The 57,671-nt window shown below is 59.5% G+C and carries 45 protein-coding genes and 1 riboswitch (1 of these 46 running past the window's edge); of the genes, 33 read left to right on the forward strand and 12 right to left on the reverse strand.

The window, feature by feature from the left end; all coding sequences use genetic code 11:
- The 4 genes from AC07VR_RS29595 to AC07VR_RS29610 form a co-directional block, all read left to right on the forward strand.
- The coding region (locus AC07VR_RS29595; protein WP_495013383.1) for an RHS repeat domain-containing protein at positions 1-1,458 on the forward strand (1,458 nt) is incomplete at its 5' end.
- A complete protein-coding gene (locus tag AC07VR_RS29600) occupies positions 1,455-1,871 on the forward strand; it encodes a hypothetical protein (protein ID WP_494995525.1) in 417 nt (138 codons plus the stop codon). The genes AC07VR_RS29595 and AC07VR_RS29600, both read left to right, overlap by 4 nt.
- 762 nt (positions 1,872-2,633) lie before the next feature.
- Entirely contained in the window at positions 2,634-2,957 is a 324-nt protein-coding gene (locus AC07VR_RS29605; RefSeq protein ID WP_495013384.1) for a hypothetical protein, read from the forward strand.
- Between the two features lie 231 nt (positions 2,958-3,188).
- Positions 3,189-4,025 (forward strand): 23S rRNA (adenine(2030)-N(6))-methyltransferase RlmJ, encoded by an 837-nt coding sequence (locus tag AC07VR_RS29610; RefSeq protein WP_495013385.1) that lies wholly within the window; start codon positions 3,189-3,191, stop codon positions 4,023-4,025.
- Between the two features lie 112 nt (positions 4,026-4,137).
- Here the strand turns inward: AC07VR_RS29610 and msrA are convergent, their stop codons facing one another.
- The 5 genes from msrA to aceE all read right to left on the reverse strand — a co-directional run bounded on the left by msrA (position 4,138) and on the right by aceE (position 14,123).
- Positions 4,138-4,785: a peptide-methionine (S)-S-oxide reductase MsrA gene (msrA, locus tag AC07VR_RS29615; protein ID WP_495013386.1), complete on the reverse strand. Its 648-nt coding sequence runs from the start codon at positions 4,783-4,785 to the stop codon at positions 4,138-4,140.
- 74 nt (positions 4,786-4,859) lie between these two features.
- Complete coding sequence (locus AC07VR_RS29620; protein ID WP_494993379.1) at positions 4,860-7,553, reverse strand: sensor domain-containing phosphodiesterase; 2,694 nt, start codon at positions 7,551-7,553, stop codon at positions 4,860-4,862.
- 217 nt (positions 7,554-7,770) lie between these two features.
- A complete protein-coding gene (locus AC07VR_RS29625) occupies positions 7,771-9,165 on the reverse strand; it encodes an alkaline phosphatase D family protein (protein ID WP_495013387.1) in 1,395 nt (464 codons plus the stop codon).
- Between the two features lie 354 nt (positions 9,166-9,519).
- Positions 9,520-11,466 carry a dihydrolipoyllysine-residue acetyltransferase gene (gene aceF, locus AC07VR_RS29630; RefSeq protein ID WP_495013388.1) on the reverse strand — a complete coding sequence of 649 codons (1,947 nt, stop codon included), beginning with the start codon at positions 11,464-11,466 and terminating at the stop codon, positions 9,520-9,522.
- Between the two features lie 11 nt (positions 11,467-11,477).
- Positions 11,478-14,123, reverse strand: coding sequence for a pyruvate dehydrogenase (acetyl-transferring), homodimeric type (gene aceE / locus AC07VR_RS29635; RefSeq protein WP_494993382.1), 2,646 nt, complete (start codon positions 14,121-14,123; stop codon positions 11,478-11,480).
- A gap of 383 nt (positions 14,124-14,506) precedes the next feature.
- On the opposite strand from aceE, the gene glnE reads away from it, so the two are divergent.
- The 16 genes from glnE to AC07VR_RS29715 all read left to right on the forward strand — a co-directional run bounded on the left by glnE (position 14,507) and on the right by AC07VR_RS29715 (position 34,727).
- Positions 14,507-17,446 carry a bifunctional [glutamate--ammonia ligase]-adenylyl-L-tyrosine phosphorylase/[glutamate--ammonia-ligase] adenylyltransferase gene (glnE, locus tag AC07VR_RS29640; RefSeq protein ID WP_495013389.1) on the forward strand — a complete coding sequence of 980 codons (2,940 nt, stop codon included), beginning with the start codon at positions 14,507-14,509 and terminating at the stop codon, positions 17,444-17,446.
- A 99-nt stretch (positions 17,447-17,545) separates the two neighbouring features.
- Complete coding sequence (locus AC07VR_RS29645) at positions 17,546-18,469, forward strand: branched-chain amino acid transaminase (protein ID WP_495013390.1); 924 nt, start codon at positions 17,546-17,548, stop codon at positions 18,467-18,469.
- 71 nt (positions 18,470-18,540) lie between these two features.
- The gene (waaF, locus tag AC07VR_RS29650) at positions 18,541-19,575 is read left to right on the forward strand and encodes a lipopolysaccharide heptosyltransferase II (RefSeq protein ID WP_495013391.1); all 1,035 of its coding nucleotides are present in this window, start codon (positions 18,541-18,543) and stop codon (positions 19,573-19,575) included.
- Position 19,576: 1 nt separating this feature from the next.
- Positions 19,577-20,641 (forward strand): lipopolysaccharide heptosyltransferase I, encoded by a 1,065-nt coding sequence (gene waaC, locus AC07VR_RS29655; protein WP_494993386.1) that lies wholly within the window; start codon positions 19,577-19,579, stop codon positions 20,639-20,641.
- On the forward strand, positions 20,641-21,762 hold the full coding sequence (locus tag AC07VR_RS29660; protein WP_495013392.1) for a glycosyltransferase family 4 protein: 1,122 nt from the start codon (positions 20,641-20,643) through the stop codon (positions 21,760-21,762). The genes waaC and AC07VR_RS29660 overlap by 1 nt, the downstream gene beginning before the upstream one ends.
- Positions 21,762-22,568 carry a lipopolysaccharide core heptose(I) kinase RfaP gene (gene rfaP / locus AC07VR_RS29665; RefSeq protein WP_494993388.1) on the forward strand — a complete coding sequence of 269 codons (807 nt, stop codon included), beginning with the start codon at positions 21,762-21,764 and terminating at the stop codon, positions 22,566-22,568. Before AC07VR_RS29660 ends, rfaP begins: the two co-directional genes overlap by 1 nt.
- A 119-nt stretch (positions 22,569-22,687) precedes the next feature.
- On the forward strand, positions 22,688-24,139 hold the full coding sequence (locus tag AC07VR_RS29670) for a lipopolysaccharide kinase InaA family protein (protein ID WP_495013393.1): 1,452 nt from the start codon (positions 22,688-22,690) through the stop codon (positions 24,137-24,139).
- A 228-nt stretch (positions 24,140-24,367) separates the two neighbouring features.
- Positions 24,368-26,125, forward strand: coding sequence for a carbamoyltransferase family protein (locus AC07VR_RS29675; RefSeq protein ID WP_494993390.1), 1,758 nt, complete (start codon positions 24,368-24,370; stop codon positions 26,123-26,125).
- Positions 26,109-27,239, forward strand: coding sequence for a glycosyltransferase (locus AC07VR_RS29680; protein ID WP_495013394.1), 1,131 nt, complete (start codon positions 26,109-26,111; stop codon positions 27,237-27,239). Before AC07VR_RS29675 ends, AC07VR_RS29680 begins: the two co-directional genes overlap by 17 nt.
- Positions 27,239-28,135 (forward strand): antimicrobial resistance protein Mig-14, encoded by an 897-nt coding sequence (locus tag AC07VR_RS29685; protein WP_495013395.1) that lies wholly within the window; start codon positions 27,239-27,241, stop codon positions 28,133-28,135. The genes AC07VR_RS29680 and AC07VR_RS29685 overlap by 1 nt, the downstream gene beginning before the upstream one ends.
- An 8-nt stretch (positions 28,136-28,143) precedes the next feature.
- Complete coding sequence (locus AC07VR_RS29690) at positions 28,144-29,556, forward strand: PIG-L deacetylase family protein (protein ID WP_495013396.1); 1,413 nt, start codon at positions 28,144-28,146, stop codon at positions 29,554-29,556.
- Positions 29,557-29,609: 53 nt separating this feature from the next.
- Entirely contained in the window at positions 29,610-30,488 is an 879-nt protein-coding gene (locus tag AC07VR_RS29695; RefSeq protein WP_495013397.1) for a DUF6625 family protein, read from the forward strand.
- Positions 30,489-30,491: 3 nt separating this feature from the next.
- On the forward strand, positions 30,492-31,646 hold the full coding sequence (locus tag AC07VR_RS29700; RefSeq protein ID WP_494993395.1) for a glycosyltransferase family 4 protein: 1,155 nt from the start codon (positions 30,492-30,494) through the stop codon (positions 31,644-31,646).
- A complete protein-coding gene (locus tag AC07VR_RS29705; protein ID WP_495013398.1) occupies positions 31,643-32,551 on the forward strand; it encodes a glycosyltransferase in 909 nt (302 codons plus the stop codon). Before AC07VR_RS29700 ends, AC07VR_RS29705 begins: the two co-directional genes overlap by 4 nt.
- Positions 32,552-32,689: 138 nt before the next feature.
- Positions 32,690-33,946 (forward strand): capsule biosynthesis protein, encoded by a 1,257-nt coding sequence (locus AC07VR_RS29710; protein WP_495013399.1) that lies wholly within the window; start codon positions 32,690-32,692, stop codon positions 33,944-33,946.
- A gap of 55 nt (positions 33,947-34,001) precedes the next feature.
- Positions 34,002-34,727: a glycosyltransferase family 25 protein gene (locus AC07VR_RS29715; RefSeq protein ID WP_495013400.1), complete on the forward strand. Its 726-nt coding sequence runs from the start codon at positions 34,002-34,004 to the stop codon at positions 34,725-34,727.
- Between the two features lie 36 nt (positions 34,728-34,763).
- Here the strand turns inward: AC07VR_RS29715 and AC07VR_RS29720 are convergent, their stop codons facing one another.
- Positions 34,764-36,617 (reverse strand): O-antigen ligase family protein, encoded by a 1,854-nt coding sequence (locus AC07VR_RS29720; RefSeq protein WP_495013401.1) that lies wholly within the window; start codon positions 36,615-36,617, stop codon positions 34,764-34,766.
- Between the two features lie 159 nt (positions 36,618-36,776).
- Here AC07VR_RS29720 and msbA point away from each other — a divergent pair, with 159 nt between their 5' ends.
- From msbA to hldE, 4 genes are all read left to right on the forward strand, one after another.
- The gene (gene msbA / locus AC07VR_RS29725; protein WP_495013415.1) at positions 36,777-38,582 is read left to right on the forward strand and encodes a lipid A export permease/ATP-binding protein MsbA; all 1,806 of its coding nucleotides are present in this window, start codon (positions 36,777-36,779) and stop codon (positions 38,580-38,582) included.
- 184 nt (positions 38,583-38,766) lie between these two features.
- Complete coding sequence (locus AC07VR_RS29730) at positions 38,767-39,471, forward strand: sulfotransferase family 2 domain-containing protein (RefSeq protein ID WP_495013416.1); 705 nt, start codon at positions 38,767-38,769, stop codon at positions 39,469-39,471.
- Entirely contained in the window at positions 39,464-40,075 is a 612-nt protein-coding gene (gene cysC / locus AC07VR_RS29735) for an adenylyl-sulfate kinase (RefSeq protein ID WP_495013402.1), read from the forward strand. The genes AC07VR_RS29730 and cysC overlap by 8 nt, the downstream gene beginning before the upstream one ends.
- Before the next feature lie 103 nt (positions 40,076-40,178).
- Positions 40,179-41,600, forward strand: a complete 1,422-nt coding sequence (gene hldE, locus AC07VR_RS29740; RefSeq protein WP_494993402.1) for a bifunctional D-glycero-beta-D-manno-heptose-7-phosphate kinase/D-glycero-beta-D-manno-heptose 1-phosphate adenylyltransferase HldE — start codon at positions 40,179-40,181, stop codon at positions 41,598-41,600.
- 47 nt (positions 41,601-41,647) lie between these two features.
- On the opposite strand, the gene AC07VR_RS29745 is transcribed toward hldE, so the two are convergent.
- The 4 genes from AC07VR_RS29745 to AC07VR_RS29760 form a co-directional block, all read right to left on the reverse strand.
- Positions 41,648-42,613 (reverse strand): metal ABC transporter ATPase, encoded by a 966-nt coding sequence (locus AC07VR_RS29745; protein ID WP_494993403.1) that lies wholly within the window; start codon positions 42,611-42,613, stop codon positions 41,648-41,650.
- A 41-nt stretch (positions 42,614-42,654) separates the two neighbouring features.
- Positions 42,655-43,467 carry an aldo/keto reductase gene (locus tag AC07VR_RS29750; protein WP_495013403.1) on the reverse strand — a complete coding sequence of 271 codons (813 nt, stop codon included), beginning with the start codon at positions 43,465-43,467 and terminating at the stop codon, positions 42,655-42,657.
- Positions 43,464-44,639, reverse strand: coding sequence for an NAD(P)/FAD-dependent oxidoreductase (locus AC07VR_RS29755; RefSeq protein WP_494993405.1), 1,176 nt, complete (start codon positions 44,637-44,639; stop codon positions 43,464-43,466). The genes AC07VR_RS29750 and AC07VR_RS29755 overlap by 4 nt, the downstream gene beginning before the upstream one ends.
- A gap of 218 nt (positions 44,640-44,857) precedes the next feature.
- Positions 44,858-45,190 carry a DMT family transporter gene (locus AC07VR_RS29760; protein WP_494993406.1) on the reverse strand — a complete coding sequence of 111 codons (333 nt, stop codon included), beginning with the start codon at positions 45,188-45,190 and terminating at the stop codon, positions 44,858-44,860.
- Between the two features lie 109 nt (positions 45,191-45,299).
- Between AC07VR_RS29760 and AC07VR_RS29765 the strand changes: the two genes are divergently transcribed.
- The gene (locus tag AC07VR_RS29765) at positions 45,300-46,184 is read left to right on the forward strand and encodes a LysR family transcriptional regulator (RefSeq protein WP_494993624.1); all 885 of its coding nucleotides are present in this window, start codon (positions 45,300-45,302) and stop codon (positions 46,182-46,184) included.
- A gap of 22 nt (positions 46,185-46,206) precedes the next feature.
- Positions 46,207-47,481, forward strand: a complete 1,275-nt coding sequence (gene waaA, locus AC07VR_RS29770) for a lipid IV(A) 3-deoxy-D-manno-octulosonic acid transferase (protein ID WP_495013404.1) — start codon at positions 46,207-46,209, stop codon at positions 47,479-47,481.
- A 47-nt stretch (positions 47,482-47,528) separates the two neighbouring features.
- Here waaA and AC07VR_RS29775 read toward each other — a convergent pair whose 3' ends face one another.
- Positions 47,529-48,965, reverse strand: a complete 1,437-nt coding sequence (locus AC07VR_RS29775) for a TolC family outer membrane protein (RefSeq protein ID WP_494993408.1) — start codon at positions 48,963-48,965, stop codon at positions 47,529-47,531.
- A gap of 197 nt (positions 48,966-49,162) precedes the next feature.
- Positions 49,163-49,268: riboswitch (TPP riboswitch) on the forward strand.
- 168 nt (positions 49,269-49,436) lie between these two features.
- On the opposite strand from AC07VR_RS29775, the gene thiC reads away from it, so the two are divergent.
- Both thiC and cytX read left to right on the forward strand, forming a co-directional pair.
- Positions 49,437-51,326: a phosphomethylpyrimidine synthase ThiC gene (gene thiC, locus AC07VR_RS29780; protein ID WP_494993409.1), complete on the forward strand. Its 1,890-nt coding sequence runs from the start codon at positions 49,437-49,439 to the stop codon at positions 51,324-51,326.
- A 154-nt stretch (positions 51,327-51,480) separates the two neighbouring features.
- Positions 51,481-52,773, forward strand: coding sequence for a putative hydroxymethylpyrimidine transporter CytX (gene cytX / locus AC07VR_RS29785; protein WP_495013405.1), 1,293 nt, complete (start codon positions 51,481-51,483; stop codon positions 52,771-52,773).
- Here the strand turns inward: cytX and AC07VR_RS29790 are convergent.
- Complete coding sequence (locus tag AC07VR_RS29790; protein WP_495013406.1) at positions 52,742-53,488, reverse strand: RsiV family protein; 747 nt, start codon at positions 53,486-53,488, stop codon at positions 52,742-52,744. The two genes, cytX and AC07VR_RS29790, sit on opposite strands and share 32 nt — an antisense overlap.
- A gap of 256 nt (positions 53,489-53,744) precedes the next feature.
- On the opposite strand from AC07VR_RS29790, the gene AC07VR_RS29795 reads away from it, so the two are divergent.
- The 5 genes from AC07VR_RS29795 to parE all read left to right on the forward strand — a co-directional run.
- On the forward strand, positions 53,745-54,362 hold the full coding sequence (locus AC07VR_RS29795) for an NUDIX domain-containing protein (protein WP_494993412.1): 618 nt from the start codon (positions 53,745-53,747) through the stop codon (positions 54,360-54,362).
- Positions 54,353-54,805 (forward strand): DUF1249 domain-containing protein, encoded by a 453-nt coding sequence (locus AC07VR_RS29800; RefSeq protein ID WP_494993413.1) that lies wholly within the window; start codon positions 54,353-54,355, stop codon positions 54,803-54,805. The genes AC07VR_RS29795 and AC07VR_RS29800 overlap by 10 nt, the downstream gene beginning before the upstream one ends.
- Positions 54,806-54,903: 98 nt before the next feature.
- The gene (gene cpdA / locus AC07VR_RS29805; RefSeq protein ID WP_494993414.1) at positions 54,904-55,719 is read left to right on the forward strand and encodes a 3',5'-cyclic-AMP phosphodiesterase; all 816 of its coding nucleotides are present in this window, start codon (positions 54,904-54,906) and stop codon (positions 55,717-55,719) included.
- Positions 55,720-55,957: 238 nt separating this feature from the next.
- Positions 55,958-56,566: a YqiA/YcfP family alpha/beta fold hydrolase gene (locus tag AC07VR_RS29810; RefSeq protein WP_494993415.1), complete on the forward strand. Its 609-nt coding sequence runs from the start codon at positions 55,958-55,960 to the stop codon at positions 56,564-56,566.
- 45 nt (positions 56,567-56,611) lie between these two features.
- Positions 56,612-57,671, forward strand: partial view of a DNA topoisomerase IV subunit B gene (gene parE / locus AC07VR_RS29815; RefSeq protein ID WP_495013407.1) — the 5' portion only. 845 nt of this gene lie beyond the right edge of the window; 1,060 of the gene's 1,905 nt are visible here — the first part of the coding sequence; it begins with the start codon at positions 56,612-56,614; its stop codon lies beyond the right edge, outside the window.

Genomic DNA, 57,671 nt, shown 5'->3' on the forward strand with positions numbered 1-57,671 from the left:
CGGTACCACCGGCATTACCGCTACGCCGCCAACGGCAACCTGGCCCTCCTCAGCGACAGTCGCCACGGCCAGCGCCGTTATGACTACGATCTGCGAGACCGGCTGCTCGGCGTGCGCCATCCCCACGGCGAACCCCCGGAACACTTCAGCCACGACCCGGCCGGCAACCTGCTGATGCAGGACCGCCCCGGCCCGGCCCGCGTCCAGGGCAACCGCCTGCGGATGCACGGCGACCGCCATTACGACTACGACGCCTATGGCAACCTGATCCGCGAACGCCGCGGCAAGGCCCAGTGCCTCGTCAGCGAATACCGCTACGACTGCCAGCACCGGCTGATCGGCATGACCCGCCCCGACGGCCGTGGCGCCAGCTACCGCTACGACGCCTTCGGCCGGCGCATCGCGAAAACCGTCGACGGGCAGAGCACCGAATTCTTCTGGCAAGGCGACCAGCTGATCGCCGAACGCGGCAGCAGCCACTACCGCAGCTACGTCTACGAACCCGGCAGCTGCCGCCCGCTGGCCCTGCTCGACGGCGAAGGCCCACGGAATGCCTGCCCGTTCTACTACCAACTCGACCACCTCGGCACCCCGCAGGAACTCACCGCCTACAGCGGCGAAATCGTCTGGTCGGCGCAATACCACGCCTACGGCAAACTCGCCCGGCTCAAGCAAGACAGCGAAGAACAGCTTGAGCAACCGCTGCGCTTCCAGGGCCAATACTGCGACGCCGAGAGCGGCCTGCACTACAACCGCCATCGCTACTACACTCCGGACAACGGCCGCTACCTGACCCCGGACCCGAGCAAACTCGCCGGTGGGCTGAACGCCTACCAATACACCCCGAACCCGACGGGCTGGGTGGATCCGTTGGGGTTGAGTACCTGCCCGGGCGGGGAGGGGTGCAAGCCGGCGACGGGGGCGGAAGACCCGGCGGTTAAGGCTCGGGTGAATGAGGGTGAGCCTCCGCTGCCGAAGATGAATGCTGATAAGCGGCGGGCGAGGATAGAAGTTCTTAAAGAGGAAGTGGCCAAGCGTTGGGTTGGACGGCTAGAAGAAAAGTACGATATGCATACGATCGGTAAGCATAGTGTTGAGGTCCCAGATGCCGTCATTCGGCAGCGTGCGATAGACGGTACGGATCCCATAACTAAAATTCCTCATAAAGAAAAAAGAGGGAACTTGAGCTCGCAATATAAAAGCTGGAATTTACATATGCATACGTTAAATGATGATATGACAAGAGTCGTTCGAGGGCTTCCGCAGTTTACCGGAAAAGATGTCAATGGATATTGGGTGGTTCGTAGGGAGAATGAAAGTGTTGGACGAGGTTACAAGCCGAATAAAAAAGACAAAGAAAGCCCTCTTTTTATCGAAGATATGCATGGTTCAGAAACAAAGTTTAGTAAAGGACGAACTCAAAAGCCTTTCACATCGCATCCGGTGATAATTAAATGATTAAGGATCCAGTTTTAGATATGCCATATGCGCCTACGGTGAGGGAAATTATCGGTGATTTTGATATCTATGATCGGGAGCATACTCTTGGTCTAGAACTCGAAAAGTACAACGTTAATATTTCTGCTGATAGAAGAGTACTCACGAAAAAATATATCGTAGAGAGCTACGATTATTTGAGTTATAGGCATAAATTTTTACTGGTTGCTGTCCTTGAGGCTGCACTGCAAGACGAATCATATGATTTTCAGGCATTGCTAGAGCATGACTGCGAAAGCACCAACCGATTTCCGGATTACTGGGATGTGATGGAAAATCCCCGAGCGTTTTTTGAGGATATTTACAGTGTGCTGAGTGATGAGTGGAAAGACGAATTGCTAAAAGCCAGCCTCGAAGATCAGTCGACTTGGTGAGCAGAATGATGGAAAGGAGAGTGGCGTGAACGGTGCCTGCTACCTGAGCTGATTGAAACGGTTGATTTCTGCTGGTGCGAGGCCTGACCGGATTAAAAGGTGGTTATTAATGGTTAAAGATCCTTTTTTAAATGAGCCATATTTGGATCGTTCCCACGCTCTGCGTGGGAATGCCTCACTGGACGCTCCGCGTCCGCTTCGGCAGTGACGCAGAGCGTCACGGGCTGCATTCCCACGCAGAGCGTGGGAACGATCATAAGTAACGAAGATACCTGGATTGCTCCTGTCTAAATCCGCGAGCACATTTTCCCAGACTCGACCCACGATCATTTTCACGCGCTCGATCGCGGGCAAGCCTCGCTCCTACATTTGATTGCGTTCCCTTGTAGGAGCGAGGCTTGCCCGCGAAGGCGGTCTGTCAGGCGACTAAAATTCTGGGCGAACTCGTCGGAGATTTCCTGCGAGTTGTGGTGGTTTGTGTGAACTGGCGCGCAATGAGCTCCATGGATAGTCTTTGGCTGTCACTGTGCATTCAGTGGCAGGGTGTAGGAACCCTTCAAAACTATCAGAGACGCGTAAGCGTCGACGCCTGATTTGCGGCCGTTACTGTGTGTCCGTAAGATCAGTTGCGGCGGCTGTGCGCGGGCACGCTTCGGCGTGGTCGAGTTTCTCTGGTACTCGGTATTCCTACCCCGCGTATAGCTGCCACCCAAGCCTGTAGGAAGGCCGATGGTAGCTCCCATACTTACCAGAGGTCTCAAAATGAAAACACTTACCCCCGATCCACCCCTTTCAACCTCGACCACTCAAACGTCCAATCGCTACATGGCCCTCACCAGCAACGATTGCGATATCCCGGCTCTGTTTGTCGACACTCAAGCTCCCCTCGATGTGTTGCTGGAGGCTGCCGATTACCGCATTCGGGCTGTTACTCAGGTGATGGAGAGCCTGGCGATGCGCGAGGAGATTCATAGCGATGCGGTGATCCTGCATGACTTTGCGCGGTTGTGCGCCATTGCGTTGCGCGATGGGTGTGATTTGCTGGATGTGATCGGGCGGCGGTTGCAGGCGCAGGTTTCGAAATAACGCTGATGATCGTTCCCACGCTCCCGCGTGGGAATGCCTCACTGGACGCTCTGCGTCCGCTCTTGTGACGCGGAGCGTCACGGGCTGCATTCCCACGCAGAGCGTGGGAACGATCGGAAGATCGCAGGCTTTGCCAGCTGCTACAGGTTAACGGCGCCTGTCCGCTTGGCTGTGAACCCCTGACGTCCCGCGCTGTACAAGGTAAACTTCGTCTCCTGCGCAGGAGCAACCATGAACTATCGCCACGCCTTCCACGCCGGCAACCACGCCGACGTCTTCAAACACTTGACCTTGACCCGCCTCATTGCCTTGATGTCGCGCAAGGAGCAACCGTTTGCCTATCTCGATACTCACGCCGGGATTGGTCTGTATGACCTCAAGGGCGACGAGGCCAGCCGCACCGGCGAGTATCTGGAAGGTATCGCCCGGTTGTGGAACGAGCCGGATCTGCCGCTGCTGACCGCTGATTACATGCAGGCGCTGCATGAGATGAACCCGGATGGCGAGTTACGCTATTACCCGGGCTCGCCGGAGCTGGCGCGACGTTTGACCCGTGCTCAGGATCGGGTGTTGCTCAACGAGAAGCATCCGGAAGACGGGCGTTTGCTCAAGGACAACATGAAGGGTGATCGCCGCGTTGCGGTGCACCTGGGCGAAGGCTGGCACGTGCCGCGGGCGTTGTTGCCGGTGGCGGAGAAGCGGGCGTTGATGTTGATCGATCCGCCGTTCGAACAGCTCGATGAGATGCAGCGCTGTGCAGCGTCGTTGAAAGAGGCGATTGGCCGGATGCGTCAGACGGTGGCGGCGATCTGGTATCCGGTGAAGGATCAACGGATGTTGCGTCGGTTCTATCAGGACCTGGCGGGCACCGGTGCACCGAAGCTGTTGCGGGTGGAGTTGCTGGTGCATCCACTGGATACGCCCAATAGCCTGAACGGCTCCGGGCTGGCGATTGCCAATCCGCCGTGGGGGCTGGAGGAGGAGTTGCGTGAGTTGCTGCCATGGCTGTCGAAGAAGCTGGGGCAGACTCAGGGTGGCTGGCAGATGGATTGGTTGATTTCGGAGTAATCAGCAGTAAGCAGATTGAAGATCAAAAGATCGCAGCCTGCGGCAGCTCCTACAGGGATTTCGATACACCCGTAGGAGTTGGCGCAGCCTGCGATCTTTTTGCTTCACCCGATCAAATCGGGCAAGTCACGCCTGTGCCGCCGATCCCGCAGTAACCCTCAGGGTTCTTTGCCAGATATTGCTGGTGATAAGCCTCGGCGAAGAAGAACGTCGGCGCTTCTTCGATTTCGGTGGTGATGGTGCCTTTGCCAGCCTTGGTCAGTTCGGTCTGGAAGACTTGCTCGCTGTGCTTGGCGGCGGCCAACTGAGTCGGGTTGGTGGCGTAGATCACCGAGCGGTACTGGGTACCGATGTCGTTGCCCTGGCGCATGCCCTGGGTCGGGTTGTGCAGTTCCCAGAACATCTTCAGCAGCTCTTCGTAGCTGACTTTTGCCGGCTCGTAGACCACCAGTACCACTTCGCTGTGGCCGGTCAGGCCGGAGCAGACTTCTTCATACGTCGGGTTCGGCGTAAAACCGCCGGCGTAACCCACCGCCGTACTGACCACGCCTTCGCGCTGCCAGAACTTGCGCTCAGCGCCCCAGAAGCAGCCCAGGCCGAAGATCGCGAAATCCACGTCGGTGACGAACGGGCCCAGCAACGGGGCGTCGTGGACGAAGTGTTTTTCCGGCACGGTCATCGGGGTTTCGCGGCCAGGCAGAGCTTGTTCTTTGGTTGGGAGCACGTTTTTGTTCACCAGAATTTCCGAGCGCAAGACCATGATCAGTCCTCTCAGTCAGATTGAGTTAACAGTAAGAAGTCAGACTGACAGTTTGCCCGAGTGTTACAGCGCTGTCAGGCGATTGGGCCACGCGGGTAGCGTTTAAGCTTTTCGATCAGCTCAGAGCCCGGGATCGGTCGGTCGAACAGGTAACCCTGGCCGACGTCGCAGCGGTGGCGGCGCAGGAACGCCAACTGCTCGGAGGTCTCGATGCCTTCGGCGACCACTTTGAGTTTCAGGTTGTGGGCCATGGCGATCACCGCGGAGGTGATTTCCATGTCGTCTTGGTTATCCGGGATTTCATGAATGAAGCTGCGATCGATCTTGATGATGTCGATCGGGAATTTTTTCAGGTAGCTCAGGGATGAATAACCGGTGCCAAAGTCGTCCATGGCCAGGGTCAGGCCCAGGCGTTTCAGTTGGTCGAGCTGCAAGTGAGTGTCTTCAGTAGCTTCCAGCAGCAGGCCTTCGGTCAGTTCCAGCTCCAGCAGGGAGGCGGGCAGCTGTTCTTCCTTGAGGATGCCGGCGATGGACGCCACCAGGTCCGGGTCGGAAAACTGCTTGGGCGACAGGTTGATCGCCACTTGCAGATCGCCCAGGCCGGCGGCGCTCAGTTGCTTGCTCATGCAACAGGCCTGACGGGCGACCCATTTACCAATGGGAATGATCAGCCCGGTTTCTTCGGCGACGCTGATGAACTGGTCCGGGCGGATCATGCCCTTTTCCGGATGGTTCCAGCGCAGCAAGGCTTCCATCCCCAGTAAACGGCCACTGCGCAGGCAGAGCTTGGGCTGATAGAACACTTCCAGCTCGTTCTGGGTCAGGGCGCGGCGCAGGTTGTTTTCGACGAAAAGTTTGTAGCTGGCTTCGGCGTTCAGCGCTTCGGTGAACACTTGAACCTGATGCTTGCCGTTGGCTTTGGCCTTGTGCAAAGCGAGCCCGGCGTTGCGCATCAGGGTTTGCGGGTCGCGGCCATGCAGCGGCGCGCAGGCCAGGCCCACGGAGCCGGTGACGCTGATCAACTGGTTGTCGACGAACATCGGCTTGTCCAGTGTCATCAGCAACTGGCTGGCGACTTGCTGGCCGGCCTCAAGGTCGGTGTCGTCGAGCAGCACGGCGAATTCGTTACTGGCGAAACGCGCCAGGCTGCCGCTCGGGCTCAGGCTGTTACGCAGCCGTCGGGCGAGGCTGATCAGCAGTTTGTCACCGGTCTGGTGGCCGAGGCTGTCGTTGATCCGCTTGAAATTGTCGATGTCCACCAGCAGCAGGCTGATCGGGGTGTCGCTGTCGCGGGCAAAGCGCTCGTCGAGGTTGCGGATGAACGCCGGGCGGTTGCCCAGGTTGGTCAGGTTGTCGGTGTAGGCCAGGCGCTCGATGCGCTGTTGGGCGAGCTTGTTCTGGGTGATGTCTTCGTAGATGCCGATGTAATGCGTCAGCTCTCGATTGTCACCGTAGACCTTGGATATCGACAGCTGGCCCCAGTAGGGTTCGAGGTTTTTACGCCGGCTCTTGAACTCGCCCTGCCAGCTGTTGCTCTTGGCCAGGCTCGACGGTGCGTCGAACAGCAATTCGCTGAGGTTTTCCAGTGCCGGCAGTTCCGACAGCTTGTGGCCGTGGACTTCTTCGGTGCTGTACTGGGTGATCGCGGTAAAACTCGGGTTGACGTATTCCACCACGCCTTCGCAATTGACCAGCAGAAAGGCGTTGGCGCTTTGCTCGACGGCCCTCTGGAACAGGTGCAGGGCGCTGGTGGCGGTGCGTCGGTTGTGGTTGTTGATGACCTGGGCGAACTGATCGGCCAACTCGCCGGCGAAGGCAATCTCATCCGACTGCCAGGCGCGGGTCATGCCGGTCTGCTCAAGGCAGAGCACGCCGACTACCTGGCCGTCGACACGAATGCTGGCGTCGAGCAAGGCGTGGACGTTGCGCGGCCGCAGGCTCTCGGCCATTTCCCGGGTGCGTGAATCGTGCATGACGTTATGGGCGTCGATCGCCCGGCTGGTGTGCAGGGCTTCCAGATAGCCGGGGAAACCGCTCGCATCGATGACGTCTGGCATCCGGTATTCCCGGGAGCCTCGGTTGTACGCAGAAATCGGCACCAGATGCTGGTCTACGAGATTCCAGATGCTTGCACTATCGACCTCGTAGATGTCGCAGGCGCTGCGGGTGATCAATTCGGCGGCTTCTTGCAGGGAATTGTTGGTGCTGTAGCGCTGGCGAGCCAGGAGCAGAATCAGGTCCTGCTGGGCACGAACCCGCTCCAGGTGCTGGAGCTGTTCCTGCTGCGCTCGCTGGTTGAGTTCCAGGGCAATCTGCAGGCGGGTGTTCTGAGTCTCCAGATCCAGCACTGGCTGTTGCGGGTCGTCGTTGAACAGGCCCCCGACCACCAGCAGGTAGCCGCGTAGCAGGTGCCGATTGTGTTGTTTGTAGGCCTCACCCAGTTCCAGCAGGCTCAAAGGCCCTTGGCTGGTGTGCAGCGTATAGCGGATCAGGTAATGCGGGCTTGCGGTCAATTGCTGCTGAATCGCGTCATGCAGTTGATAGCGCGCTTCAGGCTCCATCAGGCTGGCATAGGGCGAACCCACGAGTGCGCAGAGCTCGACGGCAGCCAGACCGAATTGACGTTCGCAATTGGGATCAAGGAACAGCAGCGCCCAGCTAGCCTCATTCAGCCGCTCGAAACGCAGCATGCCGAGCCGCGAGGGCACAGGCAACTGCGTCACTACCTCGGCCACCATACGGCTGGTGGCATCGGGTTGGCTTTTCATGGGGAAACTCGCTTCGAAAATGCTGATCGCGCCGGGCTCGCGCCCTCTTTACTGTTGCCTGCGGCAAGGTTGCATCATGCGGCACAGACTGACAAGTGAGATGAAGGCTAAGTGCTATAAGAATGTGTCGGCACGGTGGAGGATTTCTGCAGGTGACACGCAAACTGATGTTCATGGGACAGCGTACACCTGCCCCATAGACACAGCGCCTTGGGTATCAGCGCAGGGCAATACCCACTGATTGCAGGAGGGTGCCTTGTTTGTCGTAGTAATCGACGTTGATGCGCTCGGTATCGATGGTCATGCGCGCGAAATTGTCCTGGCTGACCACGGGGCTGGTGAGTTTCTGGTGATAGCTGCCGTGGCCAAGGCCGGCGAGCGGTTGGTCCAGGATGAAGCTGACGGCGTTGGCATAGGGCAGCAGCTTGCTGTTGCACAGCGGTGAGGAAACGATGGTGTGGACCATGAAGTCCGGGTCTTCGCAGTGGGTCAGTTGGCTGGTCAGCGAGCCGTGTACATCGCCGGCGATAAAGATCACATTCTTGACCTTGTTGCTGCGGATGGATTCAAGGATCCGGTCGCGCTGCGCCGGGAAAGATTTCCAGGCATCACCGTCATCGTTCTTGCGGTCCGGGTAGAACATGACGCTGCTGACCACCAACTTGACCCTCGCGTTGCTGGTGACAAGCCAGTCGAGCAGCGCGTGTTCCTGTTCACTGTCGAGAATGCGTCGGTCTTCTTTGGCAAGAGTGCGCCGGGTCCGGGTATCCAGCACGAACCATTCAATATCTCCATGAGCGAACTGATACCAGTAGTGAGGAATACTGCGCTCCAGCTGCCCTGAAGGCAAAAGCGCGTGGGCCGGGCTGTGGCTGCACTGGTAGAGCTCATAGGCGCGGATGGCACTGTTGAACAGCGCCTGGTCACCGCTGCTGGCCCTGGCCGGCCAGTTATCCTCGATTTCATGATCATCCAGAATCATGTATGTCGGCACATGGGCCATCAGCTGGTGGATATGCGGCTGAGAGAATGCCGTCCGGTACTTGTGCAGAATGTCTTCGTATTCGCGGTCCGGCGCGACGATATTCAGATCATCGACGTACACCTGATCCCCTGTCATCAGCATCCCGTCGACCGGGGTCCTGGAGTCTCGTACCAAAGCGTTGATCGCTGCAAATATACCGTCACCCAGTTCGGGATCTGAGGGTATGCCTAACGTCATGCGCAAGTAACGGCAGGAGCCAAGGATATAGGAACGTGGCAGGGCCTTATCGTTCGAACAGGTGTTAAACGTATAAATACGCTCTGGCCATCGCAGCGCAAGATCGTGGACGGTTTCCACGGTTTCACCCCTGTCAGCCGTGGTGAACCAGCCCGCCTGATACTCGTATCGGGTATCCGCTTCCAGCCCTTTGAGTACAACGATGCCCGTCATATCGTGCAGCTTGTCCAGCAAGACGAAAGCGCCTTGCGACCATGCCTGCTCTCCCGCCCGGCGATGGCGAATACCGCCGAAGGTCAGAGGCGCTCGACTATAAATGGCACGCAGCAATATGCGCGAATGATGGGCAGTGGTATGGCCAATGATCGGGCCAACGCTGGGTTTGATCATTCTCGAGTCCTGTCGAAAAAAGCTTTTAATAAATAGTTATTGCCAGCGCAGTAAAGGGTTGGGTTTTGTATCGATAGGGTTAACGACACGAGGGGGGCAGGTTGTTCAAGTCGCGAGCTTTAGCGTGTGGTTTTTGGGGACGTATGAAGTCCGTAGCTCGGTAACGTGCTGTAGGCGAGAAGTTGTCAGGCTCGTCAGAACATTCGACTTTGATCGGGAAGGGCTGGAGATCAATCCAGACAAAAAAGCTCAGGCAAAAAAAGCCCCGCCAAATTGGCGGGGTTGAGGTACGAGCGTGGCGCTCGGAAACAGTGCTGAGCCGGCTCTCCCATGACAGAAGAGCCGGTTTGAGGCTTACAGCAGGATGGTGCGGATGTCGCCCAACAGGTCGCTCAGACGCTTGGTGAAGCGTGCAGCAGCGGCGCCGTTGATCACACGGTGATCATAGGACAGCGACAGTGGCAGCATCAGTTTCGGCTGGAAGGCTTTACCGTCCCAGACCGGCTGGATGGTTGCCTTGGAAACACCGAGGATCGCGACTTCCGGCGCGTTGACGATCGGCGTGAAGCCGGTGCCGCCAATGTGCCCGAGGCTGGAGATGGTAAAGCAAGCACCCTGCATGTCGTCAGCCGAGAGCTTCTTGGTCCGGGCTTTCTCCGCCAGTACGGCAGCTTCGGCAGCCAGTTGCAGCAAGCTCTTCTTGTCGACGTCCTTGATGACCGGTACCAGCAGGCCATCTGGAGTGTCGACGGCGAAGCCGATATTGACGTACTTCTTGCGGATGATCGCTTTGCCGCTTGGCGCCAGCGAACTGTTGAAGTCCGGCAGTTCCTTGAGCAGGTGCGCGCAGGACTTGAGCAGCAGTGGCAGCACGGTCAGCTTGACGCCGGCCTTTTCTGCGACGGCTTTCTGAGCAACACGGAACGCTTCCAGCTCGGTGATATCCGCCTGGTCAAACTGGGTCACGTGCGGAATGTTCAGCCAGCTGCGATGCAGGCTCGACGCGCCGATTTGCATCAGGCGAGTCATCGGCACTTCTTCGATTTCGCCGAAACGGCTGAAGTCGACCACCGGAACCGGAGGAATGCCCGCGCCGCCAGTTGCGCCGCCAGCAGCTGGTGCTTGCTTGGCCTTCTGCATCATGGCTTTGACGTAAACCTGCACGTCTTCTTTCAGCACACGGCCGTGCGGGCCGCTTGGGCTGACTGCACCCAGCTCGACGCCGAATTCACGGGCCAGTTGGCGCACCGCAGGACCTGCGTGAACCTTGGCGCCAGGCTTGGCCGGGGCAGCAGCAGGTGCAGCAACAGGAGTGGCGGCAACAGGTGCAGCTGCCGCTTGCGCAGGAGCGCTCGGTGCCGCAGCGGCAGGCGCAGGAGCAGCAGCGGGAGCGGCGCCTTTGACTTTCAGTTTGAGGATCAGGTCGCCGGTACCGACTTCGTCGTCCAGCTTGATGGAAACGCTTTCCACCACGCCAGCGGCAGGCGATGGAATTTCCATGCTCGCCTTGTCGGATTCCAGGGTGATCAGCGACTGATCGGCCTCAACGGTGTCGCCGGCCTTGACCAGGACTTCGATGATCTTGGCCTTGCCTGACGAACCGATGTCCGGGACGTGAATGTCCTGGACGCTGTCAGCTACCGGTGCAGCTGGGGCCGCGGCGGCTGGCGCTGGAGCAGCGGCGGCCGGCGCAGCAGCCTGAGCTGGCACGGCAGCAGCCGGTGCCGCAGCACCCGCCACTTTCAGGGCCAGAATCAGGTCGCCAGTGCCGACTTCGTCGTTGAGCTTGACGCTGATGCTTTCGACCACGCCAGCGGCGGGCGAAGGGATTTCCATGCTGGCCTTGTCGGATTCCAGGGTGATCAGTGATTGATCAGCCTCGACGGTGTCGCCGACCTTGACCTGGATCTCAATGATCTGGGCCTTGCCCGACGAACCGATGTCCGGCACGTGCACTTGCTGAGTGGTTGCAGCCGCTGGAGCAGCAGCCGCTGCAGGAGCAGGAGCGGCAGCCGGTTTTTCTTCGGCCTTGGCAGCAGGCGCGGCAGCCGCTGGCGCCGCCGCGGCACCTTCGACTTCCAGTTCCATCAGCTCGTCGCCTTCTTTCAGGCGATCGCCCAGCTTCACTTTCAGGCTCTTGATGACACCGGCCTTGGGGGCCGGAATCTCCATGCTCGCCTTGTCCGACTCAAGTGTCAGCAGGCTCTGGTCAGCTTCGATGCGATCACCGACCTTGACCATCAGTTCAATTACTTCACCTTCACCGCTGCCGATGTCAGGTACGCGAATGAGTTCGCTCACAGAAAATCTCCTCAGCAGTCCAGTGGGTTGCGTTTTTCCGGGTTGATACCGAACTTGGCGATGGCTTCAGCCACCACTTTAGGTTCGATGTCGCCACGGTCAGCCAAGGCTTCCAGGGCTGCCAACACCACGAAATGACGGTCGACTTCGAAGAAGTGACGCAGCTTCTTGCGGCTGTCACTGCGGCCGAAACCGTCGGTGCCCAGGACTTTGAATTCCTTGGACGGGACCCACTGACGAATTTGCTCAGCAAACAGTTTCATGTAGTCGGTCGAGGCAATGACCGGACCTTGACGGCCGTTCAGGCACTCTTCGACGTAGCTCAGCTGAGGCTTCTGACCTGGGTGCAGACGGTTGCTGCGTTCCACGGCCAGGCCGTTGCGACGCAGTTCGTTGAAGCTGGTTACGCTCCACACGTCAGCGCCGACGTTGAACTCTTCACGCAAAATCTTCGCCGCTTCACGGACTTCACGCAGGATGGTGCCGGAGCCCATCAGCTGTACGTGGTGCGCCGCTTCGCGGGTGTCTTCCTCGAGCAGGTACATGCCCTTGATGATGCCTTCCTCGACACCGGCCGGCATGGCTGGCTGGGTGTAGGCTTCGTTCATCACGGTGATGTAGTAGAAAACGTCCTGCTGCTCTTCGGTCATCTTCTTCATGCCGTCCTGGATGATCACCGCCAGCTCGTAGCCGTAGGTTGGATCAAAGGTGCGGCAGTTCGGGATGGTCGCAGCCAGCATGTGGCTGTGACCGTCTTCGTGTTGCAGGCCTTCGCCGTTGAGCGTGGTACGGCCGGCGGTGCCACCGATCAGGAAGCCACGGGTACGGCTGTCGCCAGCGGCCCAGGCCAGGTCACCGATACGCTGGAAGCCGAACATCGAGTAGAAGATGTAGAACGGCAGCATTGGCTGGTTGTGGCTGCTGTACGAAGTACCGGCGGCAATGAAGGAGCTCATGGCGCCCGCTTCGTTGATGCCTTCCTCGAGAATCTGACCTTTCTTGTCTTCGCGGTAGAACATCACCTGGTCTTTATCGACTGGCTCGTAGAGCTGGCCGACGGAGGAGTAGATGCCCAGCTGACGGAACATGCCTTCCATACCAAAGGTACGGGCTTCGTCCGGGATGATCGGCACGATGCGCGGACCGATTTCCTTGTCCTTGACCAGCTGCGAAAGAATCCGCACGAAGGCCATGGTGGTAGAGATTTCGCGGTCGCCGGAACCGTCCAGGATAGCCTTGAGGGTGTCCAGTGGCGGAGTCGGAATGCTGAAGCTCTTGGCGCGACGCTGAGGCACGAAACCGCCCAGTGCGGTGCGACGCTCGCTCAGGTAACGGGCTTCGGCGCTGCCTTCTTCCGGTTTGAAGAACGGCAGGTTTTCGAGTTCGTTGTCTTTGACCGGAATGTCGAAACGATCGCGGAACAGCTTCAGGCTCTCGACATCGACCTTCTTGGTGTTGTGCGCGGTGTTTTTCGCTTCGCCGGCACCGGTGCCATAACCCTTGATGGTCTTGGCCAGGATGACGGTCGGTTGTTCTTTGTGGTTGACCGCTTCGTGGTACGCCGCGTACACCTTGTACGGGTCGTGGCCGCCACGGTTGAGTTTCCAGATCTCGTCGTCGGACAGGTCTTCAACCATCGCCTTGAGTTCCGGCGAGTTGAAGAAGTGTTCACGCACGAACGCGCCGTCTTTGGCTTTGTAGTTCTGGTACTCGCCGTCGATGACTTCGTCCATCCGGCGTTGCAGGATGCCGTCGACGTCTTTGGCCAGCAGCGGGTCCCAGAAACGGCCCCAGATGACCTTGTTGACGTTCCACTGAGCACCGCGGAACACGCCTTCGAGTTCCTGGATGATCTTGCCGTTGCCGCGAACCGGGCCGTCGAGACGCTGCAGGTTGCAGTTAATAACGAAGATCAGGTTGTCCAGCTTCTCGCGGCCAGCCAGCGAGATGGCACCCAGGGATTCCGGCTCGTCACACTCGCCGTCGCCCAGGAAGCACCAGACTTTTTGCTTGCCTTCAGGGATGAAGCCACGGGCTTCCAGGTACTTCATGAAGCGTGCCTGGTAGATCGCCTGGATCGGGCCCAGACCCATGGATACCGTCGGGAATTGCCAGAAGTCAGGCATCAGCCAAGGGTGCGGGTAGGACGACAAGCCGTGACCGTCGACTTCCTGGCGGAAGTTGTCCATCTGGTCTTCGGTGATGCGGCCTTCCATGAACGCACGGGCGTAAACGCCTGGCGAAGTGTGACCCTGGAAGTAGATCAGGTCGCCGCCATGTTCGTCGGTCGGGGCCTGGAAGAAGTAGTTGAAGCCGATGTCATACAGGGTTGCGCTGGAGGCGAAGCTGGAGATGTGACCGCCCAGGTCAGAATCTTTCAGGTTCGTGCGCATCACCATGGCCATCGCGTTCCAGCGTACCAACGAGCGAATGCGGCGTTCCATGAACAGGTCGCCAGGCATGCGTGCTTCGTGGGTAACAGGGATCGTGTTGCGGTACGGCGTGGTGATGGCGTAGGGCAGTTGCGAGCCGCTGCGGGTCGCGAGTTCGCCCATACGGGTCATCAGATAGTGAGCACGGTCTTCGCCTTCTTTGTCGAGAACCGATTCCAGGGCGTCCAGCCATTCCTGGGTTTCGACGGGATCGAGGTCTTGCATGGCTTGCTCCAGGGCGGAAAGGCTTCCAGAATCGGTTGCCTGAGTTTGCGACTGGCCTTGTGGGCAGACGACATAAATTCTTGGATTACCGGAAGGTTGCTCCGGTGTTGTGTAGTTTTACTACAAATCGTCGGCCATTTCAGCCTTTCGAATGTATATACCAGTAGTAAAACTACAGAAGATCGACCGATAAGCGGCTTATGACTGGTGAGCATAATCGTTATTGTTGGTCTTTATCGAACAAGAAAAGGTAGAAGCTTGATGTTAACTGCCAAGAAAATTGTTTTTTCAGCTATTTCTAACTTTTGTTCGACAGTCCTTCACGTAGCGTGTTTCTTGAAATCACTACAATCGGACTTTCATACGCCGATCAAGGATAGACCATGAGCCTGCCTGCGCTGGCCGAACTGCCGGCCATTCTCCTGCCATTGGTCAGTCGTGCCGAGCAGTCGTTACGCACTGCCGTCGCCGCTCTGGATGATGATCATGGTTTGTCCTCATGGTCGCCTGAGCGCTGGGCGGCATTTGCCCGCGTGACTGCGTCCAGCGACTTTGTCATTGAACAGAGCCTGCGTGACCCTTTGATGTTGCTCGAGCTGGTGCGCTCTGGCGAACTGGACCGCAGCTTTGCCCCCGGCGAGTTGTGCGGCCAGATCGCTGCCGCCGTGCAACTGGCACACAGCGACGATGAGCTCGGTCGTGCCCTGCGTCGTCAGCGTGCCCGGCACCAGGTGCGGATCATATGGCGCGATCTGAACCGCCAGGCGGATCTGGTGCAAACCTGTCGCGATCTGTCGGACCTGGCTGACGCCAGCATCGATCAGGCCTATCAATGGCTGTATCTGCGCCATTGCCAACAGTTTGGCACGCCGACCGGTCGACGCAGTGGCGAGCCGCAACAGATGGTCATCCTTGGTATGGGCAAGCTCGGCGCCGTGGAGCTCAACCTTTCTTCTGATATCGATTTGATCTTCGCCTACCCCGAAGGCGGCGAGACGGTCGGCGTGAAGCGCGCGCTGGATAATCAGGAGTTCTTTATTCGTCTTGGTCAGCGGCTGATCAAGGCGCTGGACCCGATGACCGTTGACGGTTTCGTATTCCGTGTCGATATGCGCCTGCGTCCGTACGGTTCGTCCGGCGCTCTGGTGCTGAGCTTCAACGCGCTGGAGCAGTACTACCAGGATCAGGGCCGCGACTGGGAACGCTACGCGATGATCAAGGCGCGGGTGGTGGCCGGGGATCAGGTCGCCGGTGCGCAATTGCTCGACATGTTGCGACCATTCGTTTATCGGCGTTACCTGGACTTCTCCGCGATCGAAGCGCTGCGCACCATGAAGCAGCTGATTCAGCAGGAAGTCCGGCGCAAAGGCATGGCCGAGAACATCAAGCTGGGTTCCGGCGGGATTCGCGAGGTCGAGTTTATCGCCCAGGCGTTCCAGTTGATTCACGGTGGCCGCGACCTGAGCTTGCAGCAGCGTCCGCTATTAAAAGTACTGAGTACCCTGGAAGGACAGGGTTATTTGCCGCCTGCGGTCATCAGCGAGTTGCGCGAAGGCTATGAATTCCTGCGTTACACCGAGCATGCGATCCAGGCGATTGCCGACCGTCAGACGCAAATGCTCCCGGACGGAGAGCGCGATCAGGCGCGAATCGCCTTCATGCTCGGCTTTGCCAACTGGACGGCGTTCCATGAACAACTTATGTATTGGCGTGGCCGGGTCGATTGGCACTTCCGCCAGGTGATCGCCGACCCTGATGAAGAAGAGGGTGACGAAAGCCAAGTGGTGGTCGGTGGTGAGTGGCTACCGCTCTGGGAAGAAGCTCAGGACGAAGACGCCGCTTGCCGGCAATTGGAGGAAGGCGGTTTCGTCGATGCACCGAAAGCGTTGAAAGCTCTGGCCGCTCTGCGCGGTAGCCCGCAATTGCGCGCCATGCAGCGCCTCGGTCGTGAGCGGCTCGATGCATTTATTCCGCGCTTGCTGGCTCAGGCCGTGGAGCATGCCAGTCCGGATCTGGTGCTGGAGCGGGTGTTGCCGCTAGTCGAAGCGGTGGCGCGGCGTTCTGCCTATCTGGTGCTGCTCACGGAAAACCCGGGAGCCTTGCGCCGACTGCTGACCTTATGCGCGGCCAGTCCATGGATCGCTGAACAGATCACCCGCTTCCCGCTGTTACTCGACGAGTTGCTCAACGAGGGTCGTTTGTTCAAGCCGCCCCTGGCGCCGGAACTGGCCGCCGAATTGCGCGAACGGCTGACGCGAATCCCTGAAGATGATCTCGAACAACAGATGGAAGCCTTGCGTCACTTCAAGCTGGCTCACCGCCTGCGGGTGGCTGCGTCGGAAATCGCCGGCAGCTTGCCGCTGATGAAAGTCAGCGACTACCTGACCTGGCTGGCCGAAGCGATTCTCGAACAAGTGCTGGCGCTGGCCTGGCGTCAGACTGTGAGCAAATATGGTTCGCCGCAGCGCGCGGATGGCACCTTGTGCGATCCGGGCTTCATTATTGTGGGTTACGGGAAAGTCGGTGGCCTGGAACTCGGACATGGTTCCGACCTGGACCTGGTGTTTATCCATGACGGCGACCCGCAAGCGGAAACCGACGGTGCCAAGCCCATCGATGGTGCGCAGTTCTTCACCCGACTGGGCCAGCGGATCATCCATTTGCTGACTACCCAGACCAACTCGGGCCAGCTGTATGAGGTGGATATGCGCCTGCGACCGTCCGGCGCTTCGGGGCTGCTGGTCAGTTCGCTTGGCGCTTTCGAGCGTTATCAGCAGAATGAAGCCTGGACCTGGGAACATCAGGCGTTGGTGCGGGCGCGGGTGTTGGTCGGTTGCAAGCAGGTCGGGGCGGCGTTCGAGAAAGTCCGGGCGCAGGTGCTGGGGCGCAAGCGTGATTTGCCCAGGCTGCGTCAGGAAGTCAGCGAGATGCGCGCCAAGATGCGCGAGAATCTGGGGAGTAAAGCCACAGCAGCCGGAACCGCGGCAAATGCCTTTCAGGACTCCTCGCCCTTCGATCTCAAGCAGGACGCCGGAGGTATCGTCGATATTGAATTTATGGTGCAATACGCGGCTTTGGCGTGGTCCGAAGCGCACCCGTCGCTGCTGCGCTATACCGACAATATCCGCATTCTTGAAGGGTTGGAGGAGGTCGGGCTGATGCCTGCCACTGATGCCAGTCTGTTGCGCGAGGCCTATAAGGCCTACCGTGCGGCCGCTCACCGTCAGGCTTTGCAGAATGAGGCCGGGGTGATCGGCGGTGATCAATTCGAGGCCGAACGGCGGGAAGTACTGCGGATTTGGGCCGAACTGGGGTTGAGCTAGCACTGAGTAAAGCTATAGAACGTATCCGCGGGCCGCTGATGGCTCGTCCTGTTTGCCCGGTTGCTACGCTTTCGGGCAGGATTGCTGAGGAGCTGAATCATGTCGATGGCCGATCGTGATGGCGTTATCTGGTATGACGGAAAGCTGGTGCCGTGGCGAGACGCCACCACCCATGTGCTGACCCATACCCTGCATTACGGCATGGGTGTGTTCGAAGGCGTGCGCGCCTACGAAACGCCACAAGGCACGGCGATCTTTCGCTTGGAGGCGCACACCGATCGTCTGTTCGACTCGGCCCACATCATGGGCATGAAGATCCCGTTTTCCAAAGACGAAATTAATGAAGCGACGCGTGTCGCGGTGCTCGAGAACAAACTCGACAGCGCTTACATCCGCCCGATGGTGTTCTACGGGTCGGAGGCGATGGGGCTGCGCGCCACCGGTTTGAAAGTTCACGTGATCATTGCACCCTGGGGTTGGGGCGCTTACATGGGCGAAGAAGCGCTGCGCGCCGGCATCAAGGTTCGTACCAGTTCCTTCACCCGGCACCACGTGAACATTTCCATGACCCGCGCCAAGGCCAACGGGCATTACATCAACTCGATGCTGGCATTGCAGGAAGCCTTGTCCGGCGGTGCCGACGAAGCCTTGTTGCTGGACCCGGAAGGTTTCGTCGCCGAAGGCTCGGGCGAGAACGTGTTTCTGGTCAAGGATGGCGTGCTTTACACCCCGGACGTCACGGCCTGCCTGAACGGCATTACCCGCAGTACGGTCCTGACCCTGGCCAGTGAGCTGGGGATCAGGTTTGTCGAAAAACGTATTACCCGCGATGAGGTGTACATCGCCGACGAGGCGTTTTTCACCGGTACCGCCGCGGAAGTGACACCGATCCGCGAAGTCGATGGCCGCAGTATTGGCATTGGCAGTCGGGGCCCGGTAACCGAGAAATTGCAAAAGGCTTACTTCGATCTGGTCAGCGGCAAAACGTCCGCCCATGCCGAGTGGCGTACACTGGTCAAATAAAGCCTGGATAAATAAGACGGGGAGGCAGCCGGTTCAACTGGTCATGCCTCCCTGCTCGTTTGTGGATAACTATGAAAATTCTGATCGTTGGGCCCAGTTGGGTCGGTGACATGGTGATGGCGCAGACACTGTTCCAGTGTCTGAAACAGCGCCATCCGCAGTGCGAGATCGACGTTCTGGCTCCCGAGTGGAGCCGGCCGATCCTTGAGCGCATGCCCCAGGTGCGGCAGGCCTTGAGCTTTCCGCTCGGCCACGGCGTGCTCGAACTGGCGACCCGCCGACGCATCGGCAAATCATTGGCCGGTCAATACGATCAGGCGATTTTGCTGCCCAACTCGCTGAAATCGGCGCTGGTGCCGTTTTTCGCCGGCATCCCGAAACGCACCGGCTGGCGTGGCGAGTTCCGCTATGGCCTGCTCAACGATGTGCGCACGCTCGACAAAGAGCGTTACCCGCTGATGATCGAGCGCTTTATGGCCCTGGCCGTTGATTCCGGTGCCGAGTTGCCTCGACCGTATCCGCGTCCCTCCCTGCAAATCGACCACGCCACTCGCGACGCTGCGCTGACCAGGTTCGGCCTGGAGCTGGACCGTCCGGTGCTGGCGCTGTGCCCGGGCGCAGAGTTTGGTGAGTCCAAGCGCTGGCCGTCCGAGCATTACGCGAAGGTCGCCGAGTTGAAGATACGCGAGGGCTGGCAAGTCTGGCTGTTCGGTTCGAAGAACGATCACGCGGTCGGCGAAGACATTCGCGCGCGGTTGATTCCTGGCCTGCGTGAGGAGACGGTGAATCTCAGTGGCGGCACCTCTCTGGCCGAGGCCATCGACTTGCTGTCATGCGCGGATGCGGTGGTGTCCAACGATTCCGGGTTGATGCACGTAGCGGCTGCGTTGAACCGGCCGCTGGTGGCGGTCTACGGCTCGACGTCACCGGATTTCACCCCGCCGCTGGCGGAGAAGGTCGAGATTGTCCGGCTGGGTATCGAATGCAGCCCATGCTTTGATCGCACCTGCCGTTTTGGCCATTACAATTGTTTGCGTCAGCTCATGCCGCAACCGGTGGTCGATGCCTTGCAGCGGTTGCAGGGCTCTGTGGTCGAGGTTCAGTAAGTTGCGGGTACTGTTGATCAAGACGTCCTCCCTGGGCGATGTGATTCATGCTTTGCCGGCATTGACCGACGCGGCGCGGGCGATTCCGGGGATCACATTCGACTGGGTGGTGGAAGAAGGCTTTGCCGAGATTCCAACCTGGCACCCGGCCGTTGGCAAAGTGATTCCGGTGGCGATCCGTCGCTGGCGCAAGAACATCTGGCAGACCATCAAAAGTGGCGAATGGCGGCGCTTCAAGCAAAGCATTCGCGCGACTGAATATGACCTGGTGATTGACGCTCAAGGCTTGCTGAAAAGCGCCTGGCTGACTCGGTACGTCAAGGCTCCGGTGGCCGGACTTGATCGCCAGTCGGCCCGCGAACCCTTGGCTGCGCGTTTCTATTCGCGGCGTCTGGCGGTGGCTCGAGGGCAGCATGCGGTAGAACGCGTGCGTCAGTTGTTCGCGGTGGCGCTGGGTTATGACCTGCCCAAAGGTCTCGGCGACTATGGCCTGAACATCGAGAAGCTGGTTGAGCTGCCGCGCAAAAACCCATTTGTACTATTTCTGCACGGCACCACGTGGGATACCAAGCACTGGCCCGAAGCCTATTGGCGTGAGCTCGCCGAGCGCATGGGGCAGTTGGGCGTCGAGGTGAAACTGCCGTGGGGCAACCCGGCCGAAAAGGCCCGGGCTGAACGTATTGCCAGTGGTCTGAAGAACGCCGAAGTATTGCCAAAACTGAATCTGGCCGGTGTGGCCAGGGTCTTGGCCGGCGCGCAGGCGTGCGTCGCAGTGGATACCGGCCTCGGGCATCTGGCGGCGGCGCTGGATGTGCCGACACTCTCGTTGTTCGGTCCCACCAATCCGGGCCTGAGCGGCGCCTATGGCAAGAGCCAGATTCATCTGGCGAGCGACTTCCCAAGCTGCGCGCCTTGCCTGCAAAAGAAATGCACCTACCAGCCGACTGCCCAGGACCAGCAGCGGTTTGACCTCAAACGCGAGTGGCCGCTGTGCTTCACTCGTCTGAATCCCGAGCGTGTCGCGAGCCGATTAAGCACGTTGTTACTGGCTGAGGAGCTACGCTGATGCAACTGGCTTTTGTCCTTTATAAATATTTCCCGTTTGGTGGTTTGCAGCGCGATTTCATGCGTATCGCCCTGGAATGCCAGCAGCGCGGGCATCAGATTCGCGTCTACACGCTGATCTGGGAAGGCGATATCCCGCCGGGTTTCGAAGTGCTGGTGGCGCCAGTCAAGGCGATCTTCAACCATCGGCGCAACGAAAAACTCAGCGCCTGGATGGAGGCTGATCTGGCCAAGCGTCCGGTGGACCGCTTGATCGGTTTCAACAAGATGCCTGGGCTGGACGTGTACTACGCCGCCGACGGCTGCTACGAGGACAAGGCGCAGACCCTGCGCAATTCGTTCTATCGCCGTTGGGGTCGTTACCGGCATTTCGCCGAGTATGAGCGCGCGGTATTCGCTAAAGACGCCAAAACCGAAGTCCTGATGATTTCCGAAGTCCAGCAGCCGCTGTTCATCAAGCATTACGACACGCCTTTGCAGCGCTTCCACCTGTTGCCGCCGGGCATCACTCAGGATCGTCGTGCACCGGCCAATGCGGCCGAGATTCGCGCCCAATTCCGCAAGGAATTCAAACTGACCGACGATGACCTGTTGTTGGTGCAGATCGGCTCTGGTTTCAAAACCAAGGGCGTGGATCGCAGTCTCAAGGCGCTGGCGGCATTGCCTTCGGCGTTGAAGAAACGCACCCGGCTGTTTGTAATTGGCCAGGACGACCCCAAAGTATTCCAATTGCAGAGCGCGGCACTGGGCTTGAGTGATCAGGTACAGTTCCTCAAGGGGCGCAGCGATATTCCACGTTTTCTGCTCGGTGCCGATCTGTTGATCCACCCGGCGTACAACGAAAACACCGGTACGGTCTTGCTCGAAGCATTGGTCGCAGGGTTGCCGGTGCTGGTCAGTGCGGTCTGCGGTTACGCTCATTACATCGCCGAGGCCGAAAGCGGTCTGGTGCTGGACGAGCCGTTCGAACAGGCGCAACTCACTGAGTACCTGAGCACCATGTTGAGCGACGATGCAGCACGCACGGCCTGGGGCCGTAATGGTCTGGCTTTCGCCGAGACGGCCGACCTCTATAGCATGCCGCAGCACGCTGCGGATGTGATTCTGGCGGAGCAACACTGATGAAGTTGATTCTTGCCGAACCGTTCAAGGCCCTTTGGGCCGGGCGCGACGCGTTCGCTGAGGTCGAGGGGCTCAGCGGTCAGGTTTACCGTGAGCTGGAGGCGCGCCGTACCTTGCGTACGGAAATCGCCGGGCGCGGTTACTTTGTGAAAATCCACCGTGGTATCGGTTGGGGCGAAATCTTCAAGAATCTGCTCACCGCCAAACTGCCGGTACTCGGTGCCGGACAGGAATGGCGAGCGCTGGAACGCCTGCATGAAGTCGGCGTGCCGACCATGACCGCCGTCGCCTATGGCGAGCGCGGCAGCAACCCGGCGGATCAGCATTCGTTCATCGTCACCGAAGAGCTGGCGCCGACCGTCAGCCTCGAAGACTTCAGCATTGATTGGGTCAAGCAACCGCCAGAGCCCAGGCTCAAGCGCGCGCTGATCGCTGAGGTAGCGCGAATGACCGGCATGATGCATCGAGCCGGGGTCAACCACCGCGACTGCTATATCTGCCATTTCCTGCTGCACACCGATAAACCGGTAACTGCCGACGACTTGAAGCTCTCGGTGATTGACCTGCACCGCGCCCAGACCCGCCCGGAGATCACCCTGCGCTGGCGCAACAAGGATCTGGCGGCATTGTATTTCTCGGCGCTGGACATCGGTCTGACCCGCCGCGACAAGCTGCGTTTTCTCAAGGGCTACTTTCAGCAGCCGTTGCGGCAGATTCTGCGGGACGAAGCGCCATTGCTCGCGCGACTGGAAGGCAAGGCTGGCAAGCTTTACGAGCGTAAACAGCGGTACGGAGATGCTCTCTGATGGCGGACTTGAAGCTGGAGCTTGCTTGCCACTCATCTGGATCAGCCTTTGAGCGTTCCTATGATTGATGCCTGGGTTCGGCATCTGACCGCGCGGCGCAGCCACAAGGAGACCCATTGATGCGTTTGTCCGAATTGAAGAATGCCGGCCGCACACCAAGCCTGCCGCTGAGTCTGGAACTGGCGGATGCTGCCGGCCCGGCCCAGTTACAATTGCTCAGCTTGTTGCGAGTGTTGCCGGGGCAGCGTTATGTCGGCGTAGGCGTTTGGCGTGGGCGGCCGGTCCTGGCCAAATTGTTGGTGGGTCGCAAGGCGGCCCGGCATTTCCAGCGTGAGCTGGACGGCGTGCGTTTGCTCGCCGCCCAGGACATGACCACGCCGTTGCTATTGGCCGATGGCCTGAAGGAAGGCGAAGGCGGCTGGTTGCTGTTTGATTTTCTCGAAAGCGCTGAAAGTCTGGGTGATGCCTGGAAGCGCGTCGAAGCGCTCCCGGTGTTGGCTGATGAGCAACAAGCGGTTCTGGCTGAGGCGTTGGCGGTCATTGGTCAACTGCACAGCAAAGGCTTGTGGCAGGAAGACTTGCATCTGGACAACCTGCTGCGGTACCAGGGGCAGCTGTATTTGATCGACGGTGCAGGGATCTGCGTCGAGCACGCGGGCAGGCCGCTGTCTCGGCAAAAAGTCCTGGAAAACCTCGGTGTCTTCTTTGCGCAGCTGCCAAAGGCTTTTGAACCGTTCACCGAAGAGTTGCTGGTGCATTATCTGTTGAGCAATAGCGAACACGCCTTGCCGCTGGAAGCCCTGCAAAAACAGGTGAGTAAAGTACGCAGCTGGCGCCTGAACGACATCCTCAACAAGGTTGGTCGTGACTGCTCGCTGTTCAGCGTGCAGCGTAGTGCGTTCGTCTTGCGGGCGATTCGTCGCGAGGAAGAGTCGGCGATGCTGTCAGTGCTGGATCAGGCCGATGCCTTGCTCGACCAGGGCCACCTGTACAAAACCGGCGGCGCCGCGAGTGTCGGGCGGGTCGAGGTGGCCGGTCGTTCGCTGGTGATCAAGCGCTACAACATCAAGGGCTTCACCCATTGGCTCAAGCGCTTTTGGCGCCCGAGCCGGGCCTGGCATTCATGGCGTGAAGGCAATCGCCTGACGTTCCTGGGGATTGCCACACCCAAGCCGCTGGCGTTACTGGAACGGCGTTTTCTCTGGTTGCGTAGCCGTGCCTACTTGATCACCGAGTACTTGCCCGGGCCGGACATCATCGAGCGCTTTGCGCCGTTTGTTGAAAGCGGTGACGCGCCGCAGGTCGAGTTGCAGGCGCTGGATGACTTGTTCGCCGAGCTGATCCGCGAACGTATCAGTCACGGTGACTTCAAGGGCCATAACCTTTTCTGGCATCACGACCGTTGGGCGTTGATCGATCTGGACTCAATGTGTCAGCACCACTCGGCCAGCAGCTTCGCCCCGGCCTACGCCCGGGATCGCGCTCGGTTCATGCGCAATTGGCCTGAGGGCAGTGCGCTGTATCAAGTGATTGATCAGCGGTTGCCCAAGACCATCGATGGCGCCCGGTAGATCGGGCCTTCGGCCCATCGCGGGCAAGCCTCGCTCATGCAAGTACACCGCTCAGGCGCAAACTTGTGGCGAGGCTCCCTCGCCACAAGCGTTCTCAAACAACCTCTGGGTCATTCCCGCCGTCTTTACGCTATAATCCCGCCCTTTAGCTGTTTCTCGCCGCTTTGCGAGGACACATTTTTCTCAGGCGCCCGCCGCCTGCATGCAGACTAAAGAGGCTAGACCCCTGTGGCATTGACGATTCTTGGCCTGTCCGGCGCCCTTAGCCATGATCCTTCCGCAGCCCTGTACATCGATGGCAAGCTGGTTGCAGCGGCTGAAGAAGAGCGCTTCGTACGCGATAAACATGCAAAGAACCGCATGCCCTACGAATCGGCGAAGTTCTGCCTGGAACAGGCCGGTATCAAGCCTTCCGACGTTGATGTGGTGGCCATTCCGTTCGCCCCGATCAGCCTGTTCGGCAAGGCTCGCTGGCACTATGCCAAGCGCTACTGGTACGCCCCGGACCGTGCCCTCGACGCGATCCTGATGGGCAACCGCCGTTACAAGCGTTATCGCAACAAGATCGTCTGGTGCCTTGAGCAACTGGGTTTCGACCCGAAGAAAATCAAGATCGAACCGGTCGAGCACCACCTGGCTCACGCCTCCAGCGCTTACCACTGCTCCGGTTTCAAAGAGAAAACCGCGATCCTGGGGATCGACGGCAAGGGTGAGTACGCCACGACCTTCTTCGGTTACGGCGAAAACGGCAAGATCCACAAGATCAAAGAGTTCTTCGATCCGGACTCCCTCGGCGGCTTGTATGGCGCAATCACTGAATTCCTCGGCTTCGAGATGCTCGACGGCGAATTCAAGGTCATGGGCATGGCGCCATATGGCGATGCCGGCAAGTACGATTTCTCGCGTCTGGCCAGTTTTGAAAACGGCGAACTGGTGATCAACACCGAGTACGCCAACGTCATCGGCCTGCGGCGCTATAAAGAGAAGGGCAAGGGCTTCTACTTCTCACCGAAGCTGATCGAGTGGCTGGGCCCGAAACGCGAAGGCGACATCGCTGACGAACCTTACATCCACTACGCCGCGAGCATGCAAGCGCTGTTCGAGAAACTGGCGTTGCAGATGATCGACCATTACCTGGGCGACGTCCTCAAGGAAACCGGCAAGCTGGCCTTCGCCGGTGGCTGTGCGCTGAACGTCAAGCTGAACCAGAAGATCATCGCCCGCGATGACATCAAAGAGCTGTTCGTGCAGCCAGCGTCCGGCGATGCCGGTACTGCGGTCGGCGCGGCAGCCTACGTTTCCCATGCCCGTGGTGTACCGGTAGAGAAGATGGAACACGTCTATCTTGGCCCGTCCTACAGCAACGAAGACGTGATCGCCGCCTGTGCCCGTCACCCGAGCAAGCCGGCCTGGCGTCAGATCGACAACACCCCGGAGCGCATCGCCAAAATCATGGTCGACGGTAACCCGGTGGCCTGGTTCCAGGGGCGCATGGAGTTCGGTCCGCGTGCATTGGGCGGTCGTTCGATCATCGGTTGCCCGAGTGCCACTGGCGTGGCTGACCGGATCAACCATCAGATCAAATTCCGCGAGCGCTGGAGGCCTTTCTGCCCGTCGATGCTCGACACCGTCGCCCCGCAGATGATCAAGATCGATCACCCGGCGCCGTTCATGACCTTTACCTTTGAAGTGTCTGAGGAATGGAAAACCCGCGTGCCGGAAGTGGTTCACGAAGACGGCACGTCCCGGGCGCAGGTGCTCAAGCGCGAGTACAACCCGCGCTACTACGACATGATGAAAGCACTGGAAGTGCTGACCGGTAACGGTGTGTCGCTGAACACTTCGCTGAACCGCCGTGGTGAGCCGATGATCTGCTCTCCGACCGACGCTCTGAACATGTTCTTCGGTTCCGATCTGCAGTATCTGATCATGGAAGACATCCTTGTGGTCAAAGACGGCGTGGACGCTTATGACTCGCTCGGCTGAGCGTCATGTTCTGCAGTTCTGTCACGGCTATGACGGGCCGTTCCTGGACTGTGCCCGGCAATACGCCAGTCTGTTCGCGGGGACCGGCTATCGGGTGACCACGGTGTTCCTGACCGGGGTTGCCGATGCCGAGGTCGCCGCGGGCTGCGCCTCTGACGAGGTGCTGTTCATGGAATACAGCTCCAAGGCCATTCGTGGCCTGAAGCTGGGCGCGATTGGCGATCTGCGCAAGATTGCCGCGTCGCGTAACTTCAGTTTCTGCATCGCTCATCGTTTCAAACCGATCTATATCGCCTTGCTGGGTACCGCGTTGCCGGTGATCGGCGTGCACCACGCGTTTGGTGATTACCAGCGGCGTACCCGCAAGCTGTTTGCGCATGTTTTCCGCAAGCGCCTGAGCCTGCTTGGGGTGTCCGACGCGGTACGTGATGACATGCGTCGTTGCCTGCCGAACTGGCCGACCGAGCGGATTCAGACGCTCTACAACCGCATCGATATCGAGGCCTTGCAGGCCAGCCAGTTGCCGGCCATTGAGGCTCGTAATGCGCTGGGCCTGTCGCCGGATGCCTGGATTGTCGGCAACGTCGGACGGCTGCACCCGGACAAGGATCAGGCCACGCTGTTGCGGGGGTTTGCTGCCGCGTTGCCAGGTTTGCCGGTGAACAGCCAACTGGCGATCCTCGGTGCCGGTCGCCTGGAACAGGACCTCAAAGCGCTGGCCCGCGAGCTGGGCATCGGTGATCGCGTGTTGTTCCTTGGCCAGGTGCCAGAGGCCCGGCACTATTTCCGCGCATTTGATGTGTTTGCCCTGAGCTCTGACCATGAACCGTTCGGTATGGTGCTGTTGGAAGCCATGGCTGCCGGCGTGCCCTTGCTGGCGACCGCTTGCGGTGGCGCCAAGGAGGTGGTCGAAGGCGTGGGCATTCTTTTTCCATTGGGCGATGCCGAGCACATGGCTCAAGGACTGCAGCGTCTGGCCAATATGAACGACGAGCAGCGTCAGGTCTGCGCCGAGCTGATGCTCGATCGCTTGCGTGAGAGCTTCTCGGATCGGGCGGTGGGTGACGCGTTCTGGCGTTTGCCCCACGTTATCGACCTGACCGCGAGGGTTTGATGCTCAACCGATTTAAAGGCTGGCGCGAACGCGGCTGGGTCGTTGTCGATGCGTCGACTTACACCGATGCCTGGCAACGCTTCGGCGGCAGCGTCGCGACGCATCCGTTGGTGGTTGAGCGCCTGGCGCGGTTGGCCGATATCCCGGTGCGCTATCTGGCCTGGGAGCAAAACGGTGAGCTCAAAGCCGCGATTCCGACCTGGGGCCGTGATCTGGCCCTGTCCAAGGACGTGCTCAAGCGCAGCGGCAAGAAAGGGCTGTTCGACCTTGGCAATGCTGAGCTGATCCTCCCGGCTGCCGCCGATGCGCAGGTTCCTCTGCGTCATCGCGGGCGCTATCTCTCGGCCCTGAATGAAGGCCGTTTTGTCTCTCTCAAAGTGCAGGTCGAGCAGTTGGCCATGGCCCGCACCCCTGAAGATCTGTCGAAAAAATTCCGCTACAACCAGCGTCGCGAACTGCGTTTGCTGGAAGAGGCAGGCGGGGTGGTGCGACCGGTCAGCGAGTTTTCAAGTCGCGAGCTGGCGGCTATCTATTGCGACCTGTTCCAGCGTCGCTGGGGCTTCCCGGCCACTGGCGCCGAGCGTATGGCAGAGGTGGTCGAGCTGCTGCGCGAACTGCTGATCGGTTCGGTGATTTTCCTCAACGATGCGCCGATTGCGATTCAACTGGTCTACCGCGTCGAAGCTCCCGAGTGGATCAGTGTCGAGTACATCAACGGTGGCGTCGACCCCGAGACCCGCGAGTTCAGTCCGGGGAGTGTGCTGAGTTTCCTCAACACCCAAAGTGCCTGGGAGCACGCCCGGGCGATTGGCAAGCCGCTGCGTTTCTCCTTCGGTCGCGCTGACCGGGAATACAAGGACCGCTGGTGCAACCCTGTGCCGGTGTTCGAAGTATGAGTCAAGGTATGAGTCGCAAGCAGCAATTGCTCAAGCGCCATCGGCGCAACAAGCGTATCGGCTTGCTGATCGGTCTGGTGCTGTTGATCGCGATTGGCCTGCTGGTGGCCTGGTGGCTGCCGTTGTTGCTCGGCGTGCTGGCCTGGGTGGCCCACGAGGCGTGGTTCGCCGACCATCTGTTCTACTCGGTCAAAGATGATTACGACTACGGCTTCCCGGCTGACAGCAAAAAGCTCAAGGTCCGCCTCGACGGTGGGCGTGTACTTCTGGACGAATCATCGAGCCTGACTGGCGACGAAACCCTGGTGTTGGCGATCCAGGTCAAGAGTCGCTGGCTGGGGCGTTTCCTGGACCCGGCCGTTGAACTGACGGGTACCCAGAGCCCGGACCGACAGACCTTCGAACGCGGCGTGAATGGCGTGCGCTACCTGAATCTCAGTGGCTTGGCCGGACCTCTGACGAGCGGCGAGTTGCGCCTTCGCGGACGCTTTTGCCGACTGCTCGGTGAGCCGACGCTGTGGTCATTCCGGTATCCCGACTACCGTCGTCAACGGGTGATGGTCATTGCGCCTCACGCCGATGATGCCGAACTGGCTGCCTTCGGTTTGTACAGCCAGGCCGATGAAGCCTGGATCGTCACTTTGACGGCCGGTGAGATCGAAGCTGAACACTATCAACAGATGGGGCTGAACCCTGTCGATGCGGCGCGAATCAAGGGCCGTTTGCGTGCCTGGGACAGCATTGCCGTGCCGCGCTGGGCGGGGGTGCCCGAGGCACATTGCGTGCAGTTGGGGTATTTCTGCTTGCAACTGGCCGCCATGCAGGCTGCGCCGGATCAGCCAATGGCCTCCCGGGAAGCGGACTTGAGCGATACCCGGCTGTTCCGCCAATTGAACCCGTTCTCCCTGCCCGGCGACAGCGACGGCGCACCGACCTGGAATAATCTGCTGGCCGATTTACGCGAGTTGCTGCTCAAGGCTCGCCCGCAAGTCATTGTGCTGCCGCACCCCTCGCTGGACCCGCACCCGGACCACCGCTGTGCTCAGGCTGCGGTGCTGGAAGCGTTGCAGGGGCTGGACTGGCAGCCTACAACCTTGCTTGGGTATGCCAACCACCTGCATGACAATGATCGCTGGCCGATGGGCGACTCAGGTGCCGGCATCGCCTTGCCGCCGGTGTTCGACTCGACGCAAGTACTGCAGCCGTGCTCATTGCCTTTGTCTGTCGCGCAGCAGCGCGATAAAGCAATGGCGTTGGGGATGATGCATGACCTGCAACCGCGACTGCCGTTCAAGCGTCGTTTGCGCCGCTCGATACAGTGGCTTCTGGCTGGCAGAGCGCCGTCGCCTTTTGGAGAGAACGAGTTTTTTCGCAAGTCTGTCAGACGTCATGAGCTGTTATGGTTTTTGAAGCATAAATAAAGCCGCACGGGTATAGCATCGCCTCGTATTCTCTTCTCTGTAGTGAGCTCTCTGTGATTAATCCGTGCCCCCGCATTCTTTTCATTATTCCTTATTTCGGTCGCTGGCCGTTCTGGATGCCGTTCTTTCTCGAAAGCTGCCGGCGCAATGCGGATATCGACTGGCTGTTGTTCAGTGACTGCGGTAGTGCGCAGAACCTGCCAGACAACGTAAAAATCGAGAGCATCGGTTTCAGCGAATACTGCCAATTGGTATCGCGACGCTTGAATATCGATTTTTCGCCTGATGCGGCTTACAAACTCTGTGACATCAAACCAGCACTCGGCCATATCCATGTCGATCGCCTGGCGGGTTACGATTTCTGGGCTTTCGGCGATATTGATCTGGTGTATGGTGACCTGCGTCGCTACTTCACGGCTGAGCGATTGGCCGGTTATGACCTGTTTTCGACCCATGAGCGGCGGGTCGCCGGGCACCTGTGCCTGATGCGCAATACCGCTCGCCAACGTGAGTGCTTCATGCGGATCGAGAACTGGCAAAAACGGTTTACCGATCAGCAGCACCATGCTCTGGATGAAGGAGCGTTCAGCCGGATCTTCCTTTGGCGCAAGAACTTTCCCAAGCCGTTTTTCAAGCTGGTCGGCAAGTTCAATCCGTGGCGGCGACGGAGTGAGTTTACCGAAGCGTTCAGCACGCCTGGCGGGGTTATCAAGTGGCATGATGGCAGCGATCGTTTCCCCAAATTCTGGTATTGGCGTGACGGTCAGCTGACCAATGATCGTGATGGCGATCGCTCGTTTCCGTATTTCCACTTCGTTTGCTGGAAACGCAATGAGTGGTCAGGGTTGGCTGACCCCGATTCTGAGCACGTAAAAGGATTGGCTGCCGAGTCGGCCTGGGTCATTGATGCAATAGGTTTTGATCGGGGATGAGCTATGAGTCAGCGTTCCAAGGTCCTGCAGCTGCAGCCGGACTACAACGTTAAAGCACACGATTTTGCCGACCTTGCGGAGCAGATCGTCAAAGCCCTGCCGGTAGAGCGTTATGAAGTGACCGCGGCGTTTTTGCGCGGTCGGCCGGGGCAGGGTGAGGCAGTGAGCCGTGCCGATCGCTCGGTCTATTTCGAATTTACCGACAAGTCCCTGAAGGGAATGCGCCTGCGAGCCATGTGGCGGTTGTATCAGTTTTGCCGAAAAGAAAAGTTTGATGTGGTCATTTGCAACCGCTTCAAGCCGGTGAACATGCTGCTGCAACTCAATCGCTGGCTGAAAATACCGTTGTGTATCGGTATTTCTCATGGCTTCGGCGAGTACGACCGTTTTTACCGGCGGCGTCAGACCCAAAGCCTCGTCGACGGCCACTGGCGTTTTGTCGGCGTGTCGCCGGCCGTCAAACAGTACTTGCTGGATTGTGATTGCGGCTTCACTGACCGCAATACCTTTGCAATTACCAATGCCATTGATATCGAGCAGGCTGAAAGCTTGCAGCACTCGCGTGAGCGTTCTCGTGAATTGTTGGGGATTGATCCGTCGGTACGCTTGATCGGCGCGCTTGGGCGTTTGGTGCCGGTTAAAGGGCATACCTATTTATTGCAGGCTTTTGCCGCGCTTAAAGACAAATATCCCCAGACGCAACTGGCGATCATCGGCGCCGGTCGTGAAGAAGCGCGTTTGAGCTGTGAGATTGAGCGATTGGGTCTGGGCGGTCGTGCGCATCTTTTGGGGTTCAAGGAAAACGCTCTGCAGTATGTTCGCGCGTTCGATATCTGGACCATGCCCTCGTTGGCCGAGGGATTGGGCCTGGCGTTACTCGAAGGCATGAGCGGCCATTTGCCGGTGATTGCCTCGAATGTACCGGCCATGCTTCCGCTTGTTCAGGGCGCTGGCGGTCTTGCCGTCGAGCCTGCGGATGTCCCGTCTCTTGTCAGGGCGCTGGATACGTATCTGGGGCTTTCGGACGAGGACCTCAAAACCAAAGGTGAGCAGGCCTACCGTTATCTGCGAGAACAGCACGATATCGACGTGTTCCGTCAGGAGTACCTGGATCTTATTCAGTCCGGGCTGCGCCAGGCGGGCAAGGAGCAAGCATGACGAGTCACTCTCCGCTGGTTACGGTGATTATCGCCTCCTACAACCATGGCCCCTACATTGAGGAAAGTATCCTCAGCGTACTGGCGCAGACCTATAGTCCCATTGAATTGCTGGTTGTCGACGATGGCTCCACGGACGACAGCGTCGAGCGGATAACCCGGTTGCAGGCCGAACACGGTTTCGATTTCCGGGTCCAGAAAAACCAGGGATTGACCAACACCCTCAACGACGCCATCGCGCGTTCCAAGGGCGAGTTCATTGCCCCTTTTGGTTCCGATGACATCATGATGCCCGATCGCATTGCGATTCAGGTGGCGCACATGGCGGACAAGCCCGAAGTGGGCATCTGTGCCGGCAATATCGAATTGATCGATTCGAACGGTAAGTTGTTTCCGGAACATCGTCAGCGACGGGATGTGCCGTTTCGTCGTCTGGATTTCGACGACATGTTCCTGGAGCGCAAGCCCTATCCACCGGCCCCCACCCTGTTGATTCGTCGCCAGGCGCTGGAAAAGGTGGGTGGGTTCGATCCGAGCATCCGCCTGGAGGACCTGCTGATCGAGTTGAAGATCACCCGGGCCGGGTATTACATCGATGGGTTAGGTGTGGTGATGGCGCGCTACCGCAAACACGAGACCAATACCTATAAGAACAACCGCTTCATGATCGACAACATTCTGCGCACGTTCGCCTTGTTCAGCGATCATCCCGAGTATGAAGCCGTGAAGTACAAGGCGCTCAACTCGATGTTTCTTAAAACCGCCAACCGCGACACTGTTCTGGCGCGAGAGTTATTGGCCACTATCCCGTTCAGGTGGTGGACCCGTAAAACCTTTCGAGGCCTGATGCGCTGGGCGGGTTACACCGTGAAGAGCGCGCTGGGTATTCGTTCAAGTGCCAAATAGCGGCGGAGGAACCAGGGTGGGATGGATTCAGGATTTTTTCGCTAAACGGGCCAGGCGCGCCATTCGCAAGCTGCCCAGGATCGAGCGGGGAGGGGCTCGCTTGTCGACGTACTACGGCTGCTGTGTATTGAGGTTGGCATGATCCTGGATGTTTCCGGCGACAGTTGGGCCGACAAGGCTCATGCCCTGGACCGCTATCGCTGGCGGCGGTTGCGCGAGCGTCATTCCTGGCTGGGCAGCCTCTTGCGCTTTGGCCGGGACGCTTGCGCAGACTGGTTGTTCGGTTGGAGGGCGCAGGCGCGCCTGGCGGCCGAGGTCGTGGCAGAGCCCTGCGATTTCCTGTTGCTGCAGTCGGCATCCAAAGTCATTGCCTTGCAGCGCAAGAAACTGCTGATTGCGGCCCTGCGTGCTAGTGGTCATTCACTGGTGGAAACCGCGCTGCAGGTGCCAGAGACCATTCTTGCCCAGCGTCTGCTCAAGCATCCGCAGCAGTCGGTGCCACTGCGCTATTTTGGCTATGCCGCGCATGCCGAGTGGCTGGTGACTCGCCACCAGCCGAAGATTCTGCTCAACGACCGTAACGGCAGCCTGTATGCGCCTTTCCTGCGCCTGGCGCTGAACCGGCGCGATCGCCTGCTGGTGCACCTGGCGCACGCGACCACGGTCGAGTCTTCGAGACGTCTGGGCATGAACGACTACGATTACTACTTCATGTTCGGTCGCAGTTCGCTGGAGGCCCTGCAGTCCCGCCCGCTGCGCTTCGGCAGTTCGAATGCGGTACTGTCCGGTTCGCACATGATTGACGTTGCCTACGACCTGCCGGCGCCCGACCCCGAGCGACAGGTGCTGCTGGTCCTGGGCGTCGGTCCGGACAAAGAGAAGGAGCGCGGTTACCAGCGAACCTACGCCCTGTTGCGCGACTGGGCGGCGCAGCACCCGGAGTACCGGATGCTGATCAAGGCGCATCCGCGTAGCCATGTGCCGTTTTGGCACGGCGCCGCCGCTGCATTGCCCAACGTGCAGGTCCTGGACCGTGGAGTCGGTCTGGCCGCAGCGCTGGAGCAGGCTTCGGTCGTGGTGAACATCATGTCTAACGCGGTTATCGAGGCGGCGCTGGCGCGGCGTCCGGTCATTTATGTCAATGCCGGTGAACATCACGACATTTTTTCCCAGGAGCGCTTCCTGGGCGAGCGTGTCACCACGGCAGCAGAGCTGGCCGAGCGGGTAGCCTGGGTCCGGGACAACTATTCGCAGTGCCTGGAGCGGGCCCGGCATTTCGCCGAGTTTCACCTGGCGCACGGGGTAGACGGATTGAACACCACCATCGGGTTGTTGGTCGGTCTGCTGCAGGCAGAACCTGTGCCCTCTCAGGTGCTTGACGGCACCGTTCAGTAGGAGCCGCTAGTCAGGCCATGCACATTAATAATCACGGTTGCGGTGGTGAGCGGAAATGATTTGGCCTTTTGCACATGCCTGCGTTATCAATCTCGACAGCAGGAAAGATCGCTGGGCCCGCATACAGGCACACTTGCACAGTCTGGGGCTGCAGGCCGAGCGCTTCAGTGCGGTATCGATGCATCGGCTGGACGATGACCCGCCTTCGCCGCAACTGCGCGAATTTCTGCTGCGCGTCGATGGCGACAGCGACAGGTTCGAACACAAGTTGCGCGCTACCTGGGCCTGCATGCGCAGCCATCTTGCCGTGATTGCCATGGCCAAGGCTCGCGGCTGGCCGCAGGTGCTGGTCCTGGAGGACGATTGCGAGTTTGAGTCCTATGCGCCTGCGGTCCTGCGTCGGGTGCCAGCACAGTTGTCGTCGCGGGATTGGACCATGCTGTACCTGGGGGGCACGCTGAAGAAGGGCGGGCAGGCGCGCAATGTTTCAGCCAACCTGGTGGCGGTCAACCGGGTGCGCCTGGCTCATGCCTACGTGGTCAGGGCAGAGCTCTATGATCGGATCCTGCAGGAGGCCCCGCTCAGCGGGCTGCCGCTCGACTGGTATTACTCGGAAAGTCTCCTGCCCATGACCCGCGCGTTCCTTGTGCGGCCCCTGCTGGCCCGGCAGAGCCTGATGGTCATGAGTGATATCGAGCAGGTGGTACGCAAGCCCAAGCTCAAGACCCGACAACTCCTGGGCCGGCTGGCTGCGCGCCTTCGCTACGGCCTGTTCGGATAGTGTGCCGGCAGTAGCGAGGAGGCGCCACAGGTTCAATCAGCTCGCCAGACCAAGGGCGTGCACTTGCTTGTGCATGCATTTGACTGCGTTGTCCGGTGCCAGGATGGCGTAGCCCCGAAGCAGATCGGTAAAGTGCGCGTCGAACAGCCAGCAGCGGTCTTGCGTATAACGCTGCATATGGCGCAGGTTGCGTCGACGAAGCTCCAGGTTCAAGGACGAGGGCAGGAGGCGCAAGTCCGCCAGATCGATCAGGCCGAACCCGCCGTCCTCCAGCAAAAGAACGTTGCCAAGGTGCAATGAGCGGAAATAGACCCCGTGTTCGTGCAGTTCTGCCAGAAAACTCCCGAAACGTTGCACCAGTGCCTGGCGAACGCTCACGCTGGGCATGCCTTGCAGCACCTGGCGCAGGGTTCTGCCTGACAGGGGCAGATAGCGTACGGCGCTGCTGCCATTGGGCATGTGGTACAGCTCGAGGATCGGTGGGGTGTTCAGGCCTGCACGGGCCAGGCGTTGGCTGTTTTCGGCGAAGCGCTCGGAATAGGGGTAGTAGCTGCCATAGGTATACCAGCTGCGGGCACGGAACAGCTTCAGAAAACTGCCATCCTCGAGCTTGAGGACTTTGGGACCAAGGCCGTCTTCTTCGACCACCTGAGCGTTGGCTGTCATGCGTTGAGCGTCGTCGGCAGTGAGGCTGCGAACCGCAAGCCTCGACAGACGATTGGTACGCTGCGCAATGCTCAGCGCGGCCATCAGTGCCAGCGGAATCCACAGCAGGAACCAATGCTCCCTGGGGGTGTAGAGGATATCGCCACCCTCTGTCAGGCTGGCCCCTATACCGAATACCATCAGGGCCGACGCCAGGATAAACAGCGGTTGCGAGCGCTGGCGCCAGCAGTCGAACAGCCCTCGAAGCTGCATGGCCAGCCAGGGCAGAAGCCCGATGATGCCGACATAGAAGAGTACGCCCAAGGCAAAGTTATGGGGTTCGCTGAAGGGATACCCAACCCCTGGATCGATGCTCAGGGTCGCGTCATAGCCATGGCCAATCCAGGGCGCATCAGCGATCAGATGCAGCGCCTGTCTCCAGATTTCGAAGCGGTAGGAGTCACCGCGGGCCAGGATCATCTCCGGGAAAGCGGCCAGCACGCTTGCGGCAGTGACGCCCATGATGGCCAGCAGCAACAGCGAACGACGGTTCCAGCAAATGAATGCCAGCCAGAGGCCTGCCATGGCGATGGCAACCAGAGGCGTTCTGGAACTGGTTGCCAGGGCGGCCGCGAACATGATCAGAAAGGCTGGGGCAATGCCGAGCAGCAGCTTCGGGTTGCGCACGGTCATGCCCAGAAAAAACCAGTAAGTGCAGAAAAAACCGAACAGGTGGGAGCTGAGCAAGGGGTTGTCAAAGGCGCCCCCGCCGATCATCCGATCGCCCGGTGCATAGTGCGACAGGAAAATATAAAGATCGAACACACTGGCGGCCAACGCAATCAGGGCCGCGGCCAGCAGGACGGGCTTGAGGCTTTCAGCGCGGTAGCGCAGCAGGAGGCTGGCGCCAGCAAAGAGCATGAAAATATACAGCGGTGGTTTTGCCAGGCTTATCAGGCTGGCTTGCGTAGGGCTCCAGTTCAGCGACAGCAGCGCCCAGCCGGAAAAAAGCAGGAATGCCTGAACCAGCGGCTCTCTCAGGATGATCTTCAGTTCGCTGGGGCGTATGCACAGGGCGATCAGGGCAGGGGCGCTCACCAGGCCGTAAAACAGCTTTTGATGGGCGCCGCGCGCAGGCAGAAAAAACAGCCCGCAAAGCAAAAGAAAAAAGCCGAGAGGCAGCACCCACAGGCAGATGAAATCGAAAACCCGGGCCGCGTTGGTGTTGATCCTGCTGGATGGCATGATGAACTGTATTCCGATTAAGGGCCGATAATACTAGCGCATCTATCTACCCTGGTCCGCCGGAATATTGCCACCGAGCGCCCGGTTCGAACGATCCCGGCTGAGACCGGAAGAAGCTGTGATAAAGTCAGCATCCTTTTTTTGAAAACTTCGCGTGATATGACCGACTCCAGTCTCTCCGCAAGCCCTTCGAGCTTGAAAATCTACTTCCGACTCCTCGGTTATGTGCGGCCTTACATCGGTCTGTTCATGCTGAGTATTATCGGCTTCCTGGTTTTCGCCTCGACTCAGCCGATGCTTGGCTACGTGCTCAAGTATTTCGTCGATGGCCTGTCCAATCCCGAGGCCGCGTTGTTCCCCTCGATCCCCTATCTGCGCGATCTGCAATTGATGCATGCAGTCCCTTTGCTGATCATTCTGATCGCCGCGTGGCAGGGCGCCGGTTCATTCCTGGGCAACTTCTTCCTGGCCAGGGTCTCGCTGGGCCTGGTTCATGATTTGCGCGTGCAGCTGTTCAACAACCTGCTGGTGCTGCCGAATCGTTACTTCGATAAGCACAACTCCGGGCATCTGATTTCACGCATCACGTTCAACGTGACCATGGTCACGGGAGCGGCGACAGATGCGATCAAGGTCGTGTTCCGGGAGGGCATGACGGTTGTATTCCTGTTTATCTCCCTGCTGATCATGAACTGGCGTCTGACACTGGTGATGGTTGCCATCCTGCCGCTGATTGCGTTCATGGTGAGTCGCGCCAGCTCCAAGTTCCGCAAGCAGAGCAAGAAGATCCAGGTGGCGATGGGCGACGTGACCCATGTGGCCTCCGAGACCATCCAGGGTTATCGCGTGGTCCGCAGCTTCGGCGGTGAAATCTACGAGCGCGACCGTTTCGAGCGCGCGAGTCAGAGCAACACCGACAAGCAACTGCGCATGACCCGTACCAGCGCCATCTACACGCCGATGCTGCAGCTGGTGATCTACACCGCCATGGCAGTGCTGATGTTCCTGGTGTTGGCGCTGCGCGGTGATGCGTCGGCGGGCGACATGGTGGCGTACATCACCCTTGCCGGCTTGCTGCCTAAACCGATTCGGCAGCTTTCGGAAGTCAGTTCGACGATCCAGAAGGGCGTTGCCGGTGCCGAGAGCATTTTCGAGCAATTGGATGTGGAGCCCGAAATCGACAAAGGCAGTGTCGAGCGTGACTCTGTCACGGGGCGACTCGAGGTGCGTCACCTCAGCTTCACCTACCCGGGTACCGACCGTCAGGTGCTCGATGACATCAGTTTTTCTGTCGACCCGGGGCAAATGGTCGCGCTGGTTGGCCGTTCAGGGAGTGGCAAGTCGACCCTGGCCAATCTGATTCCGCGTTTCTATCACCACGATAAAGGCGAGATTCTTCTCGATGGGACTGAGGTCGAGCAGTACAAGCTGCTGAACCTGCGTCGGCATATCGCTCAAGTGACGCAGCATGTCACCTTGTTCAGTGACACTGTGGCCAACAACATTGCCTACGGAGACCTCGCTGGTGCTCCCCGCGAAGATATCGAGAAGGCAGCGAAGGATGCCTATGCCATGGACTTCATCGCGCAGTTGCCTCAAGGCCTGGACACCCAGGTGGGAGAGAACGGTGTGCTGTTGTCCGGCGGCCAGCGTCAGCGTCTTGCGATTGCCCGGGCGCTGTTGAAAAACGCCCCGCTGTTGATTCTCGACGAAGCGACGTCAGCCCTTGATACCGAATCCGAGCGGCATATTCAGGCAGCTCTGGATCAGGTGATGAAAGGCCGTACGACGCTGGTGATAGCCCACCGTTTGTCGACCATTGAAAAAGCCGACCTGATCCTGGTCATGGATCAGGGCCGGATTGTCGAGCGCGGTACCCATTCCGAGCTCCTGGCGAAGAATGGCTATTACGCTCGATTGAATGCACTGGGCCTCGATGCGCCCGCACCGCAAGGTATCGCCTGATACCCACTTCAGGGTGAGCCATGCTCACCCTGAAACCGCCTCGGCGTGCAACGCGCTCAGGGCGTTTGTATCCATATCCTTACATTCTTGACTATGTCTAAATAAATTTCCGCATTTCACCTGCTACGGTTCTAGCATGAATCATTGGCTTCGGGGTGGCTATCCGCCTCGTGTGGGTACCGGAATGTTGCAGCGCTTCTTATGGAAGTTATTACCCAAACAGCAACGAGCGTTTCTGCTGGGGCGTTTGTCGGTTGTGGATCGGCAAGTCGTGAACAAGTCGATGTCGGCCAATGTGCGCTTCCCTCAGGCTTTCCAGCAGCGCTCCTGTGTGTTCATTCACGTCCCCAAGTGTGCAGGGAGCAGCGTTTGCTCCGCGCTATTCGACGGCTGGATGCCAGGGCATTTGCCGCTGTATTGGTACGAACAGCAATTTCCCGAGCAGTTTTCCCGCAGTTTCAAATTCGCCTTTGTTCGTGACCCTTTGGAGCGGGCCTATTCGGCTTACGCTTTCCTGCGTTGCAACGACCTGGGGCGGCGCGACCGACTGGCCCAGACGCTGGTCAGTCATTACCGTGACTTCGATGATTTTATTGGTCGCTGGCTGCATCCAGATAATATCAAGAAGCAGCTGCATTTCGCCGCCCAGACCGACTTCCTGGTCGACTCCATGGGGCATATGGCGATGGATTTCGTGGGTTATCAGGAACACCTGGATCGTGACTTTCAACTGTTGTGCGAGCATTTTGGGAGTGTCTCGCCATTACCCCATTTGAATCGCTCCCGGCATCGCCAATCGACGCCCGCTCGTGATTTTTGCTCGGCACACACTCGCCGTCTGGTGCGTCGGGTCTACCAGCGTGACTATGAGATGCTCGGCTATGAATAAATCGTCGTTTATCTACGAGCAGCCTCCGCAGATCCGCCCCTATGCAATGTCACTGTCGCCAACCGCCCGGGCGGCACTCAAGAATCAGCAGCCGCGTTGTGTCTGGCTGACGGGGCTGTCCGGTGCTGGCAAGTCGACCCTGGCCAATGCCCTTGAGCTGCAGCTCAATGAGCGTGGTCTGCACACCTTTGTGCTCGACGGCGATAACGTGCGCAATGGACTATGCAATGACCTGGGCATGAGCCCCGAGGCGCGCAAGGAAAATATCCGGCGCATTGCCGAAGTGGCGCGGTTGATGGTCGACGCCGGGTTGATTGTGATTGTCTCGGCGATTTCACCGTTTCGTGCCGATCGTGCCGCGGCCCGCGCCTTGTTCGGCCCGGATGAATTTCTTGAGGTGTATGTGAGCACACCGTTCGATATCTGCGCCCGGCGTGACCCCAAAGGACTGTATCAAGCAGCGCTGCAAGGGCGGCTCAAGGACTTCACCGGCCTCGACAGCCCTTATGAAGCACCGCAGCAGGCTGACTGCGAGATCAATACCGACGAGGTGGAACTGTCGGATGCAATCCAGGGTGTGATGGATGCTCTGCTCAAAAAGTGAGCAGGTTTTTCGTGTGATTCCAGCCTATTGAAGCCGTCGAACTAGGTAGCGTTCACCCTGTGTTAATATCGCGCCCCTGTTCATTCTGTATGTGGGTTGCTCCATGAAGTTGTCCATGCCGCGATTCGATCAAGCCCCTGTCTTGGTGGTCGGCGATGTCATGCTCGACCGTTACTGGCATGGTGGTACCTCACGGATTTCCCCTGAGGCGCCGGTGCCGGTGGTCAAGGTCGAGCAAATCGAGGACCGCCCGGGCGGTGCCGCCAACGTTGCCTTGAACATTGCCGCTCTCGGCGCACCCGCTTCCCTGGTCGGTGTGACCGGTGATGACGAGGCCGCCGATAGCCTGGCCAACAGTCTGCGTGGTGCAGGTGTGCGGGCGCTGTTCCAGCGCATCCCCCACCAGCCAACCATCGTCAAGCTGCGGGTCATGAGTCGTCACCAGCAACTGCTGCGGATCGACTTCGAAGAACCCTTCGCCACTGATGCGCTGGCATTGGCTGCCGAGGTCGACGAGCTGCTTGAGGGTATCAAGGTGCTGGTGCTGTCCGACTACGGCAAAGGCGCGTTGAAAAATCATCAGGTGCTGATCCAGGCTGCGCGCGCGCGTGGTATTCCGGTGTTGGCTGATCCGAAAGGCAAAGACTTTTCGATCTATCGCGGTGCCAGCCTGATCACGCCCAATCTCAGTGAGTTCGAAACCATCGTTGGTGGTTGCACCGATGAGCATGAGTTGGTGACCAAGGGCGCTAAATTGATGCACGATCTCCAGCTGGGTGCCTTGCTGGTGACCCGTGGCGAACACGGCATGACGCTGTTGCGCCCCGATCAACCGGCGTTGCATTTGCCGGCTCGTGCTCGTGAAGTGTTCGACGTGACGGGTGCCGGCGACACCGTGATTTCCACCTTGGCAGCAGCTATCGCTGCCGGTGAAGAGTTGCCGCATGCCGTGGCTCTGGCCAATCTGGCGGCGGGTATCGTAGTCGGCAAGTTGGGTACGGCGGCGATCAGTGCGCCTGAACTGCGTCGCGCCATCCAGCGCGAGGAAGGCTCCGAGCGTGGTGTGTTGAGCCTCGACCAGTTGTTGCTGGCAATCGACGATGCGCGCGCGCATAAAGAGAAGATTGTCTTCACCAACGGTTGCTTTGACATCCTGCATGCCGGGCATGTGACCTATCTGGAGCAAGCTCGGGCGCAAGGCGATCGCTTGATCGTTGCGGTCAATGACGATGCTTCGGTCAGCCGCCTGAAAGGGCCGGGTCGACCGATCAACAGTGTCGACCGGCGCATGGCGGTATTGGCCGGTCTGGGCGCGGTGGACTGGGTCATCAGCTTCCCTGAGGGTACACCTGAAAATCTGCTGGCTCAGGTCAAGCCGGATGTGCTGGTCAAGGGTGGCGATTACGGTATCGACCAGGTTGTGGGCGCGGACATCGTCAGCGCTTATGGCGGCACGGTGAAGGTGCTGGGGCTGGTTGAAAACAGCTCGACCACGGCGATCGTCGAGAAGATTCGTAATAACTGAAGCTGCGCGGTCATTGTGGCGAGGGGGGCAAACCCCCTCGCCACAGGTTAGCGTGCAACGCTCCTGGGTACGATCTTCTTCAGCAGCTGCCGCGCCTTGCCGGTCAGGCGTTTGAAACCTGAATCATTCGCCGGGTGGTTCAAGCCTTGCTGCTTGAGCCAGTCCTTCCAGCGAATCCGCTCATCGCGCACCAGCCAGCCGTCCTGCCGGGCAAAGCTTTCTGCCAGATACAGGCCACGAGTGCTGGCCGCGTATAGATGACCCTTTTTCAAGGTATAGAGCTCGGCCAAGGGCTCGCCATCCTCAAGCGGCATCAGATAAAGGTCAGGCCGTTTGCGGTCCAGGCGAGCGACCAGTTGATCACCCTCCAGACGCTCATCGACGTGGAACAGGCTCAGTGATTTGGCTTCTTTCGGAACATCCAGACGCAAGTCGTAAATCAACTGCAGCGAAGCCGTGGGCAGATGTACGTAGGCTCTTGGGCGTTCGATCAGTTGCATATTGGCGCAACGCACCGGCCGCGCCGCGCCGGAGAATGGCGTCAGGCGAAAGGGCAGGGCTTCGCGGTAATGCAGCGCGGTCGAATAAGGCGCCGGCAGCCAGGTGTCGTTGAAGCGCCCGCTGAGCCAGCCTTCAGGCGTTTCCAGCAGGCACTCTTCAGCGATCTCCTGAATCGCGGTGTGCAGCGGCAGGTTCAATTCGTGGGCCGGTACATAACCGGAGATCAGCTTGAGCACGACATCACCACGGTCCTGACGTCGTTGGCGAACCAAAACCCAGTAATCACGATTCTGCCAATGCAGGGTCAGACGAACCGATACCCCGAGGTTGGCCAGTTCGAGAGAAAAACGCTGGGCGTCAGCGACCATGACCGGGCGACGACGCTGCAGGGTTTGCGAAAAATTCAGCGGCATCCCGATGCTCTGATAGCTCAGGCCTTCGGGAGTCGCTTCGACGATCAGCGGCAGGGTTTTGAAGTTGCTGGGGTTCTTTCTAATGAGCGTGCGCGGCATCTCAGCTCCTTCCTGCGTCGGGGGCGGCCGCGGCGGCGGCGTCAGTTTCTGCGCAAAACCTGCGCGACAGTCGCCGCATTGTGGGCGAGGTGCAGCGGATTAATGGTCCCGACAATAGCACTGGCAACACCGGGATGCTCAAACAGCAATTGGAAGCTGGCGCGGACCGGGTCAACACCCGGGCTCAAGCAGGCATGACCGCTGGCCAAAGCCTTTTTCACCAGAATGCCTTTGCCGTGTGCGGCAGCATAGTCGATGACCGGCCGCTCAGCCTGTTCGTTGAGATTGTAGGTGACCATGGCGCAATCGCCTTGCTCCAGAGCCTTCAAACCACCTTCGACGGTCTTGCCGGAAAAGCCGAAGCCATGAATTTTGCCTTCACGTTTGAGCTCGGCCAGGGTCTGGTAGACCTCGCTGTCGTTGAGAATGGCCAGGTCGTTGCCGTCCGAGTGCACCAGCACCAGATCGATGAAATCGGTTTCCAGGCGTTGCAGGCTACGCTCGACCGAGAAGCGCGTGTGTTCGGCGCTGAAATCGTGGTGCGACAGGCCGTCGGCGAACTCCTCGCCGACCTTGCTGACAATCACCCACTCTTGCCGCTGGCCGCGCAGCAACGGGCCGAGTCGCTCTTCACTGCGGCCATAGGCCGGGGCGGTGTCGATCAGGTTGATACCCAGGTCGCGAGCCAGTTTGAGCAGCATTCGTGCTTCGTCATCGTCGGGAATCTGGAACCCATTGGGATACTTCACCCCTTGGTCGCGACCCAGTTTGACGGTGCCCAGGCCCAGCGGCGAGACCAGCAGGCCGGTGCTGCCAAGTGGGCGATGCAGGTCGTGCAAGGTGGCCTGGCTCATGGCAACAGCTGCTCCCAGACGGCTTGTGCCATCGGCGGCTTCGGCAGTTCGGGCAAGGCCGCCGCATGGCTTGGCTGAATGCCGTCGCGGTCCAGCGCGGCCAGGACGCGATCGGCGAAGTCCGGCGCCAAAGCCAGTTTGGTTGGCCAGCCCACCAACAGACGATCCTGTTCGGCGAGGAAGGCATTGTCTGGACGGGTCAGGCCCGATTGCGCCGGCTCCGCCCGATCAACCCGCAAGGTCGCCCATTGCGCCTGGCTCAGGTCGACCCACGGCAGCAGATTGCCGAGCTCTTTCTGCGCCGCAGTGATTTGCGCAGCCGGTTCACGGGCGACGCCTTCGGCTTCGGCGATATCACCACCCAGATACCAGACCCACTGGCCATCGGCCGCCGGGTGCGTGGTGACAGTGATTCGCGGCTTCGGCCCGCCACCCAGGCAGTGGGCGTACAGAGGTTTGAGGGTCGGGCCTTTGACGATGATCATGTGTAATGGCCGACGTTGCATCGCCGGCTGGCTCAGACCCAAAGCCGCGAGCAAGTCGGCATTGCCGGCGCCAGCACTGAGGACAATGCGTTGCGCGCGGATTTCCCGCCGATCGACCCGCAGTCCGACCAGTTCGCCGTTTTCCACAAGAGGCTCGATTGTCTGACCGGCCAGCAGGCCATCACCGGCCAATTGGGCCAGGCGCTCGATAACACTCGGCACGTCGACCACCAACTCCGCCAGCCGATAGACCTTGCCCTTGAAGCGGCGGTCTTGCAGCGCTGGCGGCAGTTGATCGCCCTTGACCTGATCGACCCTGCCGCGCACGGCTTTACTGGCGAAAAAACTGGTGAGATTGCCGGCAATCGTGCCGGGGGACCACAGATAGTGGGCTTCGGAGAGCAGGCGTACACCGGACAGGTCCAGCTCGCCGGTACCCGCCAAGGCTTCGCGCCAGCGGCGTGGCATGTCGGCGATGGCTTCAGATGCGCCGGTCAGCGCGCCGTGCAACGCGTACTTGGCGCCGCCGTGAATGATCCCTTGAGACTTCACGCTTTGCCCGCCGCCGAGGCTGGCGCTTTCCACCAGCACAGTCGAAAAGCCCTGGCGACGCAGGCGCGCGTTCAGCCAGAGGCCGGCAATCCCGGCGCCGACAATCAGAACGTCGGTGGAAATAACGGATGGCATGCGGCGACCTCAGTGTTCAGACTAGGGGCGCAGTATACAGATTCATATTCACCGGATCCCCCTGTAGCAGCTGCCGAAGGCTGCGTCCGGCTGCGCAGCAGTCGTAAATGGTTTGAATTCGGTCTGCCAGCAACACCGGATTACACTGATTGCAACCGCTTCGCGGCTGAACGCTGCCTTCGTCAGCTGCTACGAAACTGCATAGCGTTGCTGCTTTTTCAGTGCCCGGCAGTTTTCGAGAACAGCTGGATCACCACCACCCCCAGAACGATCATTCCCATGCCGACGACTGCCGGGATGTCGAGTTTTTGCCCGTAGATAAACAGCGCCGCGATGCTGACCATCACGATGCCCATGCCGGCCCAGATCGCGTAGGTCACACCGACCGGGATGCTGCGCACTACCAGGGTCAGCATCCAGAAGGCGATGCCATAACCGACGATGATCAACAGCAGGGGGAGCGGAGTGCTGAGGCCTTTGACCGCTTTCATCGAAACAGTGGCGATCACTTCGGCGCAGATGGCGATGGCCAGGTAGTAGTAAGCGTTCATGGGCGGTTCCTCGTGTTTTGGCCTGCTTGATGAGGTCGGCATTCTAGAGACTGTGGAGATGGGGTAAAGTCATTACCTATCTGATTTGAAGATGGGTTGAGTGATGAGCATTCAGTGGAATCTGGAGCAGATGCGGCTGTTTGTCAGCGTTGCCGAGCAACGCTCGTTTTCTGCAGTGGCTCGCGACCAGCGCAAGGCACAGTCGGCGGTCAGCAGTTCGATTGCGATGCTGGAAGCGGATCTGGGCGTAAGCCTGTTCGAACGCAGCAGTGGCCGCCAGCCGCGTCTGACCGAGGCCGGCAGCGCGTTGCTGGAAGAGGCGCGGGAAGTCTTGCGCCAGTGCGAACGCCTCAATGGCCGGGCACTGGCGCTGATGCGCGGTCAGGAAGCGCGTTTGCGCCTGGCCCAGGACGAAGCGATGCCTTTTCAGCCAGTGCTCAACAGTCTTGAGGCGTTGGCCGAGCGTTTTCCCGGCGTTGAAGTACAACTGGCCAGCGGTGCTCAAGGTGACGTGGCGCGCAAGCTGGTTGAGCGGCGCGCCGACCTGGGTTTGCTGTTTCACCACGAGCACATGCCCGAAGCCCTGGAGCGTCGGGCTCTGGGTAGCGTTGAGATGGTCACCGTGTGTGCGGTCGGGCACCCGCTGGCGAACGAGAAGCACGTCAATCGCCAACAGTTAGCGCGGCATCGGCAATTGCTGATTGCCCCGCAGTTGAGCGGATATCCAGGCGGCGAGCAGGTCAGCCCGCAGGTCTGGCGCGCCGACAGTTTCTACGTGATGGCCGAATGGCTGATGCGCGGTCTGGGCTGGGCCTGGTTACCGCGGCACGTGGTGCAGTACCCGGCGTATCAGGGGCAGATGGTCGAGCTGGTCAGCGAATGGACCCCGCCGGCGCTGGTGGTGGAGCTGGTCTGGCGCCGCGACGAGCCCCTTGGTCCGGCCGCACGCTGGCTGGCGGAACGTTTTGCCGTGCACTTGCAGGCGATCGGCTAAAAAACCGATAAACTCCGCCGCCATGAATAGAACTCTATACACCTTGCTGTTTTATCTCGGGCTGCCATTGGTGGCGTTGCGTCTGTGGCTAAGGGCGCGCAAGGCGCCGGCCTACGCCAAGCGAATTGGCGAACGCTTTTCCATTGGTTTGCCAACCCTGCAGCCGGGCGGGATCTGGGTGCACGCGGTTTCCGTGGGCGAAAGCATTGCCGCCGCACCGATGATCCGAGGCTTGCTCGAACGTTACCCACAGTTGCCAATCACCGTGACCTGCATGACCCCGACTGGCTCGCAGCGGATCAGCGAGATGTTCGCTGGCGAACCGCGAATTCAACACTGCTATCTGTCTTACGACTTGCCATGTGCTGCGGCACGGTTTCTCGAACGGGTCCAGCCGAAACTGGCGGTGATCATGGAAACCGAGCTCTGGCCCAATCATATTCATCAGTGCGCCAAACGCGGGATTCCCGTGGCGCTGGCCAATGCACGGTTATCGCAGCGTTCGGCCAGGGGCTATGGCCGTTTTGCAAAGCTGACTCAGCCGATGCTTGGCGAAATGAGCTGGTTCGCGGTGCAGACCGAGGCTGAGGCGCAGCGTTTTCGTGATCTTGGTGCGCGGCCTGACACGGTCGAGGTGACCGGCTCTATCAAGTTCGATCTGAGCATCAATCCGCAATTGCTGGCGCGCGCCACCGACTTGCGCCGCCAATGGCAAGCCATGGAACGTCCGGTGTGGATCGCCGCAAGTACCCACGAAGGTGAGGATGAGGTGGTGCTGGCGGCCCATCGACAGTTGCTCGCCAGCCATCCGGATGCGTTGCTGATTCTGGTGCCGCGTCATCCGGAAAGGTTCAACCCGGTGTTCGAGTTGTGTCAGCGACTGGGTTTTACTACCGTACGCCGCTCCTCGGCTGAACCCGTCACCGCGACCACCTCAGTGTTGCTCGGTGACACCATGGGCGAGCTGCTGTTTCTCTATGCGCTGGCGGACAGTGCCTTTGTCGGCGGCAGCCTGGTGGCCAGCGGCGGGCATAACCTGCTGGAACCGGCCGCGCTGGCCAAACCGGTGCTGAGCGGCCCGCACCTGTTCAACTTCCTCGAAATCGCTGCACTGTTGCGCGAGGCCGGAGCGTTGCAGGAAGTGGACGATGCGCATGGTTTGGCGGTAGCAGTACAGCGGCTGTTCGAGTTACCGCACGATGCGCAGAAGATGGCTGAGGCGGGACTCAAGGTGATGCACGCCAATCAAGGAGCGCTAAAGCGCTTGCTGGATGGGTTGGGGAGGTTGATGCACTAGGGCCGAGCATCGCCACAAAAAGCCCGCTCGGCTCCCGCCGCAAAAATTCAATACCCGGGATTAGCCTTGAGCTGCTCCTGTGCGGCCTTGGCCAGGTCCGGTGGCAGGAAGTCTTTGTCCGGGTTGTAGTCGGCTTTCAAGTAGCGCGACAGATCCTGCAAATCCCCTGGGTTCAACGTCCCGGCCGCCTGTTTCAGGCGCAGGTTGTCGAGGATGTAATCGTAGCGCGTGTTGTTGTAATTGCGTACCGAGGTGTAGAGCTGGCGCTGAGCGTCCAGCACGTCGAGGATATTGCGCGTTCCCACCTGATAGCCGATTTCCGTGGCTTGCACTGCGCTCTGGTTGGAGATGATCGACTGACGGCGTGCCTGCACCTGCTCGACGTCGGTGTTTACCGCCCGGTGCAGGTTGCGCGTGTTCTCCACTACTTGCCGGCGCAGGGCTTCACGTTGCTGTTCAGTCTGGCTCAGTCGCGAATAGGACTCGCGAACCTGCGAACTGGTCAGGCCACCGCTGTACAACGGAATATTGAGTTGCAGACCGACGGAGCGTTGCTCGACGTTGCCACCGAATGGCTGGCCAAAGGTCGGGTTGCTGAAACCGAGGGCGTCGTTGTCGCCTTTCTTGTACTGCGCAACTGCGTCCAGTGTTGGCGCATGACCGGCCTTGCGCTGTTTGAGGGTCTCCTCGGCTGCGCTGACCGCGTAGTTGCTGGCCAGCAGATTGAGGTTCTGTCTGGCGGCGGTGTCGACCCAGGCCTTGGCATCGTTCGGCGTCGGCGCCAGCACTGGCAGGGTGTGAACGATGCCTTGAATCGAGTTGTACTGGCGGTTGGTCAGGGTGATCAGCGCTTCGAAGGCATCTTCCACCTGGCGCTGGGCAAGAATCCGGTTGGCGCGGGCGGTGTCGTAGCTGGCTTGCGATTGCAGGACGTCGGTCTTGTCCGAGAGGCCGACATCAAAGCGCTCGTTGGATTGATCGAGTTGGCGCTTGAAAGCAGCTTCTTCGGCCTTGGTCGAGGCCAGGTTGTCCTGGGCGCGCAGCACGGCGAAGTAGTTCTCGGCACTTTGCAGGATCAGGTTCTGTTCGGTCGCCGAGAGTTGCAGCAATGCCTGTTCGTTGACCGCTTCTGCAGCTTGCAACTGGAACCAGCGGTCGGCGCGGAACAGCGGCTGGGCCAGGGTCGCCTGATAGACGTTGGCGCTGCGGTTGGCGGTGGTGGCCGGCTGGTCGAATTGCGTGCGCACGTCAGTCACGCTGGCCCCGGCCGAGAGGTTTGGCAGCAGGCCGGCGCGGGCCTGGGGCACAACTTCTTTACGCGCGTCGTAATCGGCGCGAGCGGCAGCGATGTCGGCGTTGTTGTTCACCGCTTCCTGGTAGACGCTGACCAGATCGGTTTTGGTCGTTAAGGGCGCTTCTGCTGCCCAGGCCATTCCATTGGACGCACAAGACACGGCGAGGGCCAGTGAGAGTTTGCGCAGCATGAGGCGATCCCTAGAGTGAATATTACGACAATAATTTAAACGCCAAGGCTACGGCGCGCAGTGCAGAGCGTCAAGGCCAGGGTGCCGCGTAGCGAGTGTAGTGGTGCAGGCTTGTGGCAACAATCCTGTAATTGCGCCATTCATCACGCTGTTTACACCGGTATTGGCGTTCTGAATGAGTTCTGTCTAGACTGACCGGGTTCTTGTCGGGGTGCCTTGTTATGAGGCTGAGATCGGATAATTCCGGATCCCGTTGAACCTGATCAGGTTAGCGCCTGCGTAGGGAACAAGATTTCTCGTCCTGCGGCGAGTCCTCTTGTGCTTCGTCCGGGATGTTGTTCGACAATCGAACACCCCTTGAGCACTGAGCACAGCACCATCCGCTAGTTTTTTCGGCGACAGGTGCGTCCATTCGTTACAGGTTCGCTCCGACAAAAATCCACTGCCTGGATGTTGTCTGGAGAGCCCGTGATGAGTACAAAATCAAAAAACGCCACCAATCTGAGTGAGTCGGCCAAGGTCGATGAACAGTCGGTTCAGCCCTTTACCCGCTCGCAAAAAATCTATGTTCAGGGCTCGCGCCCGGACATTCGCGTGCCGATGCGTGAAATCACTCTGGACGTGACGCCTACCGACTTCGGTGGCGAAATCAACGCGCCGGTCACCGTTTATGACACCTCCGGTCCGTACACCGACCCCAATGTCGTCATCGACGTGCGCAAGGGGCTGGGCGATGTGCGTTCCGCCTGGATCGACGACCGTGGCGATACCGAGCGTCTGGCCGGTCTGAGTTCCAACTTCGGCCAGGAACGCCTCGCCGACCCGGAACTGACCAAGTTGCGTTTTGCCCACGTCAACAACCCGCGCCGCGCCAAGGCGGGTGCCAACGTCAGCCAGATGCACTACGCCCGCAAAGGCATCATCACCGCCGAGATGGAATACGTCGCCATCCGCGAAAACATGAAGCTGCAGGAAGCGCGCGCTGCCGGTCTGTTGACCCAGCAACACGCCGGCCACAGCTTCGGCGCCAGTATCCCGAAAGAAATCACCGCCGAATTCGTGCGTGAAGAAATCGCCCGCGGCCGCGCGATCATCCCGGCCAACATCAACCACGTCGAACTGGAACCGATGATCATCGGCCGTAACTTCCTGGTGAAGATCAACGGCAACATCGGCAACAGCGCTTTGGGTTCGTCCATCGAAGAAGAAGTGGCGAAACTGACCTGGGGCATTCGCTGGGGTTCGGACACCGTCATGGACTTGTCCACCGGCAAGCACATTCACGAAACCCGCGAGTGGATCATCCGTAATTCGCCAGTGCCGATCGGTACCGTTCCGATCTACCAGGCGCTTGAGAAGGTCAACGGCGTGGCCGAGGACCTGACCTGGGAGCTGTTCCGCGACACGCTGATCGAACAGGCCGAGCAGGGCGTCGACTACTTCACCATCCACGCTGGCGTGTTGCTGCGCTACGTGCCGATGACCGCCAAGCGCGTCACCGGGATCGTCTCCCGTGGCGGCTCGATCATGGCCAAGTGGTGCCTGGCGCATCACAAAGAGAATTTCCTCTACACCCATTTCGACGAAATCTGCGAAATCATGAAGGCCTACGACGTCAGCTTCTCGCTGGGCGACGGCCTGCGTCCGGGCTCGATTGCCGACGCTAACGACGAAGCGCAGTTCGGTGAGCTGGAAACCCTCGGCGAGCTGACCAAAATCGCCTGGAAGCACGACGTGCAGTGCATGATCGAAGGCCCGGGCCACGTGCCGATGCAGTTGATCAAGGAGAACATGGACAAGCAGCTGGAGTGCTGCGACGAGGCGCCGTTCTACACCCTCGGCCCGCTGACCACCGACATCGCTCCGGGTTACGACCACATCACCTCCGGTATCGGTGCGGCGATGATCGGCTGGTTCGGTTGCGCCATGCTCTGCTACGTCACGCCGAAGGAACACTTGGGCCTGCCGAACAAGGATGACGTGAAGACCGGGATCATTACTTACAAGATCGCAGCCCATGCGGCGGACTTGGCCAAGGGACATCCGGGCGCGCAGATCCGTGACAACGCCTTGAGCAAGGCGCGTTTCGAGTTCCGTTGGGAAGACCAGTTCAACCTCGGTCTGGATCCGGACACCGCGCGTTCGTACCACGATGAAACCCTGCCGAAGGATTCGGCCAAGGTTGCGCATTTCTGCTCCATGTGCGGGCCGAAATTCTGCTCGATGAAAATCACCCAGGAAGTCCGCGAATACGCGGCCAACCAGCGGATTGAAGCGGTCGATGTAGATGTGGCGCAAGGCATGGCAGAACAGTCCGAGCGATTCAAGAAAGAAGGCAGTCAGCTGTACAAAAAAGTTTGATCCAGTAGCCATGATCGTTCCCACGCTACAGCGTGGGAATGCCTCACGGGACGCTCTGCGTCCGCTTCGGCAATGACGCGCAGCGTCATAGGCTGTGTTCCCACGCAGAGCGTGGGAACGATCAAACGCACATCTTTCCTCCGAGATAACACCCTTGAGCATTCCAATCAGCACCTATTCTCCTGATCGCGCTGTGCCTCTGGCGCAACGCGTGTTCGGCGCGCGTGATCTGTTTTCCCTGTGGTTTTCCCTCGGCATCGGCCTGATGGTCTTGCAGACCGGCGCTTTGCTTGCGCCAGGCCTGGGCCTGTCCGGTTCGTTACTGGCGATTTTTCTGGGCACCGCGGTAGGCGTTCTGCTGCTGGCCGCGGTTGGCGTGATCGGCAGCGACACGGGTCTGTCGTCCATGGCTGCACTCAAGCTCAGCCTTGGCACTCGCGGTGCGAGCCTGCCGGCGGTGTTGAACCTGCTGCAACTGATCGGTTGGGGATCGTTCGAAATCATCGTCATGCGCGATGCTGCCAGCCTGCTCGGTGCGCGGGCTTTCAGCGACGGCAGCCTGTTGGCTAATCCGTTGCTCTGGACCTTGGCGTTCGGTGCCTTGGCGACCTTGCTTGCGGTGAGCGGGCCACTGACCTTTGTGCGGCAGATCCTGCGCAAATGGGGTATCTGGTTGCTGCTGGCGGCCTGCACCTGGTTGACCTGGAACCTGTTTGCCAAGGCCGATCTGGCTGCGTTGTGGGCTCAGGCCGGTGACGGTTCGCTGCCGTTTGCAGTGGGTTTCGACATCGCCATTGCCATGCCGCTGTCCTGGTTGCCGTTGATTGCCGACTACTCGCGCTTTGGCAAGCGCGCCAAAAGCGTGTTCGGTGGCACGGCGCTGGGGTTCTTTATCGGTAACTTCTGGCTGATGAGCCTGGGTGTTGCCTACACCCTGGCGTTCGCGCCGAGCGGTGAAGTGAATGCCTTGTTGCTGGCGCTGGCCGGTGCTGGCCTGGGGATTCCGCTGCTGCTGATTCTGCTGGACGAGTCAGAAAACGCCTTCGCAGACATTCACTCGGCAGCGGTGTCCAGCGGGATTCTGTTGCGCTTGAAAGTCGAACATCTGGCGTTGTCTATCGGCGTCATCTGCACGCTGATCGCGTGCTTCGCGCCGTTGGCGCAGTACCAGAACTTCCTGCTATTGATCGGCTCGGTATTCGCGCCGCTGTTCGGTGTGGTGCTGGTGGATCATTTCATTCTGCGCAAGCGCAGTGTACAGCTGGTGTCATCGGCGTTGCGCTGGCCGGCACTGTTGGCCTGGTTGGGCGGGGTGAGCACCTATCACCTGCTGGCCAATCTCTATCCCCAGATCGGCGCAACCCTGCCGTCACTGGTACTGGCAGGGCTGTTGCAGTTCGTGCTGGGCCGGGCTTTCAGCTTCGGCCGGGAAACAGCTCAGGCTTGAGAATGCCGCTCAGGCGCGGGTAGGGGATATTCAGTTCGATGTGGCCCAGTGCATAAGGCGCAATGGTGGACACCTCGTATTTGAGGATCACCCCGCCGTTGGTCAGTGCCACATGCGGAGTTTTCTGGAATGGCCAGCTTTTCACAAACTCAGGCTCCTGATCCAGCCTGGTGTTGATCAGCCAGCTGTTGTGAGCCACCTGCACGGCCTTCCAGAACGCCTCTTCCTGCCCCGGCAGCAACATATCCGACAGATTCAGCACCTTGTGCTGCTGGCGCGAATAGTTGATGAAGCCACGTCCCGGCTGACCCTGGACATCGCCAGTGTCCAGATAGCTGGATAATTCGATGATCACCAAGCCGTCATGCTGCTCACGTACCTTGGCCTGTAAATAGCTGCCGTGGCGGCTATCGGATTCACGCAGGAACTGCTCCCGGTAAGCGTTCAGCGACGCCGGGACCGGTGCATCCGGCGAGGTGCGGGTCAATTGCAGCAGGCGCTTTTCAATGATGCCGTCCAGTTGCGGTTCGGCAGGGAACTGCAGCGTATCGATGTTCACCAGCGGGCAATCTGGGGTGTTACAGCCTGGTTTGATCTGCTCTTGAGCGTCGCGTTTGGTTTCCAGCGGTGCCCGATAGTTGGGCTGAAACAGGCTTTGACATGCACCCAGAGTCAGGGCGATACAGGCCATGGAGGCGATTTTAAGCAGCGACATGAGCGTCCTTCATAAACCAGAGAAAGGCAAAAGTTACCGGCTTCGACTGTCAGCGGAGCAGTCAGTTCGCCGCGAGGTCGTGTTGGCGTTGAATGACTGCGTGACCGTCATTACGACCTACGCTAATTAGAGTTGGTTTGTAGTCAGCCGTCTATCCCGGCGACTGGAAAGGAGCTGCATCAATAGGCGAGAGCGCGTTAGGATGGCGCGAAGTCGAGGGGGAGCCTCGGATCGGACTGCAGGAATTAGGATTGATATGACTGACTTTGCCAACGCCACTCCGACAGCCGTCGATATCGTTCGGCGCGAGAAATGCTTTCAAGGCTTTTATCAGCTTGATCGCGTACATCTGCGCCATGAGCTGTTTGCCGGCGGTATGGGTCGTGAGATCAGTCGTGAAGTCTTTGTTCGCCACGATGCAGTCTGTGTACTGCCTTACGATCCGCAGCGCGATGAAGTGGTGTTGATCGAGCAATTTCGCGTCGGTGCACTGGGCAAGACGGCCAATCCATGGCTGATCGAGCTGGTAGCTGGTCTGATCGACAAGCAAGAGCAACCGGAAGCAGTTGCTCACCGCGAAGCGCAGGAGGAAGCTGGGCTTACGTTCTCCGCACTCTGGCCGATGATCAAATATTTTCCGTCGCCAGGTGGCAGCACCGAATACGTACACCTGTTTCTGGGGCGTTGTAACAGTACTGGGGCCGGCGGCTTACATGGGCTGGAGGAAGAAGCAGAAGATATCCGGGTGACGGTCTGGGCGTTCGAAGATGCCCTGCAAGCCGTGCGCGACGGACTGATTTCCAACGCGGCAAGCATCATTGCCCTGCAATGGCTGGCTTTGAACCGCGTTGAAGTGAGGGGGTTATGGTCGTAAACAAGTTACGCGATCGCTACCGGGTCGACCTGGTCGGGCTGCAAGCCTCCTGTGAGGCGAATTACGCGCGCTTGATGCGACTGTTGCCGGACATGCGTAACCAGCCTGTCGCACGGCGGATTGCCGTCACCCAGGGCGACCAGATGCTCGGCGTGCTGGCGCTGGAAGTGCTCCAGGCCTGCCCTTACACCACTACTTTGCGAGTGCGCCAGGAACACAGCCTGCCATGGCTGCCGATCCCGCAACTGGAAGTTCAGGTCTATCACGACGCGCGCATGGCCGAAGTCATCAGTGCCGAAAATGCCCGGCGCTTTCGCGGCATTTATCCATACCCCAATGCGTTCATGCACCAGCCGGACGAGAAGGCCCAGCTCAATGTGTTCCTCGGCGAGTGGTTGAGCCATTGCCTGGCCTGCGGCCATGAGTTCGAAGCTGTGCGATAGATGTGAACTGCGTCCGCTTCGCAGGTTTCCCCTTTTCGGTTTCCCCAGCATAATTGCGCCATTCATCCAATTTCGTGATCACGCCCTGGGAGAACGCCTTGCCGAGCGTATCCACTCTGCCCACCACCGATTCCGTGTTGCTGGTGCAGCTCTCTGACAGCCATCTGTTCGCCGACGCAGAAGGGACGTTATTGGGCATGAATACCCGCGAGAGCCTGCAAAAGGTCATCGAGCTGGTATTGGCGCAACAACCGCGAATCGATTTGATGATCGCCAGCGGCGACCTGTCCCAGGACGGTACGCTGGAGTCTTACCGGCAATTTCGTGAGATGACCCGCCAGATCGCCGCGCCAGCGCGCTGGATACCCGGCAATCACGATGAGCCCCTGGTGATGGCCGAGGCGGCCACCCAGAGCCAGTTGCTCGAGTCCGTGGTGGATATCGGCAACTGGCGGATTACCTTGCTGGACTCCGCAGTGCCGGGCTCGGTACCGGGGTATTTACAGGATGAGCAGTTGCAGTTGCTCGCCCGATCCTTGAGCGAAGCTCCAGAGCGCCATCATCTGGTGTGTTTTCACCATCACCCGGTTTCCATCGGTTGCGCCTGGATGGCGCCGATCGGTCTGCGCAATCCTGAGGCGCTATTTGCGGTACTTGACCGTTTCCCTCAGGTTCGCGCAGTGCTTTGGGGGCATGTACACCAGGAAATTGATCAGCGGCGCAATGACGTGCGTCTTCTGGCTTCGCCCTCGACTTGCATCCAGTTCGAACCCGGCAGCGAAGATTTCAAGGTCGATGACCTCGCGCCGGGCTATCGCTGGTTGCGTTTGTTGTCGGACGGACGGCTGGAAACCGGGGTTGAGCGGGTGACCGGCTTCGATTTCCAGGTCGACTATGGCGGCAAGGGGTACTGACGTTGTAGCAGCTGGCGAAGCCTGCGTTCGGCTCGGTCCGCGTTCGGGCGCAGCAGTCGTAAAACCTGACGACACGGATCTTCAGAGAAGTCGGGGGGCATCGGACTAGCGAATCCTTCGGCCTCGAACGCAGGCTTCGCCAGCTGCTACGAGAGCCAGATACATCTCAGAGCAAGTCAATCTACGCCAGTCCCTGTAAACTGCCCCCCATCTTTGGCGATGCATAGCGGGAGCTCGCATGTCCGGTTCGATCCTGTATATCCACGGTTTCAACAGCGCGCCCGCGTCGAAAAAGGCCTGTCAGTTGATCAGCGTGATGGACAGTCTTGGCTTGAGTGAGCAATTGCAGGTGCCAGCCCTGCATCACCATCCGCGTGAGGCGATTGGCCAGCTGGAGCGGGCGATTGCCGAACTTGGTCGACCACTGCTGGTCGGCAGCTCCCTCGGCGGCTACTATGCGACTCACCTTGCCGAGCGCCATGGCCTCAAAGCCTTGTTGATCAACCCCGCCGTCAGCCCCCATCGGATGTTCGACGGATACCTGGGCAGTCAGAAAAACCTGTATACCGATGAAACCTGGGAATTGACCCACGACCATATAACGGCCCTGGCCGAACTGGAAGTGCCGGCGCCCCAGGACCCGGAGCGGTTTCGAGTCTGGTTGCAGACAGGTGACGAGACCCTGGACTACCGCCTCGCCCAGCAGTATTACCGAGCCTGTGCCTTGCGTATCCAGGCTGGCGGCGACCATGGTTTTCAGGGTTTTGCCGGGCAGTTACCGGCCCTGTTGAGTTTTGCCGGCATCGGCGCAGATCAGTATCAGGCGATCGATTTCACCGCACTGTGAAATCCCTGGCTCCTATTTTCATTGAACGACTAACGACGAGACCCCATGGCCACTCCCAGCGCTAGCTCTTATAACGCAGACGCCATCGAAGTCCTCTCGGGCCTCGACCCGGTGCGTAAACGCCCGGGCATGTACACCGACACCAGTCGGCCGAACCACCTTGCGCAGGAAGTCATCGACAACAGCGTCGACGAAGCGCTGGCCGGGCATGCGAAATCGGTGCAGGTGATCCTGCACGCCGATCACTCCCTGGAAGTCAGCGATGACGGCCGGGGCATGCCGGTGGACATTCACCCGGAAGAAGGTGTGTCGGGTGTCGAGCTGATCCTCACCAAGCTCCATGCGGGTGGCAAGTTTTCCAACAAGAACTACCAGTTCTCCGGCGGTTTGCACGGCGTGGGTATTTCTGTGGTCAACGCCCTGTCGACTCAAGTCCGGGTGCGCGTCAAGCGTGATGGCAACGAGTACCAGATGACCTTCGCCGATGGCTACAAAGCCACCGATCTGGAAGTGATCGGCAGCGTTGGCAAGCGCAACACTGGTACCAGTGTGTACTTTGCCCCGGATCCGAAGTACTTCGATTCACCCAAATTCTCCGTCAGCCGCCTCAAGCACGTACTCAAGGCCAAGGCCGTTTTGTGCCCGGGCCTGCTGGTCAGTTTTGAAGACAAGGCTACAGGCGAGAAAGTCGAGTGGCATTACGAAGACGGGCTGCGTTCCTACCTGGTGGACGCGGTCACCGAGTTCGAGCGTCTGCCGGACGAGCCGTTCTGTGGCAGTCTCGCTGGTAATAAAGAAGCGGTGGACTGGGCCCTGCTGTGGTTGCCGGAAGGCGGCGACAGCGTGCAGGAAAGCTACGTCAACCTGATTCCGACCGCTCAGGGCGGTACTCACGTCAACGGTCTGCGTCAGGGGTTGCTGGACGCGATGCGCGAGTTCTGCGAATTCCGCAGTCTGCTGCCGCGTGGCGTGAAACTGGCGCCGGAAGACGTCTGGGAGCGGATCGCTTTCGTCCTGTCGATGAAGATGCAGGAACCGCAATTCTCCGGTCAGACCAAAGAGCGCCTGTCCTCTCGCGAGGCGGCGGCGTTCGTCTCTGGCGTGG

The organism is Pseudomonas sp. GW821-FHT02H09 (assembly GCF_059421425.1).

Coding starts and splice junctions, on each gene's coding strand:
- AC07VR_RS29600 (WP_494995525.1), top strand. CDS start 1,455: ATGATTAAGGATCCAGTTTTAGATATGCCATATGCGCCTACGGTGAGG.
- AC07VR_RS29605 (WP_495013384.1), top strand. CDS start 2,634: ATGAAAACACTTACCCCCGATCCACCCCTTTCAACCTCGACCACTCAA.
- AC07VR_RS29610 (WP_495013385.1), top strand. CDS start 3,189: ATGAACTATCGCCACGCCTTCCACGCCGGCAACCACGCCGACGTCTTC.
- msrA (WP_495013386.1), bottom strand. CDS start 4,785: ATGGTCTTGCGCTCGGAAATTCTGGTGAACAAAAACGTGCTCCCAACC.
- AC07VR_RS29620 (WP_494993379.1), bottom strand. CDS start 7,553: ATGAAAAGCCAACCCGATGCCACCAGCCGTATGGTGGCCGAGGTAGTG.
- AC07VR_RS29625 (WP_495013387.1), bottom strand. CDS start 9,165: ATGATCAAACCCAGCGTTGGCCCGATCATTGGCCATACCACTGCCCAT.
- aceE (WP_494993382.1), bottom strand. CDS start 14,123: ATGCAAGACCTCGATCCCGTCGAAACCCAGGAATGGCTGGACGCCCTG.
- glnE (WP_495013389.1), top strand. CDS start 14,507: ATGAGCCTGCCTGCGCTGGCCGAACTGCCGGCCATTCTCCTGCCATTG.
- AC07VR_RS29645 (WP_495013390.1), top strand. CDS start 17,546: ATGTCGATGGCCGATCGTGATGGCGTTATCTGGTATGACGGAAAGCTG.
- waaF (WP_495013391.1), top strand. CDS start 18,541: ATGAAAATTCTGATCGTTGGGCCCAGTTGGGTCGGTGACATGGTGATG.
- AC07VR_RS29660 (WP_495013392.1), top strand. CDS start 20,641: ATGCAACTGGCTTTTGTCCTTTATAAATATTTCCCGTTTGGTGGTTTG.
- rfaP (WP_494993388.1), top strand. CDS start 21,762: ATGAAGTTGATTCTTGCCGAACCGTTCAAGGCCCTTTGGGCCGGGCGC.
- AC07VR_RS29670 (WP_495013393.1), top strand. CDS start 22,688: ATGCGTTTGTCCGAATTGAAGAATGCCGGCCGCACACCAAGCCTGCCG.
- AC07VR_RS29680 (WP_495013394.1), top strand. CDS start 26,109: ATGACTCGCTCGGCTGAGCGTCATGTTCTGCAGTTCTGTCACGGCTAT.
- AC07VR_RS29685 (WP_495013395.1), top strand. CDS start 27,239: ATGCTCAACCGATTTAAAGGCTGGCGCGAACGCGGCTGGGTCGTTGTC.
- AC07VR_RS29690 (WP_495013396.1), top strand. CDS start 28,144: ATGAGTCGCAAGCAGCAATTGCTCAAGCGCCATCGGCGCAACAAGCGT.
- AC07VR_RS29700 (WP_494993395.1), top strand. CDS start 30,492: ATGAGTCAGCGTTCCAAGGTCCTGCAGCTGCAGCCGGACTACAACGTT.
- AC07VR_RS29705 (WP_495013398.1), top strand. CDS start 31,643: ATGACGAGTCACTCTCCGCTGGTTACGGTGATTATCGCCTCCTACAAC.
- AC07VR_RS29710 (WP_495013399.1), top strand. CDS start 32,690: ATGATCCTGGATGTTTCCGGCGACAGTTGGGCCGACAAGGCTCATGCC.
- AC07VR_RS29715 (WP_495013400.1), top strand. CDS start 34,002: ATGATTTGGCCTTTTGCACATGCCTGCGTTATCAATCTCGACAGCAGG.
- AC07VR_RS29720 (WP_495013401.1), bottom strand. CDS start 36,617: ATGCCATCCAGCAGGATCAACACCAACGCGGCCCGGGTTTTCGATTTC.
- msbA (WP_495013415.1), top strand. CDS start 36,777: ATGACCGACTCCAGTCTCTCCGCAAGCCCTTCGAGCTTGAAAATCTAC.
- AC07VR_RS29730 (WP_495013416.1), top strand. CDS start 38,767: ATGTTGCAGCGCTTCTTATGGAAGTTATTACCCAAACAGCAACGAGCG.
- cysC (WP_495013402.1), top strand. CDS start 39,464: ATGAATAAATCGTCGTTTATCTACGAGCAGCCTCCGCAGATCCGCCCC.
- hldE (WP_494993402.1), top strand. CDS start 40,179: ATGAAGTTGTCCATGCCGCGATTCGATCAAGCCCCTGTCTTGGTGGTC.
- AC07VR_RS29745 (WP_494993403.1), bottom strand. CDS start 42,613: ATGCCGCGCACGCTCATTAGAAAGAACCCCAGCAACTTCAAAACCCTG.
- AC07VR_RS29750 (WP_495013403.1), bottom strand. CDS start 43,467: ATGAGCCAGGCCACCTTGCACGACCTGCATCGCCCACTTGGCAGCACC.
- AC07VR_RS29755 (WP_494993405.1), bottom strand. CDS start 44,639: ATGCCATCCGTTATTTCCACCGACGTTCTGATTGTCGGCGCCGGGATT.
- AC07VR_RS29760 (WP_494993406.1), bottom strand. CDS start 45,190: ATGAACGCTTACTACTACCTGGCCATCGCCATCTGCGCCGAAGTGATC.
- waaA (WP_495013404.1), top strand. CDS start 46,207: ATGAATAGAACTCTATACACCTTGCTGTTTTATCTCGGGCTGCCATTG.
- AC07VR_RS29775 (WP_494993408.1), bottom strand. CDS start 48,965: ATGCTGCGCAAACTCTCACTGGCCCTCGCCGTGTCTTGTGCGTCCAAT.
- thiC (WP_494993409.1), top strand. CDS start 49,437: ATGAGTACAAAATCAAAAAACGCCACCAATCTGAGTGAGTCGGCCAAG.
- AC07VR_RS29790 (WP_495013406.1), bottom strand. CDS start 53,488: ATGTCGCTGCTTAAAATCGCCTCCATGGCCTGTATCGCCCTGACTCTG.
- AC07VR_RS29795 (WP_494993412.1), top strand. CDS start 53,745: ATGACTGACTTTGCCAACGCCACTCCGACAGCCGTCGATATCGTTCGG.
- AC07VR_RS29800 (WP_494993413.1), top strand. CDS start 54,353: ATGGTCGTAAACAAGTTACGCGATCGCTACCGGGTCGACCTGGTCGGG.
- AC07VR_RS29810 (WP_494993415.1), top strand. CDS start 55,958: ATGTCCGGTTCGATCCTGTATATCCACGGTTTCAACAGCGCGCCCGCG.